This window comes from Neolewinella marina (assembly GCF_002631205.1).
Taxonomy (GTDB): domain Bacteria; phylum Bacteroidota; class Bacteroidia; order Chitinophagales; family Saprospiraceae; genus Neolewinella; species Neolewinella marina.
Window position 1 is genome coordinate 230,686 of sequence record NZ_PDLO01000004.1, and the last position, 57,671, is coordinate 288,356.

General features: G+C 61.8%; 39 protein-coding genes (1 of these 39 running past the window's edge). 22 read left to right on the forward strand and 17 right to left on the reverse strand.

Annotated features, from left to right (window positions below):
• Positions 1-917, reverse strand: partial view of an aminopeptidase P family protein gene (locus CGL56_RS11420; protein WP_099106690.1) — the 5' portion only. The gene continues 397 nt to the left of window position 1, outside the view; 917 of the gene's 1,314 nt are visible here — the first part of the coding sequence; the start codon lies at positions 915-917; its stop codon lies off the left edge, out of view.
• Positions 918-1,527: 610 nt separating this feature from the next.
• Here CGL56_RS11420 and CGL56_RS18070 point away from each other — a divergent pair.
• Both CGL56_RS18070 and CGL56_RS18075 read left to right on the forward strand, forming a co-directional pair.
• Positions 1,528-2,811 (forward strand): hypothetical protein, encoded by a 1,284-nt coding sequence (locus CGL56_RS18070; RefSeq protein ID WP_143470694.1) that lies wholly within the window; start codon positions 1,528-1,530, stop codon positions 2,809-2,811.
• 156 nt (positions 2,812-2,967) lie between these two features.
• Complete coding sequence (locus CGL56_RS18075) at positions 2,968-4,797, forward strand: P-loop NTPase fold protein (protein WP_143470695.1); 1,830 nt, start codon at positions 2,968-2,970, stop codon at positions 4,795-4,797.
• Positions 4,798-5,462: 665 nt separating this feature from the next.
• Here the strand turns inward: CGL56_RS18075 and CGL56_RS11430 are convergent.
• The gene (locus tag CGL56_RS11430; protein ID WP_143470697.1) at positions 5,463-11,900 is read right to left on the reverse strand and encodes a T9SS type A sorting domain-containing protein; all 6,438 of its coding nucleotides are present in this window, start codon (positions 11,898-11,900) and stop codon (positions 5,463-5,465) included.
• Between the two features lie 702 nt (positions 11,901-12,602).
• On the opposite strand from CGL56_RS11430, the gene CGL56_RS11435 reads away from it, so the two are divergent.
• Positions 12,603-13,919 carry a ferredoxin reductase family protein gene (locus tag CGL56_RS11435; RefSeq protein WP_099106693.1) on the forward strand — a complete coding sequence of 439 codons (1,317 nt, stop codon included), beginning with the start codon at positions 12,603-12,605 and terminating at the stop codon, positions 13,917-13,919.
• Between the two features lie 22 nt (positions 13,920-13,941).
• Positions 13,942-14,559, forward strand: a complete 618-nt coding sequence (locus CGL56_RS11440) for a c-type cytochrome (RefSeq protein ID WP_099106694.1) — start codon at positions 13,942-13,944, stop codon at positions 14,557-14,559.
• A 127-nt stretch (positions 14,560-14,686) separates the two neighbouring features.
• Here the strand turns inward: CGL56_RS11440 and CGL56_RS11445 are convergent, their stop codons facing one another.
• The 3 genes from CGL56_RS11445 to CGL56_RS11455 form a co-directional block, all read right to left on the reverse strand.
• The gene (locus tag CGL56_RS11445) at positions 14,687-15,793 is read right to left on the reverse strand and encodes a carboxymuconolactone decarboxylase family protein (protein WP_143470698.1); all 1,107 of its coding nucleotides are present in this window, start codon (positions 15,791-15,793) and stop codon (positions 14,687-14,689) included.
• Positions 15,794-15,966: 173 nt separating this feature from the next.
• Positions 15,967-16,752, reverse strand: a complete 786-nt coding sequence (locus tag CGL56_RS11450) for an adenylate/guanylate cyclase domain-containing protein (protein WP_099106696.1) — start codon at positions 16,750-16,752, stop codon at positions 15,967-15,969.
• Positions 16,749-17,861 carry a carboxymuconolactone decarboxylase family protein gene (locus CGL56_RS11455; RefSeq protein WP_099106697.1) on the reverse strand — a complete coding sequence of 371 codons (1,113 nt, stop codon included), beginning with the start codon at positions 17,859-17,861 and terminating at the stop codon, positions 16,749-16,751. Before CGL56_RS11455 ends, CGL56_RS11450 begins: the two co-directional genes overlap by 4 nt.
• Positions 17,862-18,276: 415 nt before the next feature.
• Here CGL56_RS11455 and CGL56_RS18250 point away from each other — a divergent pair, with 415 nt between their 5' ends.
• The 4 genes from CGL56_RS18250 to CGL56_RS11470 are packed head-to-tail and all read left to right on the forward strand — an operon-like array spanning position 18,277 to position 22,060.
• Positions 18,277-18,798 carry a hypothetical protein gene (locus CGL56_RS18250; protein ID WP_167641680.1) on the forward strand — a complete coding sequence of 174 codons (522 nt, stop codon included), beginning with the start codon at positions 18,277-18,279 and terminating at the stop codon, positions 18,796-18,798.
• Positions 18,795-19,898 (forward strand): phosphotransferase family protein, encoded by a 1,104-nt coding sequence (locus CGL56_RS18255; protein WP_167641679.1) that lies wholly within the window; start codon positions 18,795-18,797, stop codon positions 19,896-19,898. The genes CGL56_RS18250 and CGL56_RS18255 overlap by 4 nt, the downstream gene beginning before the upstream one ends.
• A gap of 1 nt (position 19,899) precedes the next feature.
• On the forward strand, positions 19,900-20,892 hold the full coding sequence (locus CGL56_RS11465) for a T3SS effector HopA1 family protein (protein WP_099106699.1): 993 nt from the start codon (positions 19,900-19,902) through the stop codon (positions 20,890-20,892).
• Positions 20,852-22,060 (forward strand): lanthionine synthetase LanC family protein, encoded by a 1,209-nt coding sequence (locus CGL56_RS11470; protein WP_099106700.1) that lies wholly within the window; start codon positions 20,852-20,854, stop codon positions 22,058-22,060. Before CGL56_RS11465 ends, CGL56_RS11470 begins: the two co-directional genes overlap by 41 nt.
• A 9-nt stretch (positions 22,061-22,069) precedes the next feature.
• Here CGL56_RS11470 and CGL56_RS11475 read toward each other — a convergent pair whose 3' ends face one another.
• The gene (locus CGL56_RS11475) at positions 22,070-23,068 is read right to left on the reverse strand and encodes a ferritin-like domain-containing protein (protein WP_167641678.1); all 999 of its coding nucleotides are present in this window, start codon (positions 23,066-23,068) and stop codon (positions 22,070-22,072) included.
• A gap of 203 nt (positions 23,069-23,271) precedes the next feature.
• Here CGL56_RS11475 and CGL56_RS11480 point away from each other — a divergent pair, with 203 nt between their 5' ends.
• Positions 23,272-25,737 carry a ligase-associated DNA damage response DEXH box helicase gene (locus CGL56_RS11480; protein WP_245851973.1) on the forward strand — a complete coding sequence of 822 codons (2,466 nt, stop codon included), beginning with the start codon at positions 23,272-23,274 and terminating at the stop codon, positions 25,735-25,737.
• A gap of 165 nt (positions 25,738-25,902) precedes the next feature.
• Here CGL56_RS11480 and CGL56_RS11485 read toward each other — a convergent pair whose 3' ends face one another.
• Both CGL56_RS11485 and CGL56_RS11490 read right to left on the reverse strand, forming a co-directional pair.
• Positions 25,903-26,442 carry a hypothetical protein gene (locus CGL56_RS11485; protein ID WP_099106702.1) on the reverse strand — a complete coding sequence of 180 codons (540 nt, stop codon included), beginning with the start codon at positions 26,440-26,442 and terminating at the stop codon, positions 25,903-25,905.
• A gap of 16 nt (positions 26,443-26,458) precedes the next feature.
• The gene (locus CGL56_RS11490) at positions 26,459-29,476 is read right to left on the reverse strand and encodes a T9SS type B sorting domain-containing protein (protein WP_099106703.1); all 3,018 of its coding nucleotides are present in this window, start codon (positions 29,474-29,476) and stop codon (positions 26,459-26,461) included.
• Positions 29,477-29,585: 109 nt separating this feature from the next.
• Between CGL56_RS11490 and CGL56_RS11495 the strand changes: the two genes are divergently transcribed.
• The 7 genes from CGL56_RS11495 (at position 29,586) to CGL56_RS11525 (ending at position 34,685) form a co-directional block, all read left to right on the forward strand.
• Positions 29,586-30,338 carry a CDP-alcohol phosphatidyltransferase family protein gene (locus CGL56_RS11495; RefSeq protein ID WP_167641677.1) on the forward strand — a complete coding sequence of 251 codons (753 nt, stop codon included), beginning with the start codon at positions 29,586-29,588 and terminating at the stop codon, positions 30,336-30,338.
• Positions 30,335-30,586, forward strand: coding sequence for a phosphoribosylformylglycinamidine synthase subunit PurS (purS, locus tag CGL56_RS11500; protein ID WP_099106705.1), 252 nt, complete (start codon positions 30,335-30,337; stop codon positions 30,584-30,586). The genes CGL56_RS11495 and purS overlap by 4 nt, the downstream gene beginning before the upstream one ends.
• Positions 30,587-31,611: 1,025 nt before the next feature.
• Positions 31,612-32,028 (forward strand): methionine-R-sulfoxide reductase, encoded by a 417-nt coding sequence (locus tag CGL56_RS11505; protein WP_099106706.1) that lies wholly within the window; start codon positions 31,612-31,614, stop codon positions 32,026-32,028.
• A gap of 12 nt (positions 32,029-32,040) precedes the next feature.
• Positions 32,041-32,526: a peptide-methionine (S)-S-oxide reductase MsrA gene (msrA, locus tag CGL56_RS11510; protein ID WP_099106707.1), complete on the forward strand. Its 486-nt coding sequence runs from the start codon at positions 32,041-32,043 to the stop codon at positions 32,524-32,526.
• 87 nt (positions 32,527-32,613) lie between these two features.
• Positions 32,614-33,834 (forward strand): IscS subfamily cysteine desulfurase, encoded by a 1,221-nt coding sequence (locus CGL56_RS11515; RefSeq protein WP_099106708.1) that lies wholly within the window; start codon positions 32,614-32,616, stop codon positions 33,832-33,834.
• Positions 33,835-33,930: 96 nt separating this feature from the next.
• Positions 33,931-34,347, forward strand: coding sequence for a Fe-S cluster assembly scaffold IscU (gene iscU / locus CGL56_RS11520; protein WP_099106709.1), 417 nt, complete (start codon positions 33,931-33,933; stop codon positions 34,345-34,347).
• A gap of 11 nt (positions 34,348-34,358) precedes the next feature.
• Positions 34,359-34,685: a HesB/IscA family protein gene (locus CGL56_RS11525; protein WP_099106710.1), complete on the forward strand. Its 327-nt coding sequence runs from the start codon at positions 34,359-34,361 to the stop codon at positions 34,683-34,685.
• Positions 34,686-34,746: 61 nt separating this feature from the next.
• Here the strand turns inward: CGL56_RS11525 and CGL56_RS11530 are convergent, their stop codons facing one another.
• Positions 34,747-35,289, reverse strand: a complete 543-nt coding sequence (locus CGL56_RS11530; protein WP_143470700.1) for a DUF7935 family protein — start codon at positions 35,287-35,289, stop codon at positions 34,747-34,749.
• Between the two features lie 75 nt (positions 35,290-35,364).
• On the opposite strand from CGL56_RS11530, the gene CGL56_RS11535 reads away from it, so the two are divergent.
• The 3 genes from CGL56_RS11535 (at position 35,365) to CGL56_RS11545 (ending at position 37,086) form a co-directional block, all read left to right on the forward strand.
• Positions 35,365-35,724 carry a HesB/IscA family protein gene (locus CGL56_RS11535; RefSeq protein ID WP_099106712.1) on the forward strand — a complete coding sequence of 120 codons (360 nt, stop codon included), beginning with the start codon at positions 35,365-35,367 and terminating at the stop codon, positions 35,722-35,724.
• 5 nt (positions 35,725-35,729) lie between these two features.
• On the forward strand, positions 35,730-36,512 hold the full coding sequence (locus CGL56_RS11540; protein WP_099106713.1) for a class I SAM-dependent methyltransferase: 783 nt from the start codon (positions 35,730-35,732) through the stop codon (positions 36,510-36,512).
• Positions 36,513-36,579: 67 nt separating this feature from the next.
• Positions 36,580-37,086: a hypothetical protein gene (locus CGL56_RS11545; RefSeq protein ID WP_099106714.1), complete on the forward strand. Its 507-nt coding sequence runs from the start codon at positions 36,580-36,582 to the stop codon at positions 37,084-37,086.
• Position 37,087: 1 nt separating this feature from the next.
• Here the strand turns inward: CGL56_RS11545 and CGL56_RS11550 are convergent, their stop codons facing one another.
• From CGL56_RS11550 to CGL56_RS11570, 5 genes are all read right to left on the reverse strand, one after another.
• Entirely contained in the window at positions 37,088-39,025 is a 1,938-nt protein-coding gene (locus CGL56_RS11550) for an OmpA family protein (RefSeq protein WP_167641676.1), read from the reverse strand.
• 154 nt (positions 39,026-39,179) lie between these two features.
• Positions 39,180-40,283 carry a ferredoxin--NADP reductase gene (locus CGL56_RS11555; RefSeq protein ID WP_099106716.1) on the reverse strand — a complete coding sequence of 368 codons (1,104 nt, stop codon included), beginning with the start codon at positions 40,281-40,283 and terminating at the stop codon, positions 39,180-39,182.
• Between the two features lie 84 nt (positions 40,284-40,367).
• Entirely contained in the window at positions 40,368-47,756 is a 7,389-nt protein-coding gene (gene sov, locus CGL56_RS11560) for a T9SS outer membrane translocon Sov/SprA (RefSeq protein WP_099106717.1), read from the reverse strand.
• A 101-nt stretch (positions 47,757-47,857) separates the two neighbouring features.
• Positions 47,858-48,451, reverse strand: coding sequence for a Holliday junction branch migration protein RuvA (gene ruvA / locus CGL56_RS11565; protein ID WP_099106718.1), 594 nt, complete (start codon positions 48,449-48,451; stop codon positions 47,858-47,860).
• 36 nt (positions 48,452-48,487) lie between these two features.
• Positions 48,488-49,831 carry a TolC family protein gene (locus CGL56_RS11570; protein ID WP_099106719.1) on the reverse strand — a complete coding sequence of 448 codons (1,344 nt, stop codon included), beginning with the start codon at positions 49,829-49,831 and terminating at the stop codon, positions 48,488-48,490.
• Positions 49,832-49,876: 45 nt separating this feature from the next.
• Here CGL56_RS11570 and CGL56_RS11575 point away from each other — a divergent pair, with 45 nt between their 5' ends.
• Positions 49,877-51,976: a ComEC/Rec2 family competence protein gene (locus CGL56_RS11575; RefSeq protein WP_167641675.1), complete on the forward strand. Its 2,100-nt coding sequence runs from the start codon at positions 49,877-49,879 to the stop codon at positions 51,974-51,976.
• 7 nt (positions 51,977-51,983) lie between these two features.
• Here CGL56_RS11575 and frr read toward each other — a convergent pair whose 3' ends face one another.
• From frr to serS, 3 genes are read right to left on the reverse strand one after another with little or no spacing between them, the layout of a single operon-like run.
• Positions 51,984-52,547 carry a ribosome recycling factor gene (gene frr, locus CGL56_RS11580; RefSeq protein ID WP_099106721.1) on the reverse strand — a complete coding sequence of 188 codons (564 nt, stop codon included), beginning with the start codon at positions 52,545-52,547 and terminating at the stop codon, positions 51,984-51,986.
• Positions 52,548-52,594: 47 nt separating this feature from the next.
• Positions 52,595-53,296 carry a zinc metallopeptidase gene (locus CGL56_RS11585; protein WP_099106722.1) on the reverse strand — a complete coding sequence of 234 codons (702 nt, stop codon included), beginning with the start codon at positions 53,294-53,296 and terminating at the stop codon, positions 52,595-52,597.
• A 15-nt stretch (positions 53,297-53,311) separates the two neighbouring features.
• The gene (gene serS, locus CGL56_RS11590) at positions 53,312-54,592 is read right to left on the reverse strand and encodes a serine--tRNA ligase (RefSeq protein ID WP_099106723.1); all 1,281 of its coding nucleotides are present in this window, start codon (positions 54,590-54,592) and stop codon (positions 53,312-53,314) included.
• Between the two features lie 360 nt (positions 54,593-54,952).
• On the opposite strand from serS, the gene rho reads away from it, so the two are divergent.
• Together rho and CGL56_RS11600 are read left to right on the forward strand one after the other, a co-directional pair.
• Complete coding sequence (gene rho / locus CGL56_RS11595; protein ID WP_245184264.1) at positions 54,953-56,893, forward strand: transcription termination factor Rho; 1,941 nt, start codon at positions 54,953-54,955, stop codon at positions 56,891-56,893.
• Between the two features lie 135 nt (positions 56,894-57,028).
• Positions 57,029-57,670, forward strand: coding sequence for an MBL fold metallo-hydrolase (locus CGL56_RS11600; protein WP_099106725.1), 642 nt, complete (start codon positions 57,029-57,031; stop codon positions 57,668-57,670).
• The last annotated feature ends 1 nt before the right edge of the window (position 57,671 follow it).

Here is a 57,671-nt window from a genome sequence, read left to right on the forward strand (position 1 = left end):
TTCAGGCCGGCGGCGATGGTGCGGGCCGACTGGTCGTGGATCTCCCGGTAGGCCACGCCGGGGCGCAGGGCGGCGATGGCTTCCGACTTGGCGCGGTCCACGATGTCGTAGACGGCCCGCTGCCGATCGGTCATCTCTCCGCCTACGGCGAAGGTGCGGGTGATGTCGCCGGTGTAGCCCGAGGGGGCCTCGGCGCCGGCGTCGATCAGCAGCAGGTCGCCCTCGCGGAGGGTGTTGCCGTGGTAGTGGTTGTGCAGGATGTGGCCGTTGCGGGTCACGATGGCCGGGTAGCCCAGGCGGCCGCCGGCGCTGATGGCGAGCCCCTCGACGAGTCCAGCGACCTCAGCTTCCGTCATGCCCGCCTGGGTAGCGCATTCGGCGGCTTCGTGCATCTGCAGGCTGGTGCGGACGGCCTGGTTCATCTCGGCCACCTCCTCGGCGCTCTTCACGGCCCGCAGTTCGACTACGGCGCGGATCAGGGCTTCGCTCGCCTGCCGGTCTTCGCCCAGCCACTCCCGCAGCTGGCGGCGGCGCTCCTCCCGGTAGGGCGGCAGGAAGTGGACGGTGCCGGCCTTGGCCAGCTGTCCACGGAGTTGGTCCAGCGTACCCCCGTATTCGGCGCCTACGCGCTGGGCCAGGTCCTTCACCAGTGGCTGCTCGCCCATCCAGACGATGTCGTCCAGGGTGGGATCGTCCCCGTACAGTCGGCTCTCCCCGCTGCCGGCGTCGATGGTCAGCACCAGTCCGGGCCGGTTGTGGCCGGCGAAGTAGCGGAAGCTCGAATCCTGGCGGTAGGGGTAGGTATTGCCCCGGTAGTTCATCGGTGCCTCGGCGTTAGCGGGCAGCAGGATCAGTCCGGAAGCAAGGGCCTCGGCCAGGCGGCGGCGGCGGTCGGTGTAGGTCTGGGTGGGGAACATTTGGGTTGGTTTTTATTGGCGTTGGGTTGGGCAAAATGACAAAGCCTTCTACCGAAGGCGCGACGGGCTAAGGTACGGAGGCGCGGACGGGGGCAAAAATGGCCCGGGGGCGGGTGTCGGGGAATGCCCTTACGGCCGCGGTTGATGGCCGGTACAGCCTGCTATCTGACGTGCAGTCCGAACCATCCTACCCCGCCCCCTGGTACGTTTTCGTCACTATTTGTTTTGAGCGGAAGAATTTACCAGGAGTCTAGCCTTCCAGCATACCGTCCGATTTTGATCCCTTTTTCCACCGGCTCCGACTCATGGGAAGCGAAGCCGTGGCGGGGTCCTGCCGTGGCAGCCCTTATAATCCCGGGCGCGCACACCCGTCAGCCCCCGCACATCCGTCAATTATCTCCCCAGCAAATCCGGGACATTACGTATTATTGGCGGGCGGGTGGCGCACACCCGTCAATAATTTCACCGCCATTGCATGCGTAGGTGCGATGTGGGTGTATTAATGTTGGGCGAAATGATATATCACCAGGCTCACTAACCGCAGCTTAAATAAGTTACTTTGGTGAGCGGTTTATAAAAAGCCATCACATAAATTCTTGAGCACTACGGGATGAGAGCTATTTACAAGAAACCAACAGATAATTCAGTTGGCTATATCACTTGGGCCACACCATGTTTAGTTTCTGATATAGATCTACAGGAAAGTTTAGATAAAATTGTGCAATATAATTATTTAATTGATTCTGATTTAGAAGAGGGAAGAGTTTATATAAGGTGTAAAAAAAATATTGAAGTTGAATTTTTGCCAATTCGTACAATTTTTCCATATTTTAAAATTGCTGAAAGTACTATTCAAAAAGAATATTCATTTGACAATTATATTTTTAAAGGCCACCAGATTTTTATGCCAGTTGAAAAACTCGAGATTTTTAGCCCAATCTACTCAGCCGAATGTAATATTTTTCCGCCGAGATATTTACAATTTTCGAAGCTAAGACATATTAACTTCAACGAATTATTTCGAATTGAGAATGGATCGTCCATTAGAGACAAAATTAATGAACTAACATACTTTGATGAAGAATGTCTCAATTCTTTCCCTTTGGTAATGATAGATGTTGAAATTGATTTTCCTGATTACCTTAGGTTGAAAAATAAGGAGATAGATGAGAAAATTAATGAATACACCTCCAAATCTAATACTCTATTTGATGTAATCAGATTTCAGCACTGTAATTTTACAATTCCTCAAGGGCTTCCCGGCAGACCGGGTACGTATGGTTACCAATACTCAGCAGCAGTGTCTTATTTTTCGCAACACGGAATATGGATGTTTGATAGCAGAGAGGTGTTGGTAAAAAAGATAACTGCTGGTATTGGGATACAAATTCATTCATCTGAAGACATATCATATCACAAAGTACTTCAAATTGAAGGTGAAACAGGAAATATTAGTAAACACGCTTTAAGACTGATGTCCGATATAATGGAGAGTGACAATGATTCGTTGAAGTTTGTTCAAATATTTACTTTGATTGAATTTTTAGGAAACCCTAAACAATATCAGAAGTTAAGTGAATCAAAAAAATTAGTAACTGCTACTGTAGCTTCCTCAAAATCCGAATATTACTCTCTTAATCTGCGACTTGAGGAGCTAACTGCTGGATTAAAGAATGGGAATGGAGAAAGGATACCAGTAGGACTCAGAACTGAAATAATTCATAATGGTAAATCTATAATAAGTCTAATTCCCTCATTCACAAACCGAAAAAAATTGTTTGCCGAACTTTACGACTATGTGGCTAAAGCAGTCCACTTCATGATTTCACATTCGGACAAAGACTGGTCTACTTTCAATGACATCAGAATTATCAAGCGAGATAATTATAAATAAATTCGCCCAACATTGCGCCATCCTCAAGCCGGCGATGAGGCTTTCGAGTGTCGATGAAGGCTTTAAAAGGTGCTTTGATGCTAGTCAAAGTCTGGAATGCAGATTAGTGGATCCGGCCTGCGGTGGCGCACCCGTTAGAACCAATTAAACTGAGACATGAAGACTATTCTGAGTGAGTACATAGCAAGGCAAAATTCATCAAACCTGGCCCTCCTAATCAACGGAGAATGGGGCACTGGGAAAACACATTATGCAAAAAATGTTATAAGTGATTTGGCTAAAGAAGCCGGATATAATGGGATTCTGTACGTTACTCTAAACGGTGTGAACCAACCTAATCAAATTTTTGAACAGCTTTTCTACGAAAGATTTAAGAAGTTACAAAACGTAAAAGAATCAAAAGTTGGCAAAGTATCAACCAGTATATTAAGAACTGCTTTATCTGCAATCAACTTTAAAGGAGGAGATAAAGGTGTAGAGTTTTCAGGGGGCGAGATAGTGAAAATACCGTTGTTTGAATTTGCATCTATAGATAACTATGTAGTTATATTAGATGACTTAGAACGGATAGCAGAAGGTGCAAAGCTCCAGGATCTGTTAGGAACAATCAGCGAAGATGTGTTAAATAACGATAGATCTAAAGTGATTTTCATAAGCAACTTAGATCAATTAAAGGCAAAAAATGAATTCCTTGAAGTCAAAGAAAAATATGTGGGTTGGACAGTTCCGTTCCAGCAAAATCTAGAAGTAGCTTACAGTAATATCAAAGCGAAATACAAAGCCAATTTTGTCAACTGGCTAGGTGATTATGATAAATTCATCATTGATATTTTAGATGTTCTTGAAATTCGAAACCTTAGAACATTACTGTTTCTATTAGATTCATTAAGTCGCACATTTAAATCGTTTTTACATATAGACCCTGCCACAGTCAGATCCATTATCTACCAATTTGCCATACTGTCATGTGAATATAAAATTGGATTACTAACAATCGATAGTTCAAAGCACATAAAGGTCCCAGACTATTTAATTCACGTACAATTTCCGCACCTGATTGGTGTATCTGACGATGTTGAGAAGAAGTCAAGAAAACAGTTTTACGCTAAATCATTGTTTTACAGATCAAATAAACTAATCAAAGAAGTAGACAGTAATGTTGTATACGTATTTTACGAACCTTTCGTGGACTTCTTGTTGCTGAAATCTACCAATTTAGAGAATGATACTATTCAAGAATACCATCGGTTGGTCAAGAGACAACTCCTAAGTCCAGCTTTTAAGCAGATCAAAAAATTAACTAATTTCCCGTTTTGTACTAATAGGGAGTTTGACAATGCATATTATGAACTCTCAACTTTGTTAAAAGATGGAAAATTAAACATACTAGAATATGCCTCTTTTGCTCAGGCCGCATATTCCTTGATTGAAATAGAATATTTTATGCCTTTCAATAAGGATGTCTTAGACCAAAAGTTTGATAACACTATCAACTTAATCCGATACGATGCAGACGTCACATACCTGGAATTGAATTCACTAAAAACACATGAATCCGGCCTCGAAAAAGTCAATAAAAAATTAGCCAGTCAGATCAGACAAAAAGCTGCGTATATAATGGAAGAATCAATAAAATCATCAAGAATTGATTACGTCAGTCATATTTCTCCCGATACAATAACCAACTCAGGTATTAGAGATTTGTATAGCAATGCGAATTTGAATGGATTGATCGAGTTCATCAATGCAAACTTTGAAAATCGAAATCTATTAGATGCTATGGTTCATGAAATCAAGGACTTTGACGGTTCTTTTGGAAGCTACGAGTATAACGATCGAATAACAACCAATTTCATTGGTTTGGCTAAATGGATTGAAGAAGAAAATACGATCAATAAGGCTGTTAAAATTGATCGATTTTGGTGGTATAAAATTAAAAGTGCTATTATAAATACGGTGTTTCCAAAAGTCAACGAAGAAGAATAACTGGCTCTAACACTGCGCCATCGTCAAGCCGGCGATGAGGCTTTTGAGTTCCGATAAACCTTTGAAAAGGTGTATTAGGTTGATTTTCATCCGAATGCTGGCTGGTGGAAGCCGGCCTGCGATGCGCCCGGGAGTATTGCATAAAGTGTGTCAAGGGTAATTCTTAGGATTAAAGATTAAGGGAAAAGAAGAAGAAAGTCAAGCCTTCCCGGCCCTGGTTCTAGAACCAGGGCCGGGAAGGCTTGCGCCGCCAGCTCAGAGGTCCAGGCGCAATCGGTCGTCGTACAGGATGGCCAGTTGGGCCAGGATCCGGTTTTGCTGCGCAGTACTTCGTGCTCAGTTGTGCATGGGCTTCCGCCACTTGGCGGTGACGTCGCGCTGGACGAGGAGAAATAGCTACATGATCACGGTGTCGGAAGTGAAGGAGCCCTTGGTTTGGGTCACTTTGCGTAGCCTCAATAGCTATCGGGGGCGGAAGGCTTCGATGGCGTTGGTGGGATTGATTAAGAGTGATCCATAAAGGCGCCATATTTATAACCAAGGACATTGTCCTCCCCCCATCAGGCTTCCAGCCTTTCCCCCGGCACCAGCGCCCCGCCGCCCAAAAAAAATGGGCGGAACTCCAGAGGAATTCCGCCCATGGCAGACAGTAGTAGCCCGCGTGCTTACTGCACGATCATGCGGCGGGACCGCTCGTAATCCCCGGCCGTCATCCGGTAGGTGTAGACGCCGGCGGGCAGATCGGTCAGTTCCGCTTCGACGCGGTGGTCGCCCGCCGGATAGTGGGCGTCGGTGATGAGGCGCAGGGAGCGGCCGTTGACGTCGATCAGCTCCAGGCGCACCCGCTCGGCTACGGGCAGTGAGAAGGGGAGCACGGTGAACCTGCCAGCGGGGTTCGGTACGTTCACGCCCAGTCCGTAGCCGCGGGCCTCCAGGTCCGTTAAACCGGTGGTGGAGAGGAAGAAGGGATAGGGCGCGTCGACCGAGCCGACCAGATCGTCCAGGGCGAAGGTCGTCTCCTCGCCGTTGGCCAGGTACTCGGCACCGGTTACCTCGTTGATGACGCGGAACTCGATGGATTGCCCGACGTCTTCCCGGTTACCCGAGACCAGCAGGAAGGCGCGGTACGCCCCGATGCCCGGACAGTAGATCAGCTCGGCCAGCCCGCGGGGGGTGCCGCCCACCAAAGCTACCACCCGCAGTTCATCGATGGCATCCTCCCCGAGGGCGGCGGCGTCGAAGGTGCCGGTGACGTTCATGTTGTATTCGTAGCGGCCGCGCTCCACCGTGTAATCCAGCGATTTCTGGGCCGGGTGGTGGATCGTGCCCTTCCCGGTAGCGCGCAGCTTGTAGCCTTCGCCGGGCATGAACTGCCGCAGGCTGCCCGCCCAGCTACCAACGCCCGCTTCGAAGATGGCGAAATCGTTCTGGCCTTTGACGATGTCCTGGTTGCCGGAAGGCAGGGTATTCAGCACCTGGTTCACGGGTTCGGGAAATAGGCGCGGGTACCCGATCCAGTTCCAGCCGGCTTTCACGGCTACCGAGAGCGGGTTGGCGCTGGGCAATCCGACGACCTTCAGGGTATCGGGGGCATTGGACAGGTGCAACAGATAGCCCTGTCCCAATTGTAGTTGGCGCAGGTTGCCGTTCCAGCCCGAGCCGGCACTGTAGTTGGAGGTTTGCCCCATGGATTTGACCACGATGTCGTTGCCCGAGGTACTGTTGAGCAGGCTCTGGAGCAGGTGTTCGCGGGACATATCGTCCGTGGCCACGTTCAGCGAAATCCAGTTCCACCCTTTCCGTAGCGGGATGACCTGGAACTGGCCTTGCGGATGCAGGATGAAGGGCGTGGCGGCCGACCCGCGTTGGGCGTCACTGGTGAAGGGCAGTGTTTCCACGGCACCATACTCCGCTCCGGTCAGGGCCCGCCAGAACCGGAAGGTGACTTCCTCCCCGTTACCGGAGCCATCCTCGTTGCTGTGTACGCGCAGGAAAGCCGCGTAGGTACGGGTTTCTTCCACGTATTCGATCTGGGCAATGCCGCGGATCTGGCCGTTGACGAAGGCGCCGATACGGTCGCGGGAATCGGTGGACAACAAGTCGTTGGTGCCGTCGAGGCTGAACTGCGCCACTACCGTCATATCGTGGTCATAGTCTGTCGGATCGAACGACCAATTAATGGTTTGGGCCAGTAATTCAAAGGTAACGGCGGTGATCACGGCCTTGTCGTCGACCAGGGCGACGATGCTGTCCCGGTAGATGCCTGGGGTCAGCTCCGGATCGACGTCGAAGTGCAGCAGGTAGCTACCGTTGGGCAGCAGGGTACCCCGCTGCTGCTGCGGCGTGAGCCACTCCGGGTAGTGGATCAGGGCATCGTCGTCTTTGTTTAGGCTGAAGGCCTTGCTCAGGTTCGAGTTGTTCTTCAGGACGCCCTGCACCACGTGCGACCGGCCCTCCATACCCGAAGCGTAAATGGGCGCGGGGTCCCAGAAGACGGGCTTAACGTTGACCAGGAAGCTCCACGCGGTGGCGTACTTCTGCACGTTACCGTTGAGGTCGCGCAGGCCGTTCACGGTAGCGTTGATGCGGACCCCCTGCAGCTCGTCCCGGTCGGTCAGGTGGGGGGTGGTCTGGAGGATCAGGCGGCGGTCGGCGCACTGGGTCGTGACGGCGATCACCTCATCGGTGTCGGCACGGCGGAGGGTGACGACGGGGGTGTACAGGTCGAAATTGCAGTCGATGTCCTTGTCGAAGGCCACCGAAATTTCCTGGCCCGGCCGGAGGAAACCGTCGTTGGGCGTGGGGATGCCGTAGGGAGCCAGGGATTTGCGGTCGATGATGCCGCGTTTTTCGGAGGAGTAGGTGTGACCGTTGACGCCGCAGAAGGCGGCGGCCCGTACCTGGTAGCCACCGTCGGAATATCCCGACATATCAAGCTGGAGGTCGTAATTGGCCCCAATAGCCGCCAGTTCCTCTTTTTCGAGGCGCATGGCGGTGTGGTATCCTTCTCCGTCTTTTTTGATCTGGACTTCTACGTACTCGAATTTTTCGTTGTCGAGGTCGTAGCCGGAAAGGGTCAGCGGTAGCAGGTTGGCGCTGTTGCTGTTTACGATCCAGCCGTCGTGGATATTTTTCAGGGCGATATTCGAGCACTCCGTGGTGAAGTTGACCGTGAAGCCGAAGGTATCGACGTTCACCAGGTTACCATTGTCCTGCCACAGGTCGTACTCGCAGGGCGGGTAGACCATCAGTTGAATGTCGTGGTAATTGCTGGACAGGGGTCCGCGGGTCACCGATAGGTTGAGGTCGACCGTCTGGTTGTAGGGAATGAAGAAGTGGGCGGGGCTGTTGTTGATGATTTGGCCGCCCAGGCGAATCAGCGCGCCGTCCGGATTGGTGGTGCTCACTACCCGTACCGCGTATTCCCTGGTTTCCCGGCTTTCGCTCCGGTTGGCGATGCGGGCCACGAAGTTCGCCAACCCGTCGCGGGGTACGTCGTTTAGCTCCGGTGGGAAGATCACCATTTCCGGCCGGTCACGGGCCTGGGTGCCGGGCTCCTGCGGACAGCTGGTGGTACCTACCTTCAGGTTAAAGGCCGGCACGTTGTAGTTTTTATCCCGCAGGATGTCCACGGAAAAGAAATCACCGATATCACCGTCGTCGAGCACGTAGCCGACCGTGCGGGTGCGCTCGTCCCTGGAGCCCGTGGTATTGGTGGAGGACCAGCGGAAACTGCCCATGACGCCCACCTTTGATTTATTCCAGGCCCCTCCTTTAAGTTCGAGTGCAATGCCCACGGCAAAATCAGTATTGACATATTCGGCGAATTCGTAGGACACCTCCGTAACGGTGTCGAAACTTTCTTCACGATAGATCGGGGCGCCGGCACTAAACGAGATGTTTTCTACCAGGACGGCCTCTTCCCCCCTGGCGGCATCGTTCTTGGCCAGGATGTTCATCCACGAGATGCTGTCACGCAATAGGTTATTGGCCTCGTAGATCTCTTCCTCCGTCAATTCCCGATCAGCCTGGATGGCTAAAATGGACTGGCGCAGGCGCCCCAGGGTGGGCAGGAGGGAGTTTTTGATGTGGTTCTCGGTATAGACAAAGGTCGTAGCGAAATCGATGGAAGAGATGGTCGGGTACTCCTTGATCTCAATCTGGCAATTGTCGAAGGTCAGGTGCTGGGCGTCGGAAAACTCCTGGTTCAATGCCGCGCCGATATACACGTCGCCCGGCTCCCCGGTCAAATTATCGAGTTGCGAAGTGGAGAATTTTTCATTGAAGGTTAGGGTGGTGGTCAGGCCATTCCGATTGCGATTATCCCGGCCGGCCACCACTTTAATATCGGCGAATAAGCCTAGTGCATACTTGAAGAATATGGCCTCAGTTGCAGAGCCAAGGACCAGATTGGCAAATGCACCCGCGCTACCGCCCGTTTCCACTTCCAGGGTATTGAAACTCGAAAACGACTGTCCCTTTTCCACGTAGGCGTAGCTGTTGTCGCCGGGGGGGTCGTGGAGGATCAGCATGGGTATTTCCGGCGAACGGGTAATGAAACTCGGCGTGATGATTTTGGCCCCCGTGACCAGGAACCAGAACTCCACCCCCTTTTTCGGTACGAGGTCTACGTCGGGGATGATGTAGAGCAACTTTTCGTGGTTGTGCTCGGCGCTTTCCGCGATGTTCGGCTCGCCGGCTTCTACGGTATACGTCGCGATGCCGTTGCGGATGGGTACGCGGGTCACCTCATTGCCCCGGTCGGAGACGAAATCGTAGATCTTCAGGTAGCCGGTGTCGAGGGCGCAGTCCGTTCCCAGTATTTCTTTGACATCAATGGTCAGGGTATAGGCAAGGCCCTGCTCCATTACCGCGATCGGATCCTGATCGCAGGTGTAGGTATCGACGCCCGACAGGTCGTAGTCGATCGAAATATCCAGGGGAGAACGGTAGATGAAGCTCAGCTCGGGGCGTACCTCGGCGCGGATGGTGTCGCGGGTGCCGGCCGGAATGGTATCCGCCGCCTGGGTGATGATGGTGGAGCCGTTGGCCAAGGTTTCGGTCTCCTCCTCGATGTAGACGGTATCCTCCAGTATTCTGACCACCTCGCTGGTGTCGCGTACCGTCAGATCGATCTTCTGATCGATGTTCCCGATCTGTGCCATGATGTTGCTGCCGTTGGCCCCCGCATCGTTAACGCCAATTACCTTCACGCTGTACTCCCTTGCCGGCAGGATGACTTCGAGCACTCCGTTGCTGTCGGTTTGGCGGGTGATATTGTAACAGTTGTTGGCGGCATAGATCTGCAGGGTCGCGGAACTCCCCAGGGGCTCCCCGCAACTGTTTTGTACGTACACTTTCAGCGTATCCGTTTCCCGGTCGATAAAGTCAAGCCCCGGCCGGTCGCCGTCGACCTGGAGCGTCACTTCGGGCAAACCGTCAGCCGTTTCGATGCGGTGGTGGATGAATTTGGGGGTGAAGGTATAGGTTCCCTCCTGCTGAATAGCGTAAGACCAGCTGCCGTCGCGTTTGGTCCGGATGCCGTGGTCGGTGCTGTCGATGAGAACGGTGACGCCGGGGACGCCACAGGCCGGTCCGTTCGGGGAAGCGGGATAGGTGATGCGGCCCTTGGCCGTGAATACCGTCAGATCGGTGAAGTCTACCCGCTCGGCGTTTTTGTTGCTCATCGATAGCGTACGCGAGGCGGTGACCGGGGAAAACTCGTGGACGACCGTCCCGCCCTTGCTCGGTTTGACGGAGAACTCGGCCGATTGGTGGTAATAGACGTCCTTGAATTCGTAATACCCCTCGATATCCGTGGTAGTACAGTAAGTCTCGGCACATCCGGCCGGCAGCGCCCCCCCACCCGCGGGCAGGGAATCCAGCAAGGTCAGGGTCACCGTCACACCCCCGACGCCTGCCCCAAGCGACGACTTCACGTGGCCGCTCACCCGGCCATCGGGACGGCTGTAGCCCGGGTCCGTATCGGTCAGGAAGCCGGAGCCGACGGGCGTAACGTAGAACAGGTACTGGACCCCGGGGATGCCGTCCGTGACGTTGTACCCCTTCGCGCTGGAACTGACGATGGCGATCTCCTCCCGCTCGGTGCCGTCCGGCAGGCTGCGCTCGATGCGGATCTCGTCGGAGGCGGTGGAAATATTGTTCCACGACAGGTTGGTTGCGTTATACTTGGTACCGTCCGTAGCCACGAGGTCAATGGCGAATGTGCTGCCCTGGTCCCGGCTTCTGGATGATTCCTTACCGCCGTACTGGCTTACGGAGGTGGACACCTCGTAGGTGTACGCCTGGCCGGATACCACGTTCGCGTCGACGTACGAACGGGACGTACCCGGGAGGGCGGTGACAAATTGTCCGTCGCGGTAGACGTAGTACTGGTGCAGGTTATCGGGAAAGTCGGTCCCTTTGGTCCAGGTAAGGCGAATGGTATCGTCGTCCGTAGCGTCCGTGGCTCGCAGGTCCTTCGGGGCACGGAGCGGCGAGGTGCCGATGGTGATGTTTGCGTCGGAGGCGTCGGCATATATAGGCCCGGCCGTTGAACCTAATGCTTGTCCTAAAAAGAATCCACCAACGCACTCATACTTGATGCGCGGGAACATGCTCAAGTAGTAATCCGGTCCGACGATTCTTTGGTAGTCACCAAAATTTCTACCCGTCTGCAGCAGGGAATCCGGGAGCATCATTTGAAATACCCGGTTGCCGTAAGTGATGCCTACATAGGGGAGGTTGAGTTTGTACTGATATCCTTCCAGCGAAATTTCCGTCCTGCCACCCCCCAAGCAGGCCACCACCCCTGCGACGTCCCGCAGCCGCAGCCGGATGTAGTAGTCGCTTTCATTCTGCGTCGATTTCACGGTCATTCCGGCAACCGTGGCTGCGACTTCCTCCGCCGGCGGAGTTATCCCGGTGGCTGACGCCCACTCCGTCAGTAGTGGGGCCCCGGGGAGGTAGGGGCCGGCCGGCATGTGGGACTGGGCATACGCCGGCGGATCGGTTTCGGCGGGTGAATCGGCACCCAGGCCGGAGGCGTACGCTGAAAGGATGAGGGTGGCCAGAAGGCAGGTGCGAAGTAATAGTGTGTTCATAGCGCTTTGAATTAGATGGTTAGTGCAATATTTCACCGGGTGCGCAGCGTGGAGATTCCACGGTCGCAAGCCCCCGGGGCGGGGAATACGTACTGCTTTATGGTTCATTGTCGGCCCGCCAGGCGGCAGGGGTCGTTACCTCATCAGCAGAGACGGAAAGGGGGAAATGGGCGACTGCGGTCCGTTACCGTCTGGCAAATCCGTGATGCCATTCGCGCCGTTCATAGCATGATCATCGTTGTCCCCACAATATTGGGTTCCGCCGCCCCCACCCCCCCGGACTTATCCTACGAAGGCTTGCTACTATCGGACATGGCGCGATAAAAAGCTGGTACTTATCCTTCACGCTGCTTGCAGCATAAGTACCATCTTGCTGTATTTAAGCGGCTTATATATTGAAATAACCGCTCACAGCACTCTCCCTTCCGTAGCCCTTCCGCCCGCAAATGCGAGTGATTTTGGGGTGGATTCCGATTGGGGCCCCGGCGCTTGCTTATCCTTGTCGTGGTCCGGAAATGCCGTAAATGGCGGGCCAGCGGGGACGCCCTGGTTCCGGAGCTTCGCTCCGGGGTACCGCGAGCCTAGATCGCGAACCAAGCCCGCGAACCCACCCCGCCCACCCTACTGTTCAGTACCGTCGGCCGCGGAGAACCGGGGCTCCTGACGGACCGGGCTCTGCCCCCAAACCCCGAGCGCTCCCCTATGAACAGAACCATACTCGGTTTCCTCTGGCTGGCCCTTTACCTCCTCGTCGTGCTGGCGCCCATCGGGCTCATGCTGGTGCCGCCGGTTCCCAGCGGGCGGTCGTTTTGGGTGGAGCTGTCGGTGGCCCTGGGTTTCGTGGGACTTACCCAGATCGGCATCCAGTTCGTGCTCATCGCCCGCTTCAAGCCGCTGACCTACCCCTTCGGCATCGACGTGGTGCTGAAGTATCACCGGCAGATCGCGGTGGTGGCCCTGCTGTTCGTGCTCGTCCACCCGGTGCTGCTGCTCATGGAGCATCCGGCGCGGGTGGCCCTCCTCAATCCCCTCGGCGGCACCTACGCCAGCAAGTTCGGCCTCGGGGCGGTACTGCTGCTGCTGGCCCTGGTGGCCACCTCCATCTGGCGCGTGCGGCTGCGCATCCCTTACGAGACCTGGCGCGGCCTCCATACCGGACTCGGGGTGCTGGCCCTGGCCTTTTCCCAGGTGCACGTTTCCCTGGCCGGACTCTACATCAATACCCTCTGGAAGCAGATACTGTGGCTCGCCTCCAGCGGGATCCTGCTGTCACTCATCGTCTACCTGCGCCTCGTCAAGCCCTGGCTGCAGAAGCGCCGCCCCTGGCGGGTGGTCGGGGTACGGCCGGAGGGGGGCGGCACGGTCAACATCGACATCGAGGCGGTGGGCCACGACGGCTTTCGCTTCCACCCCGGACAGTTCGCCTGGATCAAGGTGGGCGGCTCGCCCTACACCCTGGAGGAGCACCCCTTTTCCTTTGCCTCCAGCGCCGAGCAGACCACCCGGCTGTCGTTCGGGGTGAAGGCCCTGGGCGACTTCTCCGAACGCATGCAGCAGCTCGAGGCGGGCACCACGGTGTACATCGACGGTCCCCACGGGGCCTTCTCCATCGACCGCGCCCAGGCCCCGGGCTACGTTTTCATCGCGGGCGGCGTGGGCATCACCCCGATGATGAGCTTCCTCACCACCCTGGCCGACCGCGGCGACCCCCGCCCCATCCTGCTCATCTACAGCACCAATACGGAGTCTGAGCTGGCCTACAGCGACGAGATCGAGGCCCTGAAGGAGCGGCTCGACCTGGAGACGGTCTTCGTACTCGACGAGCCGCCCCACGACTGGGCCGCCGAGGAGGGACAAGTCACAGGCGAACTGCTCGACCGCCGCCTGCCGAAGGAGCGCTTCGTACGCCGCTTCTTCATCTGTGGCCCTTCGCCCATGATGCAGGCCGTGGAGCGGGCCCTCCTCGACCACGGCGTACCCCAGTCGCACATCTACCTGGAAGAATTCGCCCTGGCCTGAACCCTTTCCTCAATCCCCCGTCATGCGCCACATTCTCGCCCACATCTTCACCTACGCCCTGGCCATCGGCCTGGTGGTCGGTGCCGTGATCTTCGCCTGGGCCCGCAGCGAGCAGCTGGTGATCGCGCGGGAAGCGGACGTGGAGCCCCGGGTCCTCGACCGGGATACCGACCTCGCCTCCCCCGACTGGCTGGCCTTCGGCGAACGGACCTACCGCGTCAGTTGCCAGAACTGCCATACCGTCGACGGCTCAGGGCGCGGCATGTACCCCCCGATCCAGCGCATGGCGGCCCACCTGCGGGCCGGGGGCGGGCGCGACTACCTCATCAACGTCACCCTCTACGGCCTCTACACCGCCACCTACGGTGCCCCCATGCCCCCGATGCCGGAGCTCAGCGACGCTGAAGTGGCCGCCGTCACCAATTACATCCTGCTGCAGTTTGCCGGCGAAGCGCAGGAGCCGGACACCACCCGGCTGATCCGGCCCGCCGACGTGTCCGCCCAGCGCGGTCTACACCTCAGCGAGTGGGACGTGGCCGATAGCCGCCCCGCCATCCCCTCCGCCGAAGCCCTCGGCCGCGGCGTGCGGGTGAACATCACCACCGACGCCCCCGCCGTACCGGAGGGGAAGGATGAGTAGGCTGGTTCCGGAGCTTCGCTCCGGATTATTGTGCGGCTCCGCGGACGTGATGACCGCGAGCTTAGCTCGCGAACCAGCCCAACCCGAGACGTGATGACCGCAAGCCAAGCTCGCGAACCACCCCCCCTCACCGGCTCTGCTCCAGGATGATGCTCAGCCGCGCCACCCAGTTGGCCAGCGCGACCAGCCCGCAGATTTCAATGATCTCCTCCTTTTTCAGACCGGCTACGAACCTCCGCGCCGTGTACTGGATATCGGGCACCTTGTAGTTGACCGTATCCCGGGCAAAGTGGATGAACCGGGCTTCAAAAGGCGTCAGTTGGTCGGAGCTCAGGTACCTGAGCAGGTGGTCGATATCATCCCGCCGCCAGCCCTCCAACTCCATCAGTTGCCGGCCTTCGGTGGTACACACCGGGCAGTTGAGTGCTTGGGCCACGACCACGAACGTCAGGGCTTTCGTCCGGCGGGAAAGGTGGGGGGATTGCCAGCATTCCTCGAGGATACATTCCAGCATGGGGGCCGTGGGGGAGCCGTGGAGGGCATCAATCAATTTTCCACCCAGCCTGGGGGTACCCGGTTGGGCCGCCCGCGGCTGGAACTTGCTTACGTTCTTGCGTTGGGCCCGGGTGATGAACTTCTCTAGCAATACCCTTACCAGGGGCCGCAACAGCCGGCTGAGGGGGTTCTTTTCCAGCTGCTCGATATCGTTCGGGGGGATGGCGAGAATGGTGGCCAGGCGGTTGCTGTAGCAGGCGTTGGTGGCCACGTAAGCCACTTCGGCAATCGCCTCCCGGCTGTATCCTGCCCCGGCCAGCCCGGCCAGGTCGCTGGCGTCCGGCCGCGGATCGGAGCGGGCGCACTTGCGGGCGAAGGACAGGGCCGTCAAGGTGCGTTCATCCAGCTCCGACTGGTAGAGGTCCTCTTCCAGTTGACTGATGCGTTTCTCGGAATAGCCCGTCAGGCGCAGGATGGAACGGGTGGCCCCGTAACAGTGGCGGCAGGAGTTTTCCATGCTGACGATCAGAGTGATCAGGTCCGTCAGGCGACCAGAAATGTGTGCTACCTGCTGCATATTGGTGGCCAAGGTCCAGGCCACCCAGGGAACGGGAACCAGGTAGGCGATGCTGTTGAGCGGAAAGCCCAGGTGGTTACGGATCTCCCGCTCAACCTCGGTATTGGGCGTGGGGGCCACCAAAGGAGTGTCACACCAGTCGATTTCCGCCAAGGATCCCATATGCCAACTGGATTTGGGTGATTGAATCCGGGATGTGCCACCGGCCGTTTCCCGGGGTCCGGGCCTCCTCCTGCGCAAGCTGCCCGTCCATTCCGCCCTCTCCTAAGATAATCCCCCGCGGCCAGAGTTGCCAGCCCGGAGTAGCCCATGTTCCTGATCCGGTGCCGGAAGGCTCAGGGGCGATCCGCGTAGGACTCAACGGTAAAAAGCGTCAGGGCTTCCCGTTTGCCCTTTACCGTGATGGGGGGCAGCTCCCGGACGCGGAACTTCTCGTCCAGTTGCTGACGTATTGCCTGACTGATCAGGATGTCGACCTGGTGAAAACGGGTCTGCGCCTCGATGCGGGCGGCGGTATTCACCGCATCGCCGATCACGGTGAACTCCATCAGTTGCTGGTTGCCGATCACGCCGGCGACTACCGGTCCGCAGTGAATGCCGATCCCGATTTCCAGGGGGTCAAGATTCCTGCTCTCCAGGGAGGCGTTGTAGTCTTTCAGCGCGGCACGCATGGCCAGGGCGGCCCACACCGCGTCCAGGGCATGCCAGCGGTTGGAATGGGGGGTGCCGAACAGCGCCATCAGCCCGTCGCCAATGAATTTGGATACGTAGCCGCGGTGTTGACTGATCGCCAGGCTCATGCACTCAAAATATCCGTTGAGCACCTCAACCAGTTGCTCCGCCTCCATCCGCTCGGCCAGCTTCGTGAATCCCACAATATCCACGAACATGATGCTTACTTCCTGCCGCTCTCCGTGGATGGAGATCCCCTGACGGATGATTTCTTCCACTACCCGGCGGGGGGCAAAGCGGTGAAAGGCCATTTGCACCTGTTGCAGTTCCAGGGAGGCCGAGTTCAGGGCCGCCCGCAACCGGCCGATCCTGCGCCGGGCACGGACCAGCAAAAACGCAAGCAGCAGCACCAGGGCGACGGCCAGGAGGATGGGGAGCACCGCGTTCATGCCGTTTCGCTTTGCTCCAGGATGATACTCAGGCGGGCCACCCAGTTGGCCAGGGCCACGAGGCCGCAGAGCTCAATGATTTCCTCTTTTCCCATACCCGTAAGGAATCTCCGGGCCACGAACTGGATATCCGGCACCTGGTAATTGACCGTATCCCGCGCAAAATGGATGAAGCTGGATTCAAATCCGTTCAGTGCATCCGAACTCAGATAGGTCTGCAGGTGGTCGATGTCCTCCTGGAGCAATCCCTCGCTTTTCAATAGCTGACTGGCCTCGGCGGTACAAACGGGGCAGTTGAGGGTGCGGGCGATGATGGCGAAAGCCAGGGCCTTGGTCCGTGTTGCGGTGTGGGGCGAATGCCAGCATCCGTTGAGTATACTTTGCAGCACGTCGGCCGTGGGGGAGCCTTGCAGTGCATTGACCAGCCGGCCTCCGAAGGGAACGCCCTGCGGATTACCGGGCGCGGATGCATACTTGCGGATATTCCTTTTCCTGGCCCGGTTGAGGAATTTCCGGAACCCGATGGCCACCAGGGGCCGGAACAGCCGCGTAAGCAGGCTATTGTCCTGGTCTTCGATCCCGTCGGGGGGGATAGCCAGCAGGGTGGCCAGGCGGTTGCTGTAGCAGGTATTGGTGGCCACGTACGCTACCTCCGCTACGGCTACCCGGCTTAACCCGACGCGTTCGAGAACCTCGAGGTCGCGGGCGTCCGGGCGGGGATCGGCGCGGGCGCACTTCCGGGAGAAGTCCAGTACCGCCTTACTCCTTTCATCGAGTTTTGCGTGGAAGAAGTCCTCCTCCAGTTCACTGATGCGGTTTTGGGAGTAACCCGTCAGCCGCAGGATGGAGCGCGTGGCCCCGTAACAGTGGCGGCAGGAATTTTCCATACTGACGACCAGGGTGATCAGGTCTGCCAGTCGGCTCGGAATATGGGCCACCGGCTGAATCTTGGTGGCAAACGACCAGGCCACCCAGGGGACGGGCGCCAGGTAGGGAATGCTCGTCAGGGAAAGCCCCAGCTGCCGGCGGATCTCCTGCTCGACAAGCGTACCCCGCGTGGGTGCCACCAAAGGGGTTTCACACCACTCGATCTGGTCTACGATTGCCATGGCCTTGCCGAAGGTGAATCAGGAAATCCGGGGTAGCTCACGGGTGGGGTATTGTGCTGGAAAATGGGGCGGCGGCGGCAAGGCCCCGGTTCTTTCCCGGTAGCCCGTCGCTTCGGGGTCCGGAGTTCTTCCCCTAAGATAGTCCGCTACGGCTGGATTCCCCGGGCTCCTGCGCCCCGCCGCCAATCACACGTTCCAACAAATATGCGCAAACACAACCCCGCCCAACCTTGCTATTACGGGTGACGGGGCGTATATTAGACAAAACAGCATATGCTTACCCCCCAACAATCCGGGTGAGCCATCCCAGGGCGTGCACACCAGCCCGTCCTACCCTTTTCTCCGCCCCATACAAAACCACATACACCATCACCTGTCCAGCGCCGGTCGCCCCGGTGCCCAACACCCGTATGCCATGGCCAAGCGATCATCCAGCAAGAATGTCGACCTGAAACCCGATCTCTCCGACAAGGACCTCCGGGGCGGCGGCCGCGACCACATCGTTATCCACGGCATCGTCGGGGAAGAGGAGGACGGCCGCGTAAAGGTGTACCTCAACTACGAACTCGACGCCTACGTGATGCTGCCCACGAAGCACATTACCTCCCGCGAGCGCACCAAGGACGACACCGGCGTCGAACTGAGCATCCTGCACTTCGACAAGAACGTGAAAGTGGAAGTGGTTCGGGTAACCCGCGATCAGGTGGAATCCGACTTCCTGGAGGAAGCCCTGATGACCGCCTCCTCGGGGCAGTACCCCTCCGCGGACAGCCACCTGATTGCCTTCACCCCGGCCACGCCCACCATCACCCGCACCATCACCCTGGCCACCAAGTACCTCTGCACCAAGTCGGCCTGCCGCGTTACTGTGGTGTGTACCCTGGTGTGTACCGTGATCTGTCCCAAGCCCTGGACCAAAAACTGGTTCTGCCCTTGACACACAGTAGCCGGGACATCGTCAGCCTCCTGATCACCCGGGGGCTTCTGAGCGCCGCGGAGATCATCGACCACGGCGTGAAGGTGCAGTCCTTCGAACGGAAGAACCTTTCCTTCAGCGTCCGCACGCCCCGCCGGTCCTGCCTGGTGAAACTGGCCAGGCAACCGGAAGACAACAGCATCACCCGGGAGGCCGCCGTATACGCGGCCCTGTCCGCGGCCGCCGCCGCCACGCCGCTGCTCACTCACCTGCCCCGGGTGATCGACTACGACCCCGACCGGAAAATCCTGGTGCTGGAGTGGATAGAAGGCCACACCCTCTACGACCACCACCGGCTGCGGGAGGCCCCCCACCCCCACCTGGGCCGGCAGTCGGGCGAAATCCTCCACTACCTGCACGGACTGGACCCCACGGCCTTCGCCGACCTGGCAATGGACTCCCCCCGGCCCTGGATCCTGCGCTTCGACGCCCCGCCCGTTCACATTCTCGCTACCGAAAGCAGCGGCATCCTTCACCTGGCCCGCCTCATCCAGACCGACGACACCCTACTGCGCGCCATGCGCACCGTGGCGGAAAGCTGGAAAGTCGACGCCCTTTGCCACAACGACTTCCGCCTCAACAACGTCCTCCACGCCCCCGAATCCGGGAAGGAAGGGGCGCCTTCGAAGGTCTACCTCATCGACTGGGAGCTCTGCGCCCCGGGCTACGCCCTCTGGGACCTGGTTTCCTTCTTCGAGAGCTACGTCCAGCTGTGGGTGCTCGGCAAATCGTCCCTGCGGGAACCCGAAGCGGCGGTGTCCATCACCCACTTCCAGCGGCTCATCGGGGCCTTCTGGGAGGCCTACCGGTCCCGGGAATCCGCCCCTGGTGGCGACCGGCTACGGACCATCACCCTGGTGGCCAACATGATCGGCCTGAAACTGCTGCAATCGGCCCTGGAGTACGCTCAGCGCTCCAACGAACCCACCCGGGAGTCGGTCATGCTGCTGGAGTGCGGCCGCAAGTTCTGCACCCACCCCCTGGAGGCCTGGGTCCACATTCTGGGTATCCCCCTGACCCGTAAAACCGGCGCTTTCCACAACGCCTCAACCCTGATCTGATATGGAACCCCCGTGGCTCTCCGCCGTTGCCGCCGCCGTCACCCTCCGGGGCCCTTCCCTGTGCTGGTTCGACGAGGTGGTTGCCCCGGAGATGCTGCGTTACACCGACGACGGGTCGATCCTGAACCAATCCGAACTGGTGGATACGGTTACCGGTCTGCTGTACAAGCTGTTCTATTGCGCCGGAGCGCCGGTGCTGTGGGGCTCCTACAACAGCCGGCTGAGCGCGATGCCCGCCGCCAGCATCGCCGACCTCCTCCACGCCGCCAACGCCGGTCGGGGCCGCCGCGAGGCCGACTGGCGCTACGTGGGGCCCGCCACCTCCCCCGACGGCGGCACCGTGGTCGAGAAGGATGGCCTGCGGGTAACCGTACCGGAAGCCCCGCCTACCCGTCCGGTGGTGGTGACGCTGCCGCACGGGTCCTTCGGCCGGTCCCAGGGTTTCTACGTGGCCCACAGCGACGTACCCTTCCCCATGGATGCCCCGCTGTCGCGCCTCTACCTGAACGTGAGCTACCCCGGTGCCGGGCCCATGATGCAGCTGGTGACTACCCTGTTGAACGAGCGCCGCCTGCCCTTCGACTTCAAGGTAGCCAACGCGGGCACCGGTTTCAACCGCTGCGACAGCGCCGTGCTCTACTTCCCCCGCCGCAACCTGCCCACCCTGTTGGAGCTCCTCCTCCCCCGACTGCTCGAAGCCGGCCGCCGGGGCTACCTGCGCGATGTTACCCCGGCCCTGACCTGCCGCCTCACCTCCGGGGTAGCTGCCGCCGACGACCCGGAGAACGGCGACAGCTTCGGTCACCACCGTTGCCAGGTCATCGCCCACGGCATCGTGGCCGCCCTCACCTCCGATAATCCCGCCCTGAAGGTCCGCGCGATTCAGGCGGCCTTCACCCGAGCCGCCCTGGACCTCCACCGCCCCTACCTCAACGCATCCACAACCGATCCTTATGCTCACCATTGCCAGCAGTCCGTTACTCACCCCGCTTAACTACCTCGTCGACGACATCGAACAGGACGGCATCGCCGACGCCAAACGCATCATCTGGCTGGAGACCCAGAACGCCTTCGACCCCGAGATCGGCGTGATCGGCCCCGACCTCTACACCGGCATGGCGGGCATGGCCATCACCTACCTCAACGCCTACCGGGTGGGCGGCCGCCGCCACCACCGGAAGATCGCGAAGCACTGTCTGCACTACGCCCTCGACCACGCCGACGACATCGCCCCGGAACATCGCCCGGGCTTCTACAACGGCTGGGCGGGCCTGCTCTACGCGGCAGTCTACGGGCATTCGGTACTCTGGGACGAAGTCCTCCGCGCCCGGGCGGAAGACCTGCTGCAGCGACTCGCCGCCCTGCCAGTGGGCCAGGAATACGATCTCATGACCGGAGCGGCGGGCACGGTGCTGGCGACGGCCCTGGTGGCCCCGGTACTGGGCGAACCGGCCAAACGGGTTGGCCTGTCAGCGGCGGAGGGCCTCCACGAAGCCGCGATCCGCCATCCCGACTCCGGGGCCGTAAGTTGGAAAACCGCCGGCGACCAACTCCCCCTCACGGGGCTGTCCCACGGCAACGCGGGCATCGGCTGGGCCCTGTGCGAACTTCACGCCGCAACCGATGAGACGTGGCTGGAGGAACTGGCCGGCCAGGCCTTCCGCTACGAACGGCAGTACTTCGACACCGACGCCGGCAACTGGTACGACCTGCGGCACTACGCCTCGGCGGATACCCTTCGCCACACCCCCCCGCCCTGCGAGACCGCCTGGTGCCACGGTGCGGGGGGCATCGCCCTGTCGCGGTTGCGCGCCTACGAGATCACCGGCGACCGCGACTACCTGTCCGAGCTCACCGTGGCGGCCCGCACCCTCAGCTCCGCGGTGGCCGGCGAGCATCCGGAGCGGGAGTTGCCCTCCTGCCTCTGCCACGGGCTGGTCGGCAACCTGGACATCCTGCTTACCCTGCGCCGGCGTGCGTTGCCGGAACTCTCCTTCCTGGAAGATACCCCGCGCTACGAGCCGGATCTCGTGGCGTTCGCCACGGACCGGCGCCGGCGATCCATTGACCCCGGATTATTCCTGGGGCTCGGTGGAATGGCCCACTACCTGATGCGGCTGGCCAACCCCGGCATTCCCCCGGTGTTGCTGCCGGCCCTGTAAGCGCGGGAATCAGGCCACGCAGGTGAAGGTGGGCCCGGCGTAGGTGCCGTCGGCTAACCGGACCTGGGCCAGGTCTTCTGCCTCAGTACGGAGTTGACGCATCATGCCGATGCTCCCGAAGATCCTCGTGGGCTGGCCGTTAAAGGTGGCGTGTAATGCCTCCAGCAGTTCGGTGTAGGTGCGGTTGAAGGCGAGGTTCAGGGGTTCGGCGGGGGTGCCCTGGTACTGGGTGGGGGTGGGATTGGTAATGAGGTTGCGGATGCCGGCCCGGTCCAGGCAGATCGGCGCGCCAATATCCGCCGGGCGGGAGGGGTCCGTTGGGGGCAGGTATTCGTATCCCTTGTAGATCGATTCGAAGAGGTAGTAGTGGGCCAGTTCTCCGGTGCCGTCGAAGGGGGAAGTGGTCGTGCCCTCCCCCTGCTCCACGATGGTTTCTATGGCTTGCAGGGCCGTATTGAGGTCGCGGACGGCGATGAGTTCGTTCCCCGACCAGCCCACCGTGAGTTGCCGGCCCGGATCGCCGGTGAAGATGTCTGCCCCGTGGGACAGCTGCTCCAGCTGCCGCTTGATCTTTCCGTAGAACTGTCCGATCGTCAGCGGGCCGGGGACCAGGGGTAAGCTGAGGGGGTTTTCCGGCTCCTCAATTTCCATGAATACCTCCTTGATCAGGGTGTTGGATATCGGGGCCAGGGGTACTTCCACGCCGGCAACGGCCCCCGGCAGCGGGCCAGGATATACAGGAAGAAAGTCGGGGGCATTCAGTACCGGCGCTCCCCCGATGGCGTTCAGCAGGTTGCAGCAGAGCGACATATGCAGCATTTCCTCCAGTACCACGGAGCGCAGCATTTCAACTACCCGCTGATTAAAGCCCGGCTGCAGGGAATACAGGGCATACAGGTAAGGCGGTATCGTGGCGTGCTCCAGCTCGAGGGCCGTCTGCAGGGCCGTTTTGAGTCCGGCCAGCCCCTGGTCGGGCAGGTTGGAGACCTCTTCTTTCAGGTATATCATGGGTATGGGTGGATATTGACTGAACCGGCCGGTGCCGGCGGTTCGCATAGGTGAATAAATAAGGTATTCCCCAATGGCGTATACCCGCAAATAATGTCCGCCGCCGGAGGCACCCATTCCGTTTATCGAGCCTGCTGCGGGAAGTAACCCCCGGGGAATGCCTCGGTCGGGAACCACCCCGCCCCGCTTACGTTAGAACGGGAGTGACGACCCAACCCCACGCTCCCCTGCTGCGCCGCGGCACCGACTGGTTTACCACCCGGGGGTGGACGCCCTTCCCCTTCCAGCAGGAAGCCTGGGCCGCCTACCTGTCGGGCAAGAGCGGACTGGTGAACGCCCCCACCGGCAGCGGCAAGACCTACTCCCTCATCCTGCCCATCCTCCTCGAGTTCCTTGCCGAGCACCCCGACGACCCCGGGCGGGCCAACAACGGGCTGCGGGCGCTGTGGATCACCCCGATCCGGGCCCTCACCCGCGAGATACAGTCGGCCGCCGAGCGCGCCATCGAAGACCTGGGCCTGCGGTGGCGGGTGGGCATCCGCTCCGGCGACACGTCCTCATCCGACCGCGGCAAGCAGCGCCGGTCCCCGCCCGAGATCCTCATCACCACCCCCGAAAGCCTCCACCTGCTGATCGCCAGCGCGGGCTACGAGAAGTTCTTCGGCGACCTGCGCGTACTGGTGGCCGACGAATGGCACGAGCTCCTCGGCACCAAGCGGGGGGTGCTGGTGGAACTGGCCCTGAGCCGACTGCGCGGGCTGCGCGGCGACGCCTTCCGCACCTGGGGCATTTCGGCCACCATTGGCAACATGGAAGAGGCCCTGGAGGTACTGATACCCGAGCAAGCGGCGGCCCAGCGCGTGATCGTTCGCTCCCGCCACGCCAAGGAAACGGAGATGATCACCGTGCTACCCGACGAAATCGAGACCTTCCCCTGGGCCGGCCACCTGGGCATCAAGCTGCTCGAGAAGGTGATCCCCATCATCTACGCTTCCGGCTCCACCCTCATTTTCACCAACACCCGCAGCCAGTGCGAGATCTGGTACCAGCGGTTGCTGGACGCCGACCCCGACCTCTCCGGCGCCATCGCCATGCACCACGGCAGCATCAGCCGGGAACTACGCGACTGGGTAGAGGACGCCCTCCACGAAGGCACCCTCAAGGCGGTGGTGTGTACCTCCAGCCTCGACCTGGGGGTAGACTTCCGGCCGGTGGAAACCATCGTCCAGATCGGCAGCCCCAAAGGGGTGGCCCGCTTCCTCCAGCGGGCGGGCCGCAGCGGTCACCAGCCCGGGGCCCGGAGCGTGATCCACTTCGTCCCTACTCACAGCATGGAGCTGCTGGAGGCCTCGGCCTTGCGCCGCTGCATCGACGGGGGGGTGATCGAAAGCCGCATCCCCTACCTGCGCAGCTTCGACGTGCTCGTGCAGTACCTGGTGACCCTGGCCGTGGGCGGCGGGTTCCGGCGGCGGGAGGTGCTGGAAGAGATCCGGGGCACCTTCTGCTTCGCTTCGATCTCGGACGATGAGTTCGCCTGGTGCCTGGACTTCATCACCACCGGCGGCAACAGCCTGGGCGCCTACGACGAATACCACAAGGTGATCCGCGACGAAGAGGGCGTCTACCGCGTGGAAAGCAAACGGGTGGCCACTATGCACCGCATGAGCATAGGCGCCATCGTGAGTGAAACTACCCTGACGATCAAGTACCTCTCGGGCGGCTACATCGGCACCATCGAGGAGTACTTCATTTCGAGCCTGAAGCCCGGGGATACCTTCTGGTTCGCCGGCCGCAGCCTGAAGTTCGTCAAGGTGAAGGGGATGGAAGCCCTCGTCAAGCGCAGCAATGCCAAAAAGGGCAAGGTACCCAGCTGGAAGGGGGGGCGAATGCAGCTCTCCAGCCAGTTGTCGGAGTTCCTGCGCCTCTCCCTCGGCGACCTGAAGCGGGAGAACTACCACGACCGCGAACTCGCCAAGCTGGCCCCCCTGCGCGACATCCAGGCGCAGCGCAGCGCCGTCCCCGCCCCCGACGAGCTCCTGATCGAATATTTCCACGACCGGGAAGGCTACCACCTGTTGATGTACCCCTGCGAAGGACGCGGGATCCACGAGGGTCTCAGCTCCCTGATTGCCTACCGCATCAGCCAGTTCGCGCCCCTAACCTTCACCATCGCCATGAACGACTACGGCTTCGAGCTCCTGAGCGACCAGCCCATCCCGATCGAGGAAGCCCTCGGCAGCGACCTCTTCAACACCACCGAACTTACCGCCGACCTCAACGCGGGCATCAACGCTACCGAAATGGCCCGCCGCCGTTTTCGCGACATTGCCGCCATCGCGGGACTGATCTTCAAAGGCTACCCCGGCAAACAAAAGAAGGAGAAGCATCTGCAAAGCGGTTCCCAGCTCTTCTTCGACGTATTCTCCGACTACGAGCCCAATAACCTCCTCCTCCAGCAAGCCTACGACGAGATCATGACCTTCCAACTACAGGAAGCCAGACTGCGCAGTGCCCTGGAACGAATAAATTCCCAACACATCCTGTTCCAGACTCCACCCAAGGCCACCCCGTTCAGTTTTGCCCTCATTGTCGACCGGCTCCGGGAACGCATCTCCTCCGAAAAGCTTGAGGACCGGATCAAGCGGATGAGATTGGCTTTGGTACGGTAGTTCTTCAGTACGGTAGTACGGCAGTCTAGCAGTACGGTAGTTCTTCAGTACGGCAGTTTTTGCAGTGTGGGAGCACAGCAGCACAGCAGAACGTATGATTGCATCACGGTCCTGCGGCATTGCCGTACTATTGTACTGCGCTACTGCCGTACTGAGCAACTGTCCCTACAACCCTCCCACAGCACCAATCGTCCATTCCAGTCGCGCATCGATGTTCTGGGTAGTGACGTCAAAAGGAGTGATTACGAGTTCCATGCGGACTTCTTCGTTTTCGAGGAATACGTTGCGGAAGTTCTTTTCTCCGGGATTAAGGTTCACCGTTTGTTGCCGTCGCCCGCCGAGGTCGTCGATGCTGAACATCAGGTCGATGAAGGTGCAGCCGTTCGGACTGGAAACCGGGCACACCCGCAGTTCCATGCGCTCGATCTCGCGGAAGTCCTCCCCCGACAGGCTGGTTACCCTGGCGCGGATACCGCCCACCAGGTCCACGTCGTCGGCGGTGAAGCCCGAGGCATCCAGCTGTTCCTGGAAGCGGGTCTCCAACCGGGGCTGGGCCACCACGAAGGTCTGGAAGGAGGGCTGGCCGGCCGGGATCGTGAAGTTGATGACCGGGTAGTTGATGTCGAACAGCCGCTCGCCGAGCGAACTGCGCGGACAGCCGGAGAGGAGCACGATGGAAAGCAGGGCAAGCAGCAGCGGACGCATGGCAGGGTAGATTGGCTTAGCGGATCACGGCCACGTCGCCCCGGTAGCCTTCCCGCCTCCCGTTGATGTAGCTGACCTCGATGTAGTACACGTATATCCCGCTGTTGACGGGCTCCCCATTGATGGTTCCGTCCCAGCCCAGGGAAGATTCGTTGGCGGGGAAGGGCTCGGGGGCTTCGTAGACCAGTCCGCCCCAGCGGTTATAGATGCGCAGTTGCTCCACGTTGGCCATGGCGCGGTTCCCGAAGATGGTGAAGTTGTCGTTGTTGCCGTCGCCGTTGGGAGAGATGGCGTTGGGCAGGAACGACCGCAGGTCCTCGATGATGGTGAAGGCCACGAAGGCCGTATCCACGCAGCCGGTTTCATTTACGCCAGTGACGAAGATGTCCTCCGAGCGCAGCGGCATCACCCTCACCCGCGAGCAGTCAGGCGTAAGGCACTGTACGCTGTCGGGCCCCCAGCTGTAAGTGACCGGGAAGTAGTTGCTGGTCACGCGCAGGGTGGTATCCTCCCCTAGAAACAAGCGCGCGCCCGGCCCGGCCTGGACGATGAACTCCTCGGGTTGGGTCAGGGCTCCGGCCAGGCTATCCTGGCACCCGTTGCGATCGCGGACGTACAGGGTGTAGCTGCCGGCCAGCAGGTCCGTCAGCTGGGGGTCGGACTGGTAGTCGGTTCCGTCGGCGCTGAAGGTATACTCCGGCGTTCCCCCGGCCGCGGTCAGGGTGAAGGTCCCGGTAGAGTCGCCGAAGCAGTTCAGGTTTTCGCGGTCGATGATGGTGGCCACGATTTCTTCCGGATTGGTCAGGGTAACCGATTCGGTGATGGTGCAGCCCACGCTGTCGGTCAGCTCCAGGGTATAGGTCCCGGCGTCGGTCTGCTCGCGGAAGTTGCCTTGCACTCCGTCCTGCCAGGCGTAGGTATAGCCCGGTCGTCCTCCCTCGGCAAAGGCCAGGATGGCCCCGTCGGCCTCACCGAAGCAGCTGATGCTGTCTACCTGCAGGTCGGCCGTTAGCACCGGGGGCTCCGTGAGGGTGATTTCAAAGTCGGCCGTGCAGCCGTCCTGGTCTACCGCGCTCACCGGGTAGCTGCCGGCGGCGAATCCCCCCCTTTCGTTTTGCGGCTGGAAACCGTCGCCGAAGTCATAGCGGAAGGGTGCCCGCCCGTTCGCCAGCTCGATGGTGATCCGGCCGCTGGCTTCCCCGTTGCAAATGGGCTCGCTGAAGGTGGAGGCCCCGGCCAGTAGTTCCAGCTGGAGTTCATCAACGAAGATGTCCTGCGCCACCTCACACCCCTCGGCGTCGCGGGCCCGCACCGCCACGGTGCTCACGGCAAGGTTGCTGATCCGGTTATCCGAGGAGAAGGGGCCACCGTTGAAGCTGTATTCATAGGGCGCCGCCCCCCCCGAAAGGATGGTGAATTCCAGGGCGCCGTTCGTTCCCCCGGCGCAGTCGGGCCGCGTGATGAGGGTATCGAATACGAAGGCCGCCGATCCTTCCACGAGGTAGGTGTAGACCGCCTCGCAGCCGGATCCGTCGGTCAGGGTTACGCTGTATTCTCCCACGTCCAGGTTGCTGATCGAGGGGGTGGTGGCCCCGGTGCTCCAGGCGTAAGCCAGGGTGGCGCCCGGCACGCTGCTGCTGCCGGTGAAGTCGATGGCCCCGTCCATGGCCCCGGCGCAGGTGACGTTGGAAATTGCCGCCTGCCCGCTGAACTGGTCTTCGCAGCAGACCACCTCCACCTCACTCATGGTCAGGTACTCGATGCAGTTGCGGGAGCTGGTGATGGCCAGGGTCACGGCGGGGCTGCCGGCCTCGGAGAAGATGATGTCGTGGGGTCCGGCACCGCTGGCAAAACGGGGGGTGGCCGTGGGTCCGAAGTCCCAGTCCCACGACTCGATGCCGTCGACCGAGGTAGACCGGTCCAGGAAGGTCACCGCCTCACCCACGCAGGCTTCGGTGGTGCTGTAGGTCAGGTTGGGCTCCGGGCCGAGGAAGGTACCGGTGCCGCCGAAGTCGATCTCGAATCCGTCGCCCGAGCCGGTGAAGTTCATGATCACCAGGGCGTAGGACTTGCCGGCCTCCATGTCGATGAAGCGGACGTAGTTGTTGTCGCCCGGCGAACAGCCGCAGTTTTCGGTCACGTCGGATTCCCGGTTGCCGAGTCCGGTAGGCCCGAAGCAGGGGATGCTGCTGTTCGGGTCGCCGCCGTTCTCCCCGGAGAACATCTGTCGCAGTACCTCCCGGCGGCCGCAGTTCTCGAGCCCGTCGGTGAGTTCGTAGAGTACGAAGTCGATGTCCTCATTGAAGGCCGAACCCAGGGGGGTGATGTCGAAGGTGAGGGTACCCGGCTGGTCGCAGGTCCACTTGTACCAGGCGGAGTTGCTTTCGCCGGGAGGGCCCTGGCAGGCAACGTTGCCCGACAACAGGTCGTCGTTGCGGTTGCCGCGTCCCTGCAGGAAGTCGACCGCGAAGGAAGAGGTGTCACAGAGTACCACCGCGGTTTCGCAGTCGCCACTGGGGCTGGGCGGGGCGTCGAACTGCTCGGTGCAGAGTTCGAAGGTGCCGGAACGGTCCGCCCGGGCGCCGACCAGGATGTAGTAAGTAGCCCCGCGCTGCAGCTGGTTGTAAATCAGGGATCCGCTGTTCGGGGTATTGTTGCCGGCTACGAAGGTGGAGCGGCAGGCCACGCCGTTGGGGTTGCTGCAGTCCCCTTCGAAGAGGGCGAACTGGGGGGCGGTGAGGCTCCCGCGCCGGTTGCCGCTCTCGTTGCCGATGACCTGGATGGCCACGGAATTGCGCTGGGCCACGAAGCTGAACCAGACGTCCTTGATCTGGTCGCGCTCGTCGATACAGATGGGATAGCCCTCCGGCTGCAGCGACGGGGTGGCGTCCACCGTGGTGAAGGCCTCGGGGCCGGAGCAGTAGCTCAGCGTCATCGGCAGGCGAATCGCCGAACCACAGTCGTCGTTGGCGGGTTGCGCCAGTACGGCACCGGCGGCAAGTAGCCCCAGCAGCAGGAAGTAAATACGATTCATAGTGTCAAAGCTAGCCCTATCATAACTTTTTCAAGGACGCTCTAGGTACGCCCTGGCGCTGGTAAACTGTCCCGACCCTAACAAACCTTTAACTAGTAACTTGCCGGCCGTGAAAGCCTGGATCCCCAACTTCGTAACCCTCCTCAACCTGTTCTGCGGCTGTGCGGCCCTCGTCTGCGTGCTCGACCTGCAGTTCATCCCGGCTTTCTGGTTCCTGTTCGCGGCCGGCTGGTTCGACTTCGCCGACGGACTGGTGGCCCGCTCCCTCAACGTCAGCAGCGACCACGGCAAGGAACTCGACAGCCTGGCCGACATGGTCAGCTTCGGGGTGGTACCGGCGGTGATCTACTATGTATTGCTGCAGTTGCCGACGGACCCGGCACCCGCCCCCGTGGCCGACTGGCCCCTCGCCCTGAAAGCCCCCATCGGCTGGTCGTGGTACGCCGCCCCGGCCCTCATCGTGGCCCTGTTCAGCGCCCTGCGGCTGGCCAAATTCAACCTGGATACCCGGCAGACGGATAACTTTATCGGCGTGGCCACCCCCACCAGCACGGTCTACGCCGTAGGCCTCATGCTCATCGTGGCCACCGACCAGAACTGGGCGCCCTACGTGCTCAACCCCCTCGTCCTTTACCCCTCCATTCTGGTGATGAGCTACCTGCTGGTGAGCGAACATCCGATGTTTTCCTTCAAGCTCCACGGCTTCGGGTGGGCGGGAAATGAGACGCGGTATATCTTTGCGCTCCTGGCAATCTGCCTGCTGATCTTACTGTGGACCTCGGCCTTCCCCTTTATCGTCGTGGTCTACATCATCCTTAACCTGGCGTACCCCCCACCCCCCGCCAAGCCGACTACTCTATGAAGTTCCAAGCTCACATCAACATCATGCCCAAGGCCGAACTCCTCGACCCCCAGGGCAAAGTCGTTGTCAAGAACCTCCCCAACCTGGGCCTCAAAGGGGTAAGCGACGTCCGCATCGGCAAGCACGTCACCATGGAGCTCCACGCCGACAGCGAACAGGAAGCCCACGACAAGGTCGAACTCGCCTGCTCGAAACTGCTCGCCAACGTGATCATGGAGAGCTATGATTTTGTGGTGGAAGAGGTTTAGGGAAGTTCTTTAGTACGTTAGTTCTTTAGTACGTTAGTTGCTGGCATTTATCCCTCGCTGCGCTCAGGTGGGTGCGGCGGTGTGTCTTCTGGGTTCCGATTCTCGCATTTCTGCTTGGGCCCTTCCAATTGGTCAAGGGGTAAAGGGGATAAGGGGTCAATCACGGTGCATTTATCCCTCGCTTCGCTCGGGTGGGTGCGGCAATGCGTTGCCTGACTGCCGCCCATTCTCCTTCGCCTCTCTTCGCTAGGTGCATTGCTACACGGGTCAGAGATCTCATGTTTGCGTCCTGCTACGGTATTCGGGTAAGGGCAGGTATTCTGTTGCGGCGGTGCGCAGGTGCCATGAACCGGCAATAAGTCCGCAACCAGAAACCAGCAACCTCCCAAACAAATATTCCACCAGCACGAAGACCAAATCGTCCGCTGAGCCCTAACCAGCAACCAGCAACCAACCCACCAGACAAACATCCCACCAGCACGAAGACCAAATCGTCCACTGAGCTCCAACCAGAAACCAGACCTCAGACCAGTCGTCGGACGAACCCTGCGCAAGCGGCGGGCATTCGTCCGACGACGGCGCCAACAAGCAACCAGCTCACCAGAAAATTTTCCAACCAGCAAGGAGGAGTAACCGTCCACCGGGCGCCAACCAGCAACCAGCAACCAGACCTCAGACCAGTCGTCGGACGAACCCTGCGCAAGCGGCGGGCATTCGTCCGACGACGGCGCCAACAAGCAACCAGCTCACCAGAAAATCATCCCACCAGCAAGGAAGAGAAACCGTCCACCGGGCGCCAACCAGAAACCAGAAACCAGACCTCAGACCAGTCGTCGGACGAACCCTGCGCAAGCGGCGGGCATTCGTCCGACGACGGGCACCAACCAGCAACCAGCTCACCAGAAAATTTTCCAACCAGCAAGGAGGAGTAACCGTCCACCGGAAGCCAACCAGAAACCAGAAACCAGCTCACCAGCAACCCGCCAACCACCAAACCACCACCCACCCCACCACGTTTCTCCCCCATGAAAACGCAAGAAAACTGGAACGCCCTCACCCCTGAGGAGGAACGCGTGATTGCCCGTAAGGGAACCGAAATGCCTTTCACCGGGGAGTACAACAACTTCAAGCAGGACGGCTTATTCGTCTGCCGGCGCTGCGATGCCCCCCTGTACGACAGCCACGACAAGTTCAGCAGTGGCTGCGGGTGGCCGAGCTTCGACGATGAGATTCCGAATGCCATTCAGCACATCCGCGACGCGGACGGCCGGCGCATCGAAATCCTCTGCAACAACTGCGGCGGCCACCTTGGCCACGTCTTCCACGGCGAGCGGTTCACCGAGAAGAATACCCGCCACTGCGTGAACAGCCTGTCGATCAAATTTATCCCCCGCGAAAAGTACGAGGCCGAGCACGGCTCCCTCGATACCGATGAAGCCTGAAGGGCCACCCTCCTGCTCGGCAGCGGCTGCTTCTGGGGTCGGGAGTACCACCTGCGGCAACTGCCCGGAGTTATCGCCACCCAGGCCGGCTTTGCCGGCGGGCACCTGACGGACCCGACCTACCTGCAGGTCTGCGAAAAGGACACCGGCCACGCTGAGGTGGTCGCCGTGACCTACGACACCCGACTATTGCCTACCCGCGCACTCCTGACCGAGTTTTTCACCCTCCACAACTTCGAGTTCAACCGGGGCCGCGGGCGCGGACAGTACCGCTCGGCCGTCTTCTCCCTGGAGGAGGATGAGCAACTGGCCACCGCCCGGAAAATGCTGGAAACCCTGAGGGACTACGGCTTCCAGCCCACCACCGACGTCGAGCGCCTCCCGGCCTTCTACCGGGCTGAAGCCCGCCACCAGCAGTACTGCAGCGCGCGAGGGCTTACGCCAAAACGTCGCGATGACGACCGCATCCGGGCCCTGTTCGCCCCCCGAAAAAGCTGACGAAAAACCAACCTTTCCCCCGGCAACCAAACGAATGCCTAGGTGTTAGCATGGAGCGAATTTGATCAAGTTCTAAGATATATACCTATGGGCCAGCGCCTTATTTACCTCGACAACAACGCCACCACCCCAACCGACCCCCGGGTAGTGGACGCCATGATACCCTACTTCTACGAGAACCCCGGCAACGCCGCCAGCCGCAACCACCCCTTTGGCTGGGCCGCCGAGCAGGCCGTAGAAACCGCCCGCCAGCAGGTGGCCAACCTCATCAACGTGGATGAGCGCGAGATCATCTTCACCAGCGGCGCCACCGAGTCGGACAACCTGGCCATCAAGGGCGTCTTCGAGATGTACAAGCGCAAGGGCGACCACATCATCACCGTCAAGACCGAGCACAAGGCCGTCCTCGACGCCTGCGGCAAGATCGAGAAGATGGGCGGCAAGGTCACCTACCTCGACGTGAACCGCGAGGGCCTCATCGACCTCGGTGAACTCGAGGCGGCCATCACCGACAAGACCATCCTGGTCTCCGTCATGTGGGCCAACAACGAAACCGGCGTCATCCAGGACATGAAGGCCATCGGCGACATCTGCGCCAAGCACGGCGTACTGTTCATGTCCGACGCCACCCAGGCCGTCGGCAAGATTCCCGTCGACCCCAAGGAAGTAGGCATCCACCTGATGGCCTTCACCAGCCACAAGATGTACGGACCCAAGGGCGTCGGCGCCCTGTTCGTCAACCGCAAGAACCCCCGCGTCAAGGTCACCAGCCAGATGGACGGCGGCGGCCACGAGCGCGGCATGCGCTCCGGCACCCTCAACGTACCCGGCATCGTCGGATTCGGCAAGGCCGCCGAGATCGCCAAGGCCGAAATGCATGAGGACGCCGAGCGGCTGAGCAAGCTGCGCGACAAGCTCGAGCACGCCCTCACCAGCATGCTCGAAGAAAGCTACGTGAACGGCAGCCGCGAAAGCCGCATGCCCCACGTGACCAACATCAGCTTCAAGCACGTAGAGGGTGAAGGCCTCATGATGACCTTCAACCAGAACATCGCCGTTTCTTCCGGTTCGGCCTGTACCTCCGCCAGCCTCGAGCCCAGCTACGTCCTGGTGGCCCTCGGCCTCGGCGACGACCTGGCCCACTCCAGCCTCCGCTTCAGCCTCGGCCGCTTCACCACCGAGGAAGACATCGACGAGACCATCGCCAAGGTGGCCGAAGGCGTCAACCACATGCGCGACCTCAGCCCCATCTGGGAGATGTACAAGGAAGGCATCGACATCGACGCCATCGAGTGGACCGAGCACTAATCCAGCTTCCCCTCGGCAGTCAGATTGGCGGGCATCAACTATGCTGCCCGCCAATCTGTTATACTACGACCGGACAAAAACTCAAATAACAAGATAATGGCATACAGCGAAAAACTCCTCGACCACTTCAAGAACCCGCGCAACGTAGGTACGCTCGATAAGAACAGCACCAACGTGGGCACCGGACTCGTCGGCGCCCCCGAATGTGGCGACGTCATGCGGCTCCAGATTGAGGTCGACCCCGTCACCAAGAAGATCACCGAAGCCAAGTTCAAAACCTTCGGCTGCGGATCGGCCATCGCCAGCTCGAGCCTGGCCACCGAATGGCTGAAAGGCAAGACCGTCGACGAAGCCCTGGCCATCGACAACATGGCCATCGTCGAAGAACTGGCCCTGCCGCCGGTGAAAATCCACTGCTCGGTACTCGCCGAAGACGCCATCAAAGGCGCCATCAAGGACTACCAGACCAAGAACGGCGTACAGACCGTCGAGTCCATCGCCGCTTCCCACTAAATTTCGATTCTATGCTTTTCGTTGCCGATAGCGCGAAGGAAAGGCTGCGCGAAATTCGTGAGGCCAAAAGCCTTCCCGATGACTACTTCCTGCGGGTGTCCATCACCAGCGGGGGTTGCTCCGGTTTGTCGTACCAGCTCGACTTCGACAATGAGTTGAAGCCGAAGGACCAGGTGTTCGAGGACAACGGGGAGACCGTCGTCTGTGACCTCAAGTCCTTTCTCTACCTCTGCAACTCCACCCTGGAGTTCAGCGGCGGACTGAACGGCAAGGGTTTCGCCTTCAACAACCCCAACGCCACCCGCGAATGCGGCTGCGGAGAGAGTTTCGCTGTATAATCCGCTAACTGATCGAGTCGGAAACGGCGCACCGGGTACATCCGGGTGCGCCGTTTCCTTTTCAGCGGGTGAGCACCGAGGCCGCTTCCCGCCGGATGGCCCCCTGGGCCAGGGCCACCGGGTTCTCTTCCTGCTGGGCACTGATCATACGCAGCCGCTCCGCGATCCGGCGGCTGGAGTCGGCCTCCTCCGCCGCGCGGGCGATCTGGAGGCTGATGTTGTCGCGGGCGTGGGTGATGATGGACCAGAGGCTGTCGCTCACGTAGATCTGCTGGGTGATGTTGTACTCCATCTCCTGGCGGATGGCCAGCAGCAGCTCGGCGCGGTATTCCCGGGGCGGCGTGCCGTCGTCCGGGGGCAGGCGCAGCAGCAGGTTCGGCACGGAGATGCGCTCCAGCATCAGGGTGAAGCGCTCGCAGGCCTGCAGCCGCAGGGCCACCGGGTCGATGGGTTCGGCAACCACCGGGGCGGGGGCCGCGGGTGCCGAAGCCTTCCGTTCCAGGGCCGCAATCGCCTCGCGGAAGCGGGTCAGGGTCGTGCCGAGCAACCAGGCCAGGGCCACGACCAGCAGGACCGGCACCGTCCACAAAAGAATGTTAAGCATCACCACGGGTCAGCATTCGCGGGCAACTATGCGGGAAATACCGTTGTTAAGTGCCCAGTAAAGTAATTCATCGATATGAGCGCCGAAGTTAAGTCAACTACCAAAACCACCCCCATCTCCATCACCCCTTCCGCCATGGAACAGCTCAAACGGCTGCGCAATGAACTCGGGGTAAATGAAGAACACCACCTGCGCATCGGCGTGCGGGGCGGGGGCTGCTCCGGTTTTGAGTACCAGCTCGGCTTCGACCTCGCCGAGAGCGACGACCAGAAGTTCACCGTTGGCGACGAACTCGTGCTCATGAAGCCCGGCCACGCCCTCTACCTCCTGGGCATGGAGATCGACTGGGCCACCGGCCTTGAGAACCGGGGCTTCACCTTCAACAACCCGAACGCGAAGGATACCTGCGGCTGCGGTACCTCCTTCAGTGCCTGATATAGGTGTCCGCTTTCGGCTCCCTCCTTCCGCCGCCGCTCGACGAGCGCCGCGGCATCCCGCTTTACTACCGCAAGACTGAGGAAGAAGTCCGTCAGGACGTCTATGAGCGGTACGATGAACTCGTAGCCCGGCAGACCGCCCTTCACCTGGCCGACGCCGTACACGGTGGCTACCCCCTACAGCCCCTTGCCGATTACCTTACCCGCTGGTTGCCCTCAGGCCCCCGGCTGGCCGTGGCCGACGTCGGCTGCAGCGTAGGCCGCCTGGTGGGCGACGTGGCCCTGGCCCACCCCGACTGGGACTGCTACGGCCTCGATTTCAGCTACCAAATGCTGCGGCAGGGCCGCGACTACTGGACGGCGGGCAAGAGCGTATCGGCCAACCTGCTCCGCTTCGGCTACCCCCTGGAATCCTTTACCGGCCACGAACTGCCCAACCTCCACTTTGCCCTGGCCGACGCCGCCGCCCTCCCCTTCCCCGACGGCAGCCTCGACTTGCTCGTCAATACCTTCCTGATCGACCGCCTGCCCGATCCCCGCCGCGCCTTCGCCGAATGGTGGCGGACGGTGAAGCCCGGTGGCCGCGTGGTGATGGTCTCCCCCCTCAATTTCCTGAAAAAGGAGCAGTGGGAGCAGTACCACCCACCGATCAAGATCCTCGATCAACTCCTCCGCCAGGGCTGGCAATTGCTCGACCTGACCGACCCCCTTGACCTGGAGGAACCCATGGACCGCCGGGGCAACGTCGTCCGCTGGCGCACCCTGGCCCTGGTCCTGCAGCGGTAAGCCCCAGCCGCCCCCTCAACCAACTGCTCGCCGGCAGTGTATTCCCTTACCCCCAAGTTGAACCGTCATGTCTGATACTCCCCGCATCCGTTTCTCCCATTTTGTCGAACAGTTCCCCGAACTGAGCCTGCCCATCACCCTGGGCGAGGATACGGTGCGCCGCATCAGCAAGGAGACGCCCCCTCTGCCCACCCGCATGATCGACCAGTTCCTCATCCCCATCGAGCCTACCCAGGTCAATGAGGAGTTTACGGAGTTCGTCGCCTGTCTGCGGCTCCCGGAGGCGGACAACTACGTAGGCATCGTCTACTGGCGGGCCGACCTGGCGCAGTACCACTATACCCTGGTCACCCTCAACCCCAAGACCGAAGAGGTAATCGACCGCCTGATCCTGGCCGGCACGAGCTACGACGGGGCGGAACTCACCCAGACCACGGCCGCCATCACCGAGGCCCTGATGATCTACCAGGTGAGCGGACAGGGGCAGGGCGGACAGAAGTTCGACTACCAGGCCAGCGCCAGCACCGCACGGCGGTTCCAGATCGCCGATTCCGGACGCATCATCGAATTGTAGGTTACTCCACCACCTCTACCCGCTCGCCGCCTTCCGGCTGGTGGTTCCCGTAGCCGATCACCCGGAAGTTGGCCGGGGCGATACCCGCCTCACGCAGGTAATTGCGGATGGTGACGGCCCGCTCTTCGCTCAGCAACTGCGCGGCCCGCGGGTCGGTACCCGGTACGGTATGCACCCGGATCTCCACTACCCGCGTGGCGGTCCTCACCCTTCCGGCGAGGGCCTCCAGGGCGGCATAGCCGGCGGAATTCGGGTAGGCGGTATTCGGGATGAAGGTGATGCCTGATCGGGCGGCCTGGCTTCCGGAGGGTGCGACTACGGGTGCTGCGGGCGACTTCCCGGTCAGGGTCGGGCGGGCCGGGGCCTGCTGCCGCGGCTGAGGAGTGGCATTCATTTCTCTTAGCTGTGCCCGCAGGGCTTCCAGTTCCCGCTGCTGCCGCGCGTATTCGGCGTCCAGCTCGGTGGTGGCGGGCTGCGGTTGGGGGGCGGCACCGCGTACGTCGTATTCCCAGGGGCGGCGGCTGTCGGCCGGGGGCCGCTGGTCGGGGTAGAGCCCGGAGCGCACCGTGGAGCGCAGGGCATCCGTATTGATGTACTCGGTGGTATCCGGTTCTCCCGGGCGGTCGCTCCAGCCCAGGTCGAGGTATTCTCCCCGCTGCCGTTCCCGCAGCCGGTCTTCCTGCTGCCGCCGGAATTTGGCCTTCATCCGCTCCAGTTCCGCGAGTTCGCGGGCGTAGCGGGCGCGGAAGCTCGCCGAGGTGTCCGCGGGTGGCAGGGTATCCGCGGCCAGCCACTGCACGTCGTCGGTTTCTTCTTCCGCGCTGGCCGGTCCGGCATTGCCGCCGGTGTACCGCAGCCGCCGCAGCTGGTCCAGCCGCCGCAGTTCCCGCTGCCGTTCTTCCAGGGTCCGCTGCAGGTAGGCTTCCCGGTTTTCGGTGGTGATGTCCCGCAGGCTGGCCAGGCTACCGGCCGGCTTCACGTCGGTGAGGGCAGGGACGTTACTTTCCGGAAAGGCCACCTCTCCCTCGCGTACCACTACGGCGTAGCGGTGGAGCACGTCGGGGCGTACCGTCACTTCCACTCCCGAACTCAGAGGCACCTGCACGGTAGCCGTCCCCGCCGGGGGCGGAGTGCCCAGGGTACCGTAGCTGATCCGCCCGGGGGGGCAGAGCGCCTGCAGCGGCAGGCCGGGAGCGACTAGTCGTTCGTCCTGTCCGAGATCGTCGGTGGTGGCTACCACGATCTCGTCGGTGGCGGCCAACTGCAGGTAACGGCTGGGTATATCTACGGATTGCGGCGGGGTGCCCCGATCGACCTGGCGGTACCACTGCCCCGCCCCGCGGCGGAAGTAAAGGGTACGACCGTCGGCGGCCCACTGGGGTTTGGTTTCGTGGTCGGAGGTGTTCACCCAGGCCAGGGGCTTGGCGGTAGTCCAGCTGCCGGCGGTGGCCCGCCGCAGGTAAAGGTCCCGGGAGGCGTTGGCGGGGTTCGGGCGGGCGTACACGAGTTCCTGGGAGGTGGCGTTGAAGGCGATCTCCCGCAGTTCGGTGACGTCCTGGGGCAATGGCCAGCGGGCGATGCTGCGCCAGCTGCGGCCGGCGCGCTCCAGGAGCTCAATGGCGGGCTCCCCCTGCCCTTCCCGCAGCACGGCCAGTCGGTTCCCGTCCACGCTGCTGCCGAGTAGTCGGTCGTCGCCGAAGGAGTTGACGGGGGATCCGGGATTGAGGGCCCGCCCCCAGCTGCCGTTGGCGTTGCGCTGGCGGAACCAGATGTCGGCCCGGTCGTCGATACCCTGGTTGCGGGGGTGGTCCGGGCGGGTGAAGTAGAGGATTTGCCCCGAGTCGGTCAGTACCGGATCGCGTTCGCGGACGTCTTCCGGTCCGATACGGCCCTGAGCGGTCAGGCCCGTCGTGCACAGGATGAGGACGAGTACGATCAAATACGGAACCGAGCGGTAGCTAAGCATAGCCCTTGGCGAAGAACAATAAAGATACGGCCCCGGCCGGCAGCATGACGGCGGAAGGAGAAATTGTTGGCTGGATTTCCCGGATTTCACCACGAAAACCCGGCACCCGCGCGCCGGCGCCCGTGGTTTACACGTTGAAATCGATGTCTACCTCCGGGGTGGTGGGGTGCGACTGGCAGGTGAGGATGTAGCCTTCCTCCACCTCGGAATCGTCCAGGGCGTAGCAGACTTCCATCTTCACGCCGCCCTTGTCGACGCGGGCCATACAGGTGGAGCAGGCACCCGCCAGACAGCTGTAGGGTGGGGTTTTGCCGGCCTGGAGGAGACCGTCGAGGATGGTCTGACCGGGCTCCAGGTCGATGGTGAGCAGCTCCTTGTCGAGCTTCACGTTCACCGTGCCGCCCAAGCTCTTGGCGGTGGTCTTGCCGTTGTTGCTGTTGGCCGAAACGAAGCGCTCGACGTGGATCAGCTTCTCGTCGATACCGTGGCCGAGGAGGGCGGCTTCCACGTTGTCGATCATCTGTCCGGGGCCGCAAACGTAGTAGCGGCAGGTCAGCCCGTCGGTGGGGTGGCGTTGGAGGAAATCGACGATGGCGCGGCGGTCGATGCGGCCGGTAGCCCCTTCCCAGCGGGTGTGGCTGCGCTTGAAGAGGCCCTTGAGGCCCTTGGTGGGGTACTTCTTGGGTTGGGAAAGGGTGTGCTCGACGGTCAGCTGTCCGTTGTAGCGGCGCTGCAGCTCGTCGAGTTGCTCCTTAAAGATGATGTTGTCCTCATCGCGGTTGCCGTAGAAGAGGATGACCTCGGATTTGGGCTCCTTCTCCAGTACCGACCGCAGGATGGACATCAGGGGGGTGATGCCGCTGCCGGCCCCGAAGAGGTAGTAGCGGCGGCGGGCCGAGGGATCCACGTCCGCCAGGAAACGGCCCATGGGAGGCATCACGTCCACGGTATCGCCGGGCTTGAGGGAATTGGCGATGTGGTTGCTCACGATGCCGTTGCGCACCTGCTTGACGGTCACGGCCAGCTCGTCTTCGTGGGGGGCCGAACACATGCTGTAGGCGCGACGCTCTTCCTTGCCGTCGATGACGAAGCGCAGGGTGAGGTACTGGCCGGCGCGGTAGTTGAAGGCCGTCCGGTCGTGCTCGGGGAGTTCAAAGTAGACACTTACCGCCTGGTCGGTTTCCGGCTGGAGGCGGTTAACGCGGAGGGGGTAGAATTGGGGAGTGGTCATGTATCAGTTGTAATCGCTGTGGTTCAGTAGGGCGGTGGCCGATCCGGAAGGGATGCCGTATAACGGTACTACTGAAAGGGCCTTCTAGTTCAATTGGAAGCGTACGACAACGCCGCCGCTGGCCGCCGTCTGGGGGAAACCCAGGGGGTTGAAGGGGGTGGTTTTACGGTAGTCGAAGAAGGCGCGCAGGCTCAGTCGCTGGTTCAGCTGGTACTCCACGGAGGGGGCCAGGGTGAAGATGCGGGCGCCTTCGATAATTTCGCGGGTGGGCGGCAGCAGTCGGCTGGCGTAGGATTTTTCATCCCGCAGGCTGAAGTTGAACTGGATGTCCATGTCGCTGACGTTGAGGCGCCCGCCGCTGCGGCTGTTCCCGCCGCCGGGCCGGCCGCCGTTGGTTGTGGGGGCGGGTTCGCGGGTGCGCTGGCGCCCCTGGAGGAAGCCGATCTGCACGTCCTGCAGCACGATCCCGAAGCCGCCGATCACCTGCTTGCCCACGCTTTCGGAGAGCAGCTTGCTCACGACGTTGATGCTGCGGGTCTCGTTGCTGGTGTAGGCGAAGTTGACCGACAGTCCGTTCACCAGCTCGGCGTCGATGCTGAGCAGGGGGGCAAAGGACTTCGCCTCCGAGAGGTTGGGGATCTCGATGCGGGGGAAGAAATTCAGGCTGACGGTGTCGTAGCCGGAAAGCTGGGGGTTCACCTGACGCTCCACCGCGTCGAGGTAGTCGAGGCTGGTGCCGTAGCTGGAGATGGTGAAGGTCGACTGGAAGCCGTGGGTGATGTTGACCCGGCGGAAGATGTTGCTCAGGTCGCCCATACGGTCCAGGCCGCTCCAGGTCAGTCGCCAGTTCGGGGCCCCGGTGATATCGAAGGGATCCAGACTCACCGAGTTCGCGTCTTCGCCGCGGTAGGCCGCCAGGAAGGCCGGCAGCAGTACTTCCTGCTGGTTGGGGCCGTAGCCGAAGGCGTAGCCCTGGGCGGCCAGGTCGGGATCGGCGTGGGGGGTGCTGCCCCCGCGGCGGCGGCTGATGATGCGGCGGTTGGCCTCGAAGGCCGCGAAGAGGTTGTTCAGGTTGGTGGTGTCCTGGTTAAAGAGGCTCAGGGCACCGCCGTTGCTGAAGGTGAGGGATCCGTCGCGCACGGGAACGCTGTGGGTGAACGGCTCATTAGGGCCTTTTTCCAGCACCTTGAAGGTTTCGGTGTAGTTCTCGGTGAAGCTGCGGTCCATGGTCAGTTCCAGGCGGAAATCGGCGAAGGGCTCCACGATGGCGTTGGCGTCCCACTGCTTGGTGTAGTTCTGGATGACGTCCTGGCTCAGGAAGGGGTTGGTGCTGATGTAGCCGTTCGTTCCCAGCTCATTGAGAAAGTCGGCGTCGGTCGCGTACTGTTCCTCGCTGAGTGTCCGGATTTCGGGCTGGAGGCCGGCCACGAATCCCCATCCGGGGGCGGTGAAGCCGTCGCTAAGTCCGAAGAAATTGGGCTCCGGCAGGAAGCCGGGGATCACCGTGGTGAAGTCCTCACTGTAGGTGAAGCGGGCCCGCCGCAGGGCCAGCAGGGGCCGGATGAAGGCACTGCCGTTGCCGCTGCCGGCGCTTTCGTTGGCGGCGGGGCGACCGGTCTGCCGCACCGGCCGGCGCTGGCGCCCTACCTGGTTGGCGGCCCGCAGCAGCGGAATCTGGTCGTAGAAGCGCTCGAAGTTCAGGTCGGCGGTCACCTGCCGCTGCTGGCTGTTCTGGATGATGTTGCCCAGTCCTTTCTCCTGGATGAGCAGGGGTGCCGCCGCCCAGGTGTAGTTGCCGAGGTATTGGGCCCGCACGTCGACGAAGTCGAGGAAGGGCAGGTAGCGCAGCGGCAGCTGGTAGCTGGCGTTGATGGTGTGGTTGTACTGCTTGGGGCGGCCGCCGTCAAGCAGGCTGCGCCAGATGCTGTCGCGGCGGATCTGCTGGGCCTCCTCCTTGGGCAGGATGACGATGTCGTTCTCGTCGGGCTCGTCGATGGTGGCGTTCATGTTGGCGTTGAAGCCGAGGCGCAGGCTGCGCGTCAGGTTCCACTGCACGTCGTAGCTCCGGTTCCAGAGGAAGCGTTTGTTGAAGAAGGTATTGAACTTCTCGTCCACCCCGGCGAAGCGGTAGCTCGTCGTGGCGAAGCTGCGGTTGAGCACGTTGGTGATGCTGATCGTATTCGGCAGCGGGTTCAGGTTGAACTCGCTGAGCAGCCGCAGGTACTTGCTCTCGATCCCCTTGAAGGGCTCGAAGCTCTTGGGCTGGGGGCGGCTGTAGGTGTAGTCCAGGGCACCGGTGTGGTCGTTTACGACCTCCGACTGGATGTAGGGGTCGCTGTGCTCGTTCTTGGTATAGCCGTAGCTGACCGAGAAGTTGGCCGGATCCAGGGGACTCGGCTTCTCCCGGCGGGTGGCCGGCGCGATGCTGATGTTGTTCAGGTTCACGGCGGTGATCTTGTCGATCTCCTGGGCCTGCTCCCGGATGCTGTCGCGCACGACCGGGCTTTCGGCGGCCTTCAGCTTGTCCTTCAGGGGGATGTCGTAGTCGTAGGGGTCGTACTCGGGGGTGCTCACCTGTTTGCTGTGCTGGAGGTAGACCGGCAGGTTGACGCCCCAGCGGGTGGGCAGAAAGCGGTTGAAGCTCAGGGTGGTGGCCAGGTCGTAGCCGGCCGTCTGGAAGCGGTTCCGCTCCACGACGCTGTTGTCCAGGGCACCGAAGCCCACGCTGCTGTAGTTCACCGCCGCGGTGAGGTTGCCCAGGTCGGCCAGCTGCACGTCGGCACGGGCGATGGCGGCCACGCCCCCCCGCTCGTCGAGGCCCTCCAGGCGGAGTTCGTTCACCCATACCTCGGCGCTGATGCCGTCGTTGTCGAGGTCCTTCTCGTTGCGGATGCCGATCATGAAGACCTTCACGAAGCCGAGGTTCGGGTTACCCTTAATGCGCAGGGTATGGTTGATGCCGTCGCCGGGGGAGTAGCGCTGCTCGTAGGTGGCGTCGGTGGCCACGTTGCTGTTGTTCCGCTCCAGCTTGAGTTCCCGCAGGAGCTCCAGGGGGAGGTTGACCTCGTTCTGGGGCAGCCAGACGGAGTCGGCGTAGGCCGTTCCGTTGGGGTTCAGCCCGTCCAGGCCCAGGGTGTCCGACATGGCCAGGGGCACCTCGTATTCGTAGTAGTTCTGTTCGAAGTCGGAGCCCAGCCGCAGGAAGAGGCGCAGCTCCCCGTCCTCGGGCCGGTCGATGCGGCTTTCGCCGGTGGCTTCGGCGTGGACGAACATTTTCAGTTTTTCGTACAGCCGCAGGTCAGTCTCGGTGTACTTGAAGACGGCGCGGCTGTCGCTAGGCTGCAGGTTCTGCACCTTCAGGGCCAGGGACTGCTCGTTCTGGAGGGTAGTGACCAGCCCCAGGCTCTGCTCGCGGCGGATGCCGTTGGGCAGCACGTAGTTGAAGGGCTGGCGGCGGCTGTTCTCCTCGATGTTGACGGCGTCGATGAAGAACTCGGTGTCCTCCTCACCGCCGATGATCGGCCCGGTCTGGAAGGGACGGTTGTAGCGGCGCCAGCTGTTGCGCACCAGCTCAAATTCGGCGAAGCGCAGGGTAACCGGCGCCTCAAACCCTTTCATGAACATCCGCATGAAGCGGATGGAGCGGAAGTCCTGGATGCCCCCCACCGAAGTCTTCTGGTCGGTATTCAGGGGGATGCGGAAGCGGTACCAGATGCGGCCGGTGCCGCCGACGTCCTCGATGCGGTCGGTGACGAAGGGGGTGGCCTCCACGTCCAGTTCCCGGGGGTTGACCCGCGACTGCACGAAGGGGATCTCGTACTGGAAGTAGCTTTCGGATTCGTTGAGGGTGTTGTCCTGGTTCAGGTCCTCGTCGTCGGGCAGGTTGGTGGCCGACTGCCGCAGGTTGTTGTTGGTGTTGTTGTTGGCGGCCGAGTTGCCCTGGGTATTGTTGAAGTTCTTGTAGCGGGTCAGCAGGCTTACGTCCTGGCCGAAGCGGGCCTCATCGTTGAAGTAGTAGAAGTTGTCGTTGGACACGTCCTCGGCCAGCCGCTGCTGCACCTGGGGGTTACCGGCGAAGGCGGCCAGGTAATCGGCGAAGTGCTCCCGCTCACCGTCGTCGTCGAAGCCGTCGAGGCCGACGTCCTGGGCCGCGCGGCTTTCCGGGTCGTTGTCGAAGCCCTGGGTGATCTGCTGGGCTACGGGCACCCGCGACCAGACCGTCCGGTCCACCGGCCGCCGGGGGTTGAGGGGGGTGGGCAGGCCGTTCTCGAAGAACTTGCGGCTGTCCTTGAGGATGTCCTCGCTTACGTTACCGAGGTTGATGTAGAGGGTTCCCTGCTTCTTGTCGGCGTCCGCGGCGGCCTGGCGGCCGTTTTGGGGGTCGAGGAAGGGCGAGAGCATCCAGAATTCGATGAACTCGATGTTGGACGACTGGAAGTCGGGCGTCGTCATTTCCCGCATGATACCGCCCCAGCGGCTGGCCGGGTCGAGCAGTTTCACGGGGGCCAGGGGGTCGCCCTGGTCGGGCAAGGCACCGGCGGTGAGTCCGGGGTAGCCGTTGGGGGTATCAAAGTTGTAGGGCCCGCGTTCGTTCGGGAAGAACGACATATCGAAGGTGAAGAACTGGAACAGCCCCCGGCGTCCGGCGCCGGCGTCGAAGAAGGGGAATACCTCCTGCTGGGGCACCACGCTGGTGTATACGTTGTTGTTGTCCAATCCGTTGCGGGCACTCTGGTCAATGCGGTACCAGCTCAGGTTGGCGCGGTTGGCGCCGGTCACCAGCCCCGTCAGCTGGGCCTCCGGGAAGAGGGGGTTGTTGTTGCCGGCGTCGTTCTGGGGCACGGAGGCGAGGTACCACCGCTGCACCGGGGTCATGAGGTCGATGGGACTGGCCGTGCCCTCGAAGTCGTCGAGGTAAACAATGCCGCCCTTCTCGTCGCGACTCAGGTTGATGGCCTTGCTGTGGCCGGGGTCGAGGATGGCCGTTTCCGCCGTCAGGCTGACGTTGGAGGGGGTGTTGGTGCTGTAGAACGGCAGCTTGTCGAGGGTGCGCGTCAGCCAGCCGGAGGGCTTGTTGTAGGTGGCGTCAAAGCCGTAGATGCGGTTGTTGATGGGGTCTTCCCCGAGGTTGACCTTCTGGGTGAAGGGCCGCTCGAAGAGCTGCATGAAGGTGCCCCCGATGGCGAGGTTGTCGTTCACCTCGTAGTCGGCCCGCAGGCCGAGCATGGTCTTGGTCTGCAGGCTGAAGATCGTATTGTCCTCGAAGCTGACGTTGATGGGCACGCCCGAGCTCAGGATGGCGTCGTTCAGGATGCGCACCCGGCCGGTGCTGTAGTCCACGGTGTAGTCGCGGCCCTCCACCAGCAGGGCACCGCCGGCGGTCACCCGCACCGAGCCGGCCGGGATGTTGAAGGCGCCGAGGCTGATCTCGCTCTGGACGGTAGACTTGTACGAGCCGCGGATGGCGAAGCGGTTCTTCTCGGGGAATTCCCGCGCCTGGAAGAGGGTGGAGTCGTACAGCTCCTGGTAGGTAAAGCGGGGGGCCACCTCGGGCGAAAGCCGTTCGGCCAGGTCGCTGCCGAAGGGCTCGAGCACCGGGAAGTAGATGCGCCCCGTGGAGGGGTTGATGGTGATGCCGGGCACGAAGTCGAAGACGCCGTCGGGCTGGGGGTCGCCCTGGGTGTTCAGCCGGTCGAGGTTAAAGGCCCGGATCAGGGGTACGCCGGGGATGGGGTTGAAGGTGCCGCCGGGCAGGTCAACGGGGACGGGCAGGAAGCGCTGGAAGCCCTGTCCGGGGTTTTCGTACTGGACGTCGAGGCGGAAGTCTTCCTGGTTCACCTGGTAGGCGCCCAGGGAGTAGACGTTCTTCATCATCAGGTCCCAGGCCGGCTCGCTCACCCGCTGGGTGGAGCTCTTGAGGAGTTTGGTGATGAGCACCTGGTTGGAGAAGTTGCTCGTGTCGGAGCTGCTGTTGTCGGTGTTCACCGACAGCTCGCCCACCTTGAAGATCTCGCCGTTGTACTTGTAGCGGTAGGAGACGGCCACCACCTGGTCGGGCTGGACGTTGATGTTCAGCGAGATGAAGCCGAGCTCGGGGTTGACGGTGTACTCCCGGGGGTCGAGTTTGCGGGCCGACACCTTCTCGAAGTCGCGGATCTGCTCCAGCCCGAACTGGGCCGACTGCAGCACTGATACCGTGCGGTCGATGTCGCGCAGGTTTTCCTCCTGGGCCACCAGGCGGCCGTAGAGGTCGTTGGCGCCGTTCTCGGGCAGCGGCCGCCCGTCGCAGATTTCCTGGTAGCGGGGGGTGGGGAACTGGCCCACGGCCCGGGGGTTGGTCAGGCGGGTGGGCTCGCCGAGGTCGGCGAAGGCCACGATGTCGCGGACGTCCAGCACCTCGTTGCGGTCGTTGGTGATCCACACCTCGATGTTTTCGAGGTGGAAGAGGGTCTGGATCTGGGGCAGGTTGCTCAGGGCGTCCTCGTACACCTCACGGTTGTAGTGGCTGAGGAAGAAGTGGCGGTTTTCGTCGTATTCGTCGGCGTAGACCTCGAATTCCTGCAGTTGGCTGCCGCCCTCGATGGTAAGTTTTTCGCGCTGCGACCGCTGCTGGCTGGCGATGGCCGTCAGCCGCAGGTGGCCGAACTGCAGCTCGGTCTTGAGGCCGAACAGCGACTGGGCGCCCTCGATCAGGGTACCCCGCAGGGGCAGGCTCACGTCACCGGCCTCGATCTTGCGGATGATGTCGTCCTCGCCGAAGGCCTCGCTGTTGTAGTCGAGCTTGATCTGGTTGTCGAAGTTGAAGTTGGCCCCGGTGTTGTAGTTGGTGTTCAGCTTGAGCTTGTCGCCGATCTGGCCGGTCACGTTCATCTGGATGTCCATATCGAAATCGAATATGGTATTGCGCCGGAAGCGCTCCACGATGAAGGGGTTGTCCTGGTACTGGTAGTTGAGGCCGAAGCTGAGGTCCACGCTGCCCTGGGGCTGGATACTGATCTCGGTGCCCCCAAAGAGGTTGTTGATCAGGTCGGGGTCCAGCTCGATGTCGGCCAGGGGGTCGCCCACGCTGACGAAGTCCTCGGGGTTGCCCACCCCGGCCAGGTTGTTGAAGTAGCGGCGCTGGTCTTCCCGCTGGCGGTATTCGAAGTATTCCTCGAAGGTTAGGTAGGTGGGCGGGCGGAAGTCGATCTCGCCCAGCCGCTCGCGTACGATGTAGCGGCCGGTGGCCGGGTCGTACTCCACGGTCTTCTCCACGCCGGCGGGGTCGCGCAGGTCGACGGGGTTGCGGTTCGGGTCGGTGATGAAGTCGCGGCGGCGGTCGCGCAGGGGGGGCAGGGTGTCCGTCAGGACCGGTGAAAGGAAGGAAAGGGCAGCTTCGCGGCTGGCCACGGCGTCAGCCTCCGTGCGGTAGGGCACGATGGTGAAACTGAGGGAGACCAGGGCAACACAAAGAGAGAGTAGTGTCTTGTTCATACGATGCAATCCTTCCTGACCCCCGGGTATGAAGCAAGGGCGGCGGGCTTAAAGCGTTTCCCCGCTGGTAGTTACGGGAGGTAGTTAGACAGTCGACGGTGCTAGGAAGAGAGTTCCCGCAGCGCGAGCTTGATCAGGTCTTCCGGAGTAGCCGTTTGGGGGTGGGCCGCCAGTACCCGGTTCAGCGCGCGCTGCACCGCGGGCCGGCCGAAGCCCAGGTTAACCAAGGCAGATAACGCCTCGCTCCGGAGCGTATTGCTTTGCGGCGACAGCATTGTCGGGGATTCTCCAGATTCCTTGATCATCTTGTCCTTGAGGTCCAGGATGATCCGCTGGGCCGTCTTCGGCCCGATGCCCTTCACCTTGCGGATGCTGCTCACGTCCTCGCCGATCACCGCGGCGCGGAGTTCCTCGGCGTTCATGCTCGACAGTACCACCAGGGCCGTGGCCGGGCCCACCCCGCTCACCGAGATCAGCAGGCGGAAGAGGTTGCGCTCCTGCTCCTCGTAAAAGCCGAAGAGCGTCTGCTGGTCCTCCTTGACGTGGAAGTGCGTCAGCAGGGTGACCGTCTCCGCCCCCTCGATCCGGGTGTAGGTGTAGAGGCTGATGTTGATGTGATAACCGATGCCCCCGGCTTCCACCACCACGAAGGAGGGGTTCTTGTGGGCCACGGTGCCTTTAACGTATGCGATCATGCCCGCAAGGTAGCGTTTCGGCCCGTGCTTGCCGTGCTAGCGGAGGATCTGGCCGGTGACCCGCAGCAGCTCGGTTTCGGTATTCTTCAGGTTCAGCAGGGCGTTCAGCAGCTGGAATTCCGCGTTGGCGTAGTTGAGCTGGATCTGGCGGTAGTCGAAGCTGTTGATGGTGCCCCCCCGGAAGCGCTCCTCGGCGATCTCGAGGTTGCGCTCGGCGTTGGCGATGAGGTCCTCGGTGATGCCGACGATGCGGGCCTGGTTCTCGTACAGGGCCAAGGTATTCAGCAGGGCGGTGCGCAGCTGCTGCTGGGCCGACTGGTAGTCGAGCTGGGCGGTGATCTCCTGCAGGCGGGCCGACTGCTCCCGCACCCGGCGGTTGCCGCCGTCGTAGAGCAGGTAGCTGGCCGTGAAGCCCACGTTGCCGGTCAGGGTGCGGGCCGCCACGCCGGGCAGCTCCTGCTCCCGCCCCGGCTGGTCGCCGCCGAATTCGAAGGTCTGGGTGCCCGTCTGCACCGCCACGTCGTAGCCGAAGCCGGCGCCGAAGCCCACCGTGGGCTTGTACTCGCTTTCCACCAGCTGGGTCTGCAGGGCGGCCAGGTCGCGGTTGATGAGGAGGTTCTGCAGGCTGCGGTTGGCCGTCAGCAGCTGGTTTTCCAGGGCGGCGGCGTCGTAGTCGGCGGGGTCGTAGACCAGGTCGTCGGTCAGCTCCACCTCCCGCGTCAGGTCGTCGCTGCCCATCACCTGCAGCAGGTTGCGCACGGCGTTGCGGTAGCTCACCCGCTGGACGGTCAGGGCGGAGGAGTCGGAGAGGTAGGCGTCACGCGCCTGCAGTTCGTCAAAGGTGCCCCCCTGCCCGAATTCCTGGCGCACCTGCTGGTAGTTGATGCGGTCGCGGCTCAGCGTCAGCACCCGTTCGCGCACCTCGATCTGCTCGCGCTGCACCACGGCGTTGTAGTAGGCGTTGATGATGTCCTGCACCGTATTCTCGATCTGCAGCTGCAGCTGGCCGGCGCTCAGGTCGGCCAGGGTCTCCAGCCGCTCCTTGTTGATGGCGATGCGGCCGCCGTTGAAGATCACCCAGTTTACGTTGGCCGAGGGGCCCACCGTATAGCTGGTGGTGTTGCTCTGTACCACGATGCTGGCCGGGTTGCTCTGGTTGCGGTAGCCGACGCCGGGGTTGATGCCCAGGGAGATCGTGGGGTACTTCTGCGTCAGGGCGTAGTCGTTGTTGTTGCGGGCCACCTCCAGTTCGTTGGCGGCGATGCGGATCTGGTAGTTGTTCTCCAGCCCCCGTTGGATGGCATCGCTGAGGGTCAACGTCTCCTGGGCGCGGACGCAGGTGCCAAGGAGGACCGCGAGGAGCAGTAAGGTGTGTTTCATGCCGGGATGGGGTTACAAAAAGCCAAAAATACTATCTTTCAAGTGGTGACCCCCCGTTTCGCATCTGACCGGCCCGTCATCCCCTGGGCCGCGGCTCCCCTGCTGCTCCCCGCCGCGGCTGTCGGTGGCGGCATCGGGGTGGCGGCGGGCCTGGATTATGGGTTCGCCACCGCCTTCGGAGCCCTCAGCGTCGGGGCCTGGCTGTTCGCCCTGGCGTTGCACCTGCGGCCCCGCCCCACCCCCCGGCGGGGCACCCTGTCCTCTCTCTTTCTCCTGCTGGCGCTGTTCGGTTTTGGCGGCTGGTATGCCGCGGAACGACACCCCCTTAACCAGCCTGATCACTTCAGCCACCAGCTCGCCGCCGCCGACCTGGTAACCGGTGAAGTCACCAGCGTGCGCCCCGGCGCCCGCCGCACGGCCGTGGAAGTGGAGGTCAGTGCCCTGGTGGACGAACAGGGTGCCCGACCGGCCAGCGGCAAACTCCTGGCCTACGTGACCGGCGGCGATAGCCTGGAGGTCGGTGACCAGCTCCTCCTCTCCGTCTCCCCCGAGCGCATCCCGCCGCCCCTGAACCCCGAGGTATTCGATTATGGGGCCTATCTGGCCGGCCGTTCGATCTACCACCGCGCCTACGCCGATGCCGGGGAGTGGCTCACCGTGGGGGATGCGCCCCGCCGCTCGCTGGCCACGCTGGCCGACCGCTCCCGCAACGCGTGGTTCTCCACCCTCACGCCCTACCTGCAAAACGACGACCTGGCCGTGGCCGCTGCCCTCATCATGGGCAAACGCGACCTGCTGGGCGCCGAAGTGCGCTCGGCCTACGCGGACACCGGGGCCATCCACGTGCTGGCGGTGTCCGGACTGCACGTCGGCATCCTGGCCCTGATCGTGGTGCAGCTACTGGGGTGGCTTCCCCGCCGGCCGCTGTGGACGGGCCTGCGTACGGTAGTGACCCTGGCGGCGGTCTGGTACTTCGCCCTGGTGACCGGCCTGAGTGCCTCGGTACAGCGGGCGGCCCTGATGGTGAGCATCGTGGTGGTGGGCAAGACCCTGAACCGCAACAACAGCATCTTCAACTTGCTGGCCATCGCCGCGCTGGTCATGCTGCTCATCCAGCCCAAGCAGCTCTTCCAGGTGGGCTTCCAGCTTTCGTTTGCCGCCGTGACGGGGATCGCCCTCTTTGCCCGCCCCTTATCCCGCCTGCTGTACCTGCCGGGGGTCCTTTCCCGGGGCTGGGACGCCATCAGCGTTTCCACGGCCGCCCAGCTGGGCACCCTGCCGTTCGCCCTGTATTACTTCGGGCAATTTCCGGTGTACTTCCTGCTCAGTGGCACCCTGGTGATCGTCTTCGCCTACGCCGTGCTGGGCCTAGGGCTGCTCCACGGCCTGCTGGCGATGGTGGGGGTGGGCGGCGCGGGACTGTGGCTCACCGGCAGCCTATTACAGCTGGTGGTGGGGCTGCAGAACGCCTTCATCTTCTTCTGCCAGCAGCTGCCGGGGGCGACCCTGCGGCTTACCGACTTCAGCCTGGTTTCGGCGGTCGGGCTGCTGCTGCTCATCGCCTGCGGGGCTTACCTGGCCTTCCGCCCCAGCCACCGGGCGCGTTGGGTGGCCCTGGGCCTGGGCGGGACACTGGGGTTGTGCTGGTTGCTCGGGCCGGTGGTGTGGCCTGCCCCACCCCAGTTTACCGTCTACCACTTGCCGCGGACTACCCTCATCGACGTATTCGACGGGCGTTCGGGGCTGGCGATTGGTGATACGGTGGAGGAGGGGCAGCTCGATTACCAGGTGGCTCCGTTGCGGCGCAAGCTGGGGGTGGAATTCACCGCTCCCCTACCCTTCGCCGCGGACACTTCCCGGCGGGGGGCGGCCATCGCCTATCCCCTGCTCCGGCTCCTGGACTGGCGAGTGCTCGTGCTGGACGGGGAGTGGCCGGCCTACCCCGACACGGCGCAGTGGCCGGCGGCGGACCTGCTGCTGGTGCGCAACGGCTACCGCCCCCACCCGCTGCCGCGGGCGCTGGCGACCGCGCCAATCGTCGTGGATGGTTCCAATGCGCCCTACCGGGCCCGTGACTGGCGGCGGGACTACCCTGCCGCCCACCTGACGGCGGAAGAAGGGGCCTACCGCTACCGGAGGCGGTGAGCCTCGTCTAGAGGGTCATTACTTCACGCTCCTTATTCTCGACGATCTCCTCGATCTTTTTGATGAAGCTGTCGGTCCAGCCCTGCACCTTCTCTTCCATGCGCTTGCCGGCGTCCTCGGGGTAGCCGTTCTTGACTTCCTTGCGGATGCTGTCCATGGCGTCGCGGCGGGCGTTCCGGATGGAGATCTTGGCTTCTTCCCCTTCCGACTTCACCACCTTGGCCAGCTGGCGGCGGCGCTCCTCGGTCAGGGGCGGAATGTTGATGCGGATCAGCTGACCGTCGTTCTGGGGCGTCACGCCGAGGTTGGCCTCGAAGATGGCCTTCTCGATGTTGGGCAGGTTCGACTTGTCGAAGGGCTGGATGGTGAGGGTGCGGGAGTCGGCGGCGCTGATGTTGGCCGTCTGGTTGATGGGGGTGGGTGCCCCGTAGTAGGAGACCATGATGCCGTGGAGCATGGCGGGGCTGGCTTTGCCGGTGCGGACTTTTACGAGTTCGCGCTCCAGGTGGTCAACACCTTCTTCCATGAGCATCTTCGTTTCTTCCAGCTGGTCGCTTAACAGGTCTTCCATTGTTGAGGTATAGTTTTTGCAAAAGTAAGGAATCGGGCTTACCGAAATCAGTCGCGGCGCCCCATGTACCGCAGAATGAGCCAGAAGAGGATGGCCAGGGCCGAAAGCGCCGCCACCACGTAGGTCATGGCGGCCCACCACAGGGCGTCCTTGGCCCCTTCCTGGAGGCGGCCGGTAGCCGTACCGCTGCTTTCCAGCCACGCCAGGGCGCGGTTGCTGGCGTCAAACTCAACCGGCAAGGTAAGTACGCTGAACAGGGCCGTCACCCCGAACACCCCGATGGTAACCAGCAGGAGGGTTTCCCCGAACCCGCCGGCGATACCGGCCACGGCCAGCATCAGCAGTATGCTCTGCAGGCGGGAGGCGATCTGTACCGCGGGCACCATCTTGCTGCGAAACTGCAGCCAGGCGTAGCCCCGGGCGTGCTGGACGGCGTGGCCGCATTCGTGGCTCGCCACCGCGGCGGCGGCCACGCTGCGCCCCTCGTAGACCTCGGGGCTGAGGCTCACGGTCTTCGTAGCCGGGTTGTAGTGGTCGGTGAGCATGCCCTGGCCGGCCACGATCTTGACGTCGTGGATGTCGTAGTGGTCCAGCATCCGGCGGGCCACCTGGGCGCCGCTCAGGCCACTGGGCATGGGTACCTGGCTGTAATGGTTGAACTTGCTTTTCAGCCGGTTGCTGACCAGTCCGCCGATGGCGGCGAAGACCAGGGTGATGATGATGTAGATGCCGTATCCGCCGGTGAGCATGGTCGTTTAGCTTGGTTAACCGACCGGGGTGAGCCGGTCCTTGCCGAAGTAGCCGTGCAGCACTTCGGGTAATAGAATCCCGTCGGCGGATTGGTTGTTCTCCAGCAGGGCCGCAATGATGCGCGGCAGGGCCAGGGCGCTGCCGTTGAGGGTGTGCAGCAGCTCGGTGCCGCGCTCGGTGCGGTAGCGCAGCTTGAGGCGGTTGCTCTGGTAGGTTTCGAAGTTGGAGACCGAGCTCACTTCGAGCCAGCGTTCCTGGGCCGCGCTCCACACCTCGAAGTCGTAGGTCATGGCCGAGGTGAAGCCCATATCACCGCCGCAGAGGCGCAGGATGCGGAAGGGCAGTTGGAGTTCCTTCAGCAGGCCGGCTACGTGCTCCACCATCTCGTCCAGCTTGGTATAGCTCTCTTCGGGGCGGGCCAGCTGCACGATCTCCACCTTGTCGAACTGGTGGACGCGGTTGAGGCCCCGCACGTGGGCGCCGTAGCTGCCGGCTTCCCGGCGGAAGCAGGGGGTGTAGCCCGTCAGGCGGATGGGCAGTTGGTCGGCGTCGAGCAATTCCCCACGGTAAAGGTTGGTGAGGGGTACCTCGGCGGTGGGGATCAGGTAGAGGTCGTCGGCGGAGACGTAGTACATCTGCCCCTCCTTGTCGGGCAGCTGCCCCGTGGCGCGGGCGGTGTCTTCGTTCACCAGCAGGGGCGGGGCGTATTCGGTGTAGCCGGCGCTGCTGTTCCGGTCGAGGAAGTAGTTGACAAGCGCGCGCTGCAGGCGGGCACCCTGACCGGTGAAGACGGGGAAGCCACTGCCCGTCGTCCGCACGCCCAGCTCCAGGTCGAAGATGCCGTAGGTGGTGGCCAGCTCCCAGTGGGGGTGGGCCCCTTCGCCGAGGGTGGGCAGCTCCCCTTCGTGGGCGCGGTACACCTCGTTGTCCTCCGCGCTGCGGCCGGCCGGCACCCGCTCGTGGGGTACGTTCGGCAGCTGCAGCAGCTCCTCCTCCAGTTGGCTGACGGCCTGCTCGAGCTCCTCCTCCAGGGGGCCGGTCTGCTCCTTGATCTCGTTCACCCGCTGCCGCTTCTCGTTGGCCTCGTCCTTGCGACCGCTCTTGAACAGCTCGCCGATCGATTTCGACAGGCTGTTGCGCTCGGCCAGGAGGTTGTCCAGCCGCGACTGCAGTTCCTTGCGGCGGTCGTCCAGGGCAACCACGCGGTCGACGCTCTCCGCGGCGTCGAGGTTGCGTTTGTTCAGTCCCGCAAGGACGCGCTGGCGCTCGTCGCGCAGGGTGGATACGAGTAGCATAGAAGGTATCTTTTGTGAGGGTCAAAGGTAATTAACGTGGCCCGACATCCATCGGCCCGCGTTCCGGGGTGGAAGGAGTAAACCTTTATGTACCGCCGGTTGTATTAAGTTGCGAATCTATTACCGCCTTTCGTACGCAATTCGAAATTTGGTCGTAGGTTTGCGCGGCAAGCGATTCCGCGCGCTGACCTTGGTAGTGGCATTTCTGCCCTCCCCCGCCGGTCAACCTTCACATTTTCCGACACTCTGGCCCTCTGTTCACGCTTCCGTTCGGGAAGCCGGCCCGCAACAATCGGTTTCCACCAATTTCCCCTTTACGTACCATACCTATAGATGTTTAGCATAGCGCAATTACAGGGCATGCTGGTCCCCGAACTCCGGGACTACGCCGAGAAACTAGGCCTTAAATCCTACAAGAGACTCAACAAGCAGGACCTCATCCTGAGCCTGCTCGAGCAGCAGGCCGTCAAGGGGACCGGGGCCGCCAGCGAGCCGCCCGCCGCCTCCGACACCGACCGTGTACCCAACCGCCGCGCCGCCGCCGCAGCCGCCGCCGCCCGCGACAACAGCAACGACGACGACAGCGACTCCGACCAGGAAGAAAAATCCGGCCGCAGCCGCGGACGCCGCAGCAACCGCTCCTCCGACGGCAACGACGAGCCCAAGCGCCCCGCCCGGGGCCGCGGCGGACGCTCCTCCGGCAACAACAACGGCACCGATAAGGAAGACAAGGACGACAGCAAGGACGACGAAAAGTCCGGCGGCCGTACCCGCCAGCGCGGACGCCGCAGCGTACGCGAGGAATCCAAGCAAAAGGACGACTCCAACCGGGGACGTGGTGGCAACAAACCCGATAACCGCGACGACGCCAAGGACAAGGGCGACGATAACCGCGGCGGACGCGGGCGCGGCCGGGGCAACGACAGCGACGACGAAGGGGGCAACAGCGATCAGCAGCAACGCTACGACCGCTACGAACGCCGTGGCCGTACCGAAGAGCGCGACGACAACCGCGGTGGCGGACGGAATGAACGCAACGAACGCGGCAACCGCGGCGGTAACCGCAACGACAGCAACGAACGCAGCGGCGGCAACGAAAACCGCGGCAACCGCAGCGACTCCGGCCAGGAGAACCGGGGCCGCGGAGGCGACAACCGCCGCAACCAGCCCGAATTCAAACTCGACGGCATCATCAGCGCCACCGGCATCCTGGAAATGATGCCCGACGGCTACGGCTTCATGCGCTCGCCCGACTACAACTACATGACCAGCCCGGATGACGTCTACGTCAGCCAGCAGCAGATCAAGTCCTACGGACTCCGCACCGGCGACACCCTGCGCGGACCGGTCAAGCCCCCCAAGGAAGGCGAGAAGTACTTCGCCCTGCTCGACGTGGAGAAGATCAACGGCTTCGACCCGAAGGACGTGCGCGACCGCGTACCCTTCGACTACCTCACGGCCCAGTTCCCCACCGAGAAGTTCACCCTCTCCGGCTCCGTCGGCGGTCGCGACTACGGCATGCGCCTGGTCGACCTCTTCGCGCCCATCGGCAAGGGACAGCGTGGCCTCATCGTCGCCCAGCCCAAATCCGGTAAGACCTTCCTGCTCAAAGACGTGGCCAACGCCATCGCCAAGAACCACCCCGAAACCTACCTCATCGTGCTGCTCGTCGACGAGCGCCCGGAGGAAGTAACGGACATGAAGCGCAGCGTGAAGGCCGAGGTTATCAGCTCCACCTTCGACGAGCCCGCCGAAAACCACGTCCGCGTGGCCAACGTCGTCCTCGAGAAGTCGAAGCGCCTGGTAGAAAGCGGCCACGACGTCTGCATCCTGCTCGACTCCATCACCCGCCTGGCCCGCGCCTACAACACCGTACAGCCCAGCAGCGGCAAGGTGCTCTCGGGTGGTGTGGAAGCCAACGCCCTGCAGAAGCCCAAGAAGTTCTTCGGCGCCGCCCGTAACATCGACGGCGGCGGATCGCTGACCATCCTGGCTACCGCCCTCATCGACACCGGCTCCAAAATGGACCAGGTCATCTTCGAGGAGTTCAAGGGTACCGGCAACATGGAACTGCAGCTCGACCGCCAGCTGGCCAACAAGCGCATGTACCCCAGCATCGACTTCACCCGCTCCAGCACCCGCCGCGACGACCTCCTGCTCGATCGCGACGTACTCCAGCGGATGTTCATCCTACGCAACCACCTGGCCGACATGAAGCCCGAGGAAGCCTTCCAGTTCCTCATGCGCCACATGAAGAATACTACCAGCAACGAGGAATTCCTGGCTACCATGAACTCCTAGCCGGCGCTAATTTCACGGCCCACCGAACGGGGGATCCGGGTGGTCGTCTGCAAAGACGGGCTTCCGGTTCCCCCGTTTTTTTTAGGGTGGCACCTTCCCACTTAGTATTTCGTCCTTCAACCTTCGTACTTCCCCATGACCACCGTACACACCCTGACCCAGAACCCCGTCCAGGAAAATACCTACCTCGTCTACGACAACGACACCAAGGAGGCCATCATCTTCGATCCGGGGGCCTTCACCCCGGCCGAGGAAAAGGAATTAACCGCCACCATCGACCGGCTGGGCCTGCGGCCCGTCAAGCTGATCAACACCCACTGCCACTTTGATCACGTTTTCGGTAATGCTTACGTGGTCGGCAAGTACGGACTCCAACTGGGCATCCACCCTCTCGAGCAACCCATTCTGGAATCCGCCCCGATGATCGTCCAGGCCTACGGCATGCCGCCGATGACGCCCTCCCCCGCCCCGGACTACTTCATCCACGAAGGGGAAACCGTCACCCTGGGGTCGGCCACCTTCGAGGTGCTCTTCTGCCCCGGCCACTCCCCCGGCAGCATCTGCTTCTACAACCGCCAGGAAGACTACATCATCGCCGGCGACGTCCTTTTCCGCCGCTCCATCGGCCGCACCGACCTCCCCATGGGCGACCACGATACCCTCATCGGCTCCATCCTCACCAAACTCATGCCCCTGCCGGACGATACGGTGGTCTACCCCGGCCACGGCCCCACCACCACCATCGGCGAGGAACGGCGGGAAAACCCCTTCCTGTAGA

What these genes read in the sequence shown, in the direction of transcription:
- CGL56_RS18070 (WP_143470694.1), top strand. Translation starts at nt 1,528, where the DNA reads ATGAGAGCTATTTACAAGAAACCAACAGATAATTCAGTTGGCTATATC.
- CGL56_RS18075 (WP_143470695.1), top strand. Translation starts at nt 2,968, where the DNA reads ATGAAGACTATTCTGAGTGAGTACATAGCAAGGCAAAATTCATCAAAC.
- CGL56_RS11430 (WP_143470697.1), bottom strand. Translation starts at nt 11,900, where the DNA reads ATGAACACACTATTACTTCGCACCTGCCTTCTGGCCACCCTCATCCTT.
- CGL56_RS11435 (WP_099106693.1), top strand. Translation starts at nt 12,603, where the DNA reads ATGAACAGAACCATACTCGGTTTCCTCTGGCTGGCCCTTTACCTCCTC.
- CGL56_RS11440 (WP_099106694.1), top strand. Translation starts at nt 13,942, where the DNA reads ATGCGCCACATTCTCGCCCACATCTTCACCTACGCCCTGGCCATCGGC.
- CGL56_RS11445 (WP_143470698.1), bottom strand. Translation starts at nt 15,793, where the DNA reads ATGGGATCCTTGGCGGAAATCGACTGGTGTGACACTCCTTTGGTGGCC.
- CGL56_RS11450 (WP_099106696.1), bottom strand. Translation starts at nt 16,752, where the DNA reads ATGAACGCGGTGCTCCCCATCCTCCTGGCCGTCGCCCTGGTGCTGCTG.
- CGL56_RS11455 (WP_099106697.1), bottom strand. Translation starts at nt 17,861, where the DNA reads ATGGCAATCGTAGACCAGATCGAGTGGTGTGAAACCCCTTTGGTGGCA.
- CGL56_RS18250 (WP_167641680.1), top strand. Translation starts at nt 18,277, where the DNA reads ATGGCCAAGCGATCATCCAGCAAGAATGTCGACCTGAAACCCGATCTC.
- CGL56_RS11465 (WP_099106699.1), top strand. Translation starts at nt 19,900, where the DNA reads ATGGAACCCCCGTGGCTCTCCGCCGTTGCCGCCGCCGTCACCCTCCGG.
- CGL56_RS11470 (WP_099106700.1), top strand. Translation starts at nt 20,852, where the DNA reads ATGCTCACCATTGCCAGCAGTCCGTTACTCACCCCGCTTAACTACCTC.
- CGL56_RS11475 (WP_167641678.1), bottom strand. Translation starts at nt 23,068, where the DNA reads ATGATATACCTGAAAGAAGAGGTCTCCAACCTGCCCGACCAGGGGCTG.
- CGL56_RS11485 (WP_099106702.1), bottom strand. Translation starts at nt 26,442, where the DNA reads ATGCGTCCGCTGCTGCTTGCCCTGCTTTCCATCGTGCTCCTCTCCGGC.
- CGL56_RS11490 (WP_099106703.1), bottom strand. Translation starts at nt 29,476, where the DNA reads ATGAATCGTATTTACTTCCTGCTGCTGGGGCTACTTGCCGCCGGTGCC.
- purS (WP_099106705.1), top strand. Translation starts at nt 30,335, where the DNA reads ATGAAGTTCCAAGCTCACATCAACATCATGCCCAAGGCCGAACTCCTC.
- CGL56_RS11505 (WP_099106706.1), top strand. Translation starts at nt 31,612, where the DNA reads ATGAAAACGCAAGAAAACTGGAACGCCCTCACCCCTGAGGAGGAACGC.
- CGL56_RS11515 (WP_099106708.1), top strand. Translation starts at nt 32,614, where the DNA reads ATGGGCCAGCGCCTTATTTACCTCGACAACAACGCCACCACCCCAACC.
- iscU (WP_099106709.1), top strand. Translation starts at nt 33,931, where the DNA reads ATGGCATACAGCGAAAAACTCCTCGACCACTTCAAGAACCCGCGCAAC.
- CGL56_RS11525 (WP_099106710.1), top strand. Translation starts at nt 34,359, where the DNA reads ATGCTTTTCGTTGCCGATAGCGCGAAGGAAAGGCTGCGCGAAATTCGT.
- CGL56_RS11530 (WP_143470700.1), bottom strand. Translation starts at nt 35,289, where the DNA reads ATGCTTAACATTCTTTTGTGGACGGTGCCGGTCCTGCTGGTCGTGGCC.
- CGL56_RS11535 (WP_099106712.1), top strand. Translation starts at nt 35,365, where the DNA reads ATGAGCGCCGAAGTTAAGTCAACTACCAAAACCACCCCCATCTCCATC.
- CGL56_RS11545 (WP_099106714.1), top strand. Translation starts at nt 36,580, where the DNA reads ATGTCTGATACTCCCCGCATCCGTTTCTCCCATTTTGTCGAACAGTTC.
- CGL56_RS11555 (WP_099106716.1), bottom strand. Translation starts at nt 40,283, where the DNA reads ATGACCACTCCCCAATTCTACCCCCTCCGCGTTAACCGCCTCCAGCCG.
- sov (WP_099106717.1), bottom strand. Translation starts at nt 47,756, where the DNA reads ATGAACAAGACACTACTCTCTCTTTGTGTTGCCCTGGTCTCCCTCAGT.
- ruvA (WP_099106718.1), bottom strand. Translation starts at nt 48,451, where the DNA reads ATGATCGCATACGTTAAAGGCACCGTGGCCCACAAGAACCCCTCCTTC.
- CGL56_RS11570 (WP_099106719.1), bottom strand. Translation starts at nt 49,831, where the DNA reads ATGAAACACACCTTACTGCTCCTCGCGGTCCTCCTTGGCACCTGCGTC.
- frr (WP_099106721.1), bottom strand. Translation starts at nt 52,547, where the DNA reads ATGGAAGACCTGTTAAGCGACCAGCTGGAAGAAACGAAGATGCTCATG.
- CGL56_RS11585 (WP_099106722.1), bottom strand. Translation starts at nt 53,296, where the DNA reads ATGCTCACCGGCGGATACGGCATCTACATCATCATCACCCTGGTCTTC.
- serS (WP_099106723.1), bottom strand. Translation starts at nt 54,592, where the DNA reads ATGCTACTCGTATCCACCCTGCGCGACGAGCGCCAGCGCGTCCTTGCG.
- rho (WP_245184264.1), top strand. Translation starts at nt 54,953, where the DNA reads ATGCTGGTCCCCGAACTCCGGGACTACGCCGAGAAACTAGGCCTTAAA.
- CGL56_RS11600 (WP_099106725.1), top strand. Translation starts at nt 57,029, where the DNA reads ATGACCACCGTACACACCCTGACCCAGAACCCCGTCCAGGAAAATACC.